This window comes from Paractinoplanes tereljensis (assembly GCF_016862435.1).
Classification (GTDB): domain Bacteria; phylum Actinomycetota; class Actinomycetes; order Mycobacteriales; family Micromonosporaceae; genus Actinoplanes; species Actinoplanes tereljensis.
In genome coordinates, this window is sequence record NZ_BOMY01000018.1 from 1 (window position 1) to 55591 (window position 55591).

Here is a 55591-nt window from a genome sequence, read left to right on the forward strand (position 1 = left end):
TCGGCGCGGGCGGGGCGCGCTGGCGCGTGGGGGTGGGTGGGTCAGCGTAGGGCTAGGCCGGCGGCCTGTAGTTCGTGTTCTACTCGTAAGCGCTCCAGGTCGCGGTCCATGCCCTCCAGCGGGCGCAGGTGCTCCGGCAGGCCCAGGCAGCGGCAGGCCAGGCACAACCGCTCGTCGTAGGCACTCTGGACCGCGGCCAGCCACTTCTCCGACTGCTGGGTTGGGCCGGTGCGTCGCTGGTGGTCCAGGCGGCGAAGGTCGTATGCGATCTGCTCGATCGACGGGCTGTCGTGGACGGCCAGTGGCGGCACCGGGGCATCGGCCCGCAGCACGCGGTCCAGCCGTCGCAGCGCTCGGATCTCCCGGCGGCCGGTGCGCGTCCGGAGGCGGGTTACCCTCTCGTCGGCGCAAACCACGGCCGCGACAACGCACGGTAAACAGAGCAGCGTCATCAGCGCTGCGGTCAGCACAACAATGTGCGCGATGGCCACGCAGAAGAACGTAAGCCGCCGAGCACAAGTGCCGGAATACCCGTTCGGCCGACTCGGTCTGCCAACCCGTGCCGAGGCAAGGGCCTGTCCCGCCTGCCACGGAGGAGCGAGGCAAGGTCCAGGTGGTGGCTGGCGTCGGCCGCAGAACGACCACATACAACCGGTATGCGGCCGCCGTCAGGCGCCACCTGGGCCACGCCGCAGCCCTGCGTGACCGGCGGGACAGGCCCTGGCGGTACCGTCGGTCGCCATGCGGCCCAACACGGTTCTCGGCGTCCTTGCGGAGCTGGCGCCTGCGGGCGGGGACCGCGTTCTTGACGTCACTCGGGGCGGCCAGCCGCTCGTCTGGCTGGCGGACGCCGAGCGGGCGCCCAAGCGGGCCGAGATCGACCGGCTGGCGGCCCTGGACGCGCTGCACCGCGACGAGCGGTTACTGCGCCGGGGCTGGGGTTTCCTGGCCGGCGCGACCACCGACGACGACGAGAAGAACCGCAAGGTCCGGGTGCCGCTGCTCAGTCAGCCGGTTCGGCTGGAGCGCACGCTGACCGGCTATCGGGTGGTTCCGGCCGGCGACCTGGAGATCACCCCGCTGGTCACCGACCGGGACCTCGCGGCCGCGCTGGAGGTGGCGCCGGGGCTGGCCGCGCCGGGCTGGCTGACCGCGATCGGCAGCCGGGCCTGGCTGTCCGCGGCCGCCGACGCGACCGGCATCCCGGTCTTCGCGGTCGCCGACGATCACCGCCGGCTGCCGAAGAACCGGGTCGTGCTGGTGCCCAGCGCCGGCCTCTTCGTCGTGCGGGACGTCTTCGGCGGCGGCCTCGCCGACAGTCTGCGCAGCTGGGCGGCCCGGGACCTGAGTGGAACGGCGCTGGCCGCGATCTACGGCGAGGAGCGCGTGGAGCAGCCCGACGACTCCCCGGTGCTGTCCCCGCTGCCACTGACCGAGGCGCAGGCCGAGGTGGTCACCCGGGCCCGCACCGCTCCGGTCACGGTGGTCTCCGGCCCGCCGGGCAACGGCAAGAGCCACACCGTGGTGGCCGCAGCGCTGGAGGTGGTGCATCGGGGCGGTTCGGTGCTGGTGGCCACGCAGTCTCCGCACGCGGCGGAGGTCCTTGCCGCGCTGCTGGCCCGCTATCCCGGCCCGACACCGGTGCTGTTCGGCGACGCCGGCCGCCGGGAGAGCCTGGCGGCCGAGCTCACCGCGGGTGCCGCCGAGGGGGTCGCGGAGAAGCAGCTGCGAGCGGACGCGGCGGTGATCCGGCAGCGGCTCGATGAGGTCCGGGCCGCGCGGGCCGTCGTCGCCGAGGCGCTGCAGCGGGAGATCGACGCCGCCACCCTGGATCGCTGGCAACCACAACTGGCCGCGCTGGCCGCCGACGTGCCGGGCGCGTTCGACGGCGACCTCGACCGTCGAGGCGTGGCGGGGTGGTGGGCTCGGCGACGGCTCCGCCGCGTACCCAAGCAGCGCGTGACCGATGCTCTCGCCGCGGCCACCGCGCAGCGTGCCGCCGCCCACCTCGCCGCGACCGGCGGCACCGACCTCAGCTCGCACTGGCCGGGCCTGCACGCCGCCGAGGCGGCCCTGGCCGGCGCGGTCGGCGAGGCCATGCGCCGGGCCGCCCGCAGCGCGCGCCGCTGGGACCGCGACGCCCGCCGGGGTGCCGCGTCCCTGGCCGCCGCCCTGCGCGCCGGCCGCAACCGCCGCCGTGAGCTTCTCGCCCAGCTCGACGCGGCGCCGCTGGTCCGCGCCCTGCCGCTGTGGATCGGCACGGTCGCCGACGTGGAAGATCTGCTGCCGTCGGCGCCGGGCATGTTCGACCTGGTGGTGATCGACGAAGCGTCGCACGTGGACCAGGTGCGTGCGGCGCCGGTGCTGGCCCGGGCCCGCCGGGCGCTGGTGGTGGGCGATCCGCGGCAGCTGCGGTTCGTGTCGTTCGTGAGTGACGTGGACGTGGCCGAGGTGCTGTCCCGGCACGGCGCCGACGAGCGGCTGGACGTGCGCCGGGTGAGCACCTACGACCTGGCCGCCGGGGCCGCCCCGGCGACCTGGCTGGCCGAGCATCACCGCAGCACCCCGCACCTGATCGGGTTCTCGGCGCGGCGCTTCTACGCCGGCCGGATCGCGGTGATGACCCGCACCCCGGCCGCCGAGGCCACCGACGCGATCGACGTGGTGCACTCGCCCGGGCCGGCCCTGGCCGACGAGGTGGCGACCGTGCTGAAGGTGGTCGAGGAACTGGCCACCGAGGGGCGGCGCGGGATCGGGGTGATCACGCCGTTCCGGCCACAGGCCGAGGCCCTGGAGGCGGCGCTGGTGGCCGCCTATCCGGTGGAGCGGATCGAGGAGCTGGGGCTGCGGGTCGGTACGGTGCACGCGTTCCAGGGCAGCGAGGCGGACGTGGTCGTGGTGTCGCTCGGGCTGCTGCCGGGCGATTCGGCCGGGCGGCGGCGATTCGTGGCCGATCCGCACCTGTTCAACGTGATGATCACCAGGGCGCGGCAGCGGCTCGTGGTGGTGAGTTCGCTGACCGAGGCCGACGGGCTGCTCGGCGACTATCTGGCCTATGCCGGGTCGCCGCTGCCGCCGAAGCCCGACCCCGAGGCCAGCGGCTGGGCGGCCGAGCTGGCCGCCGAGCTGAAGAACCTCGACATTTCGGTTAAGTCGGCTTATGGCGTTGGGCCGTGGACAGTCGATCTCTGCGTCGGAGAGATCGGCGTCTTCTGCGGGCCGCATCCCGACGGTACGGACGCGCACCTGGCCCGCCAGCAGGCCCTGCATCGGTCCGGCTGGCGGTTGCTGGACGCCTTCCCGAGCCGCTGGAACGGCGACCCGCGCCGCGCCGCCCTCGAACTGGCGGCGGCGCAGCAGACGGTCAGCGTGCCGAGCTGAGTTCGGCCTTTTCGAGACCGGTCGCGGGCTGGGCGGTTCCGGCCGGCTTGCCGGTTGTCCCCGACACCGGCACCGGCGCACCGGCGCCGACCGGCGGCTCTCCGATCACCGCGACGACCGGAACGTCGTCGCCCGGGATCTCTCCCGCCGGGGTCTCCTCGCGTTCGTTGCGCACCAGCCGGATCCGGCGCCCGCTCAGCACGAGCCGATCGCCACTCACCCGCAGCTGCCAGATCAGCGCCACCACCCCGGCCACGAAACAGATCAGCCCCGCACCCCAGATGCTGGCCGGCACCCCGAAGTGCTCGCCCCACCAACCGGTCACCGATGCCCCGATCGGTGTGGTGCCCAGGAAGACCAGCACGTAGAGCGACATCACCCGCCCCCGGTACTCCCCGTCGACGCCCATCTGGACCCGGTGGTTGGCCGCCTGGGCCAGATAGATCGAGAAGAACCCGGTCGGCAACAGGATCAGCATGGCGACCACGAAGCTCGGTGCGAAGCCGACCGCGAACTCCAGCGCCCCGAACGCGATAGTCGCGCCGACCACCAGGTAGACGCTGGGCCGGGCCCGGCGGGCGCTGCCGGCCAGGGCACCGCCGAGCGCGCCGACCGCGAGAGTCGTGGTGAGCAGTCCGAAAGACGACGGCCCGGCGTGGAAATTGATCTTCGCGAGGGCGGCCAGGGTGACCGGGAAGTTGAACCCGATCATGCCGACCACGGCCATCAGGCAGATCGGCAGCAGCAGGTCGGGCCGCTTGCGGACGTAGGTGAGACCGTCCAGCACCCGGGCGCCCTTCTTGGCCGCCGGTGCGTTGCGATAGAGCTCGGCCGGATGCATCCACAGGTAGCTGAAGACCGGCGCGATGGACAGCACGGTGGCGATCAGGAAGACCGGACCGGTGTTGAACAGCGCGAGCGCGACACCGGCCAGGGCCGGGCCGCCGATCCGGGCGCAGTTGAAGGTGGCGGCCGAGAGCGCGAGCGCGTTCGGCAGCAGCGGCAACTCGACCAGCTCGGAGACGAAGGCCTGGCGGACCGGGGTCTCCACGGCGTTCGCGATGCCGAGCAGCCCGGCGAAGAGGAACACGTGCCAGAGGACCACCGAACCGGAGGCGACCAGGATGGCGAAGACGATCGCGGTGACCGCGAACACCGCGTTCGCGCCGATCAGCAGCTTCCGCTTGTCGTACCGGTCGGCGAGACGGCCGCTGTACAGGGTGAGTAGCAGCACCGGCAGGAACTGCAGTGCCGTTACCGTGCCGAGCGCGCCCGGCGAGTTGCCGGAGAGGTCCAGCACCAACCAGTCCTGGGCGGTGAACATCATCCACACGCCGACGAGCTTCACCAGCTGGCCCGTCGCGAAGATGCGGTAGTTACGAACCCTCAGGGACCGGAACACTGCCTGCACTAGGCTGCGCCTCCTTCTCGGCCGTGCGCGTCATCGTCGAGGGTTATTCGCGACCTACCTCGAGTTGCAGGTAGCTGTCGGTGGGCAACTTGCTGTCCACCGTCGCGAATAACCCTCGCAACGTGATGAAGCGCGGCGACCGAGAAGGGCCGGTCAGGCTCGGGCGACCTGCTGCATGATCTGCGCAGCTCGGGCGAGCACGTTCCGTTCCTCGTCGTTCAGGCCGGCCAACTGCTCGGCCAGCCACTCGTTGCGCACCTTCTCGAACTGGGCGTACATCGCGCGCCCCTGCTCGGTGGGTGCCAAAATCACCTGCCGCCCGTCGGTCGGGTGCGGGGTGCGGACCACGAGCCCGCGCTCCTCCAGCTTTCCGACGATCTTGGTCATCGTCGGTGGCTGGACCCGTTCGACGTCGGCGAGCTCGCGCGGGGTCAGCGCGCCGGCCAGCTGAAGGCTGGTAAGGGCGGAGAGCTGGCTGAACGTGAGATCACCGACCGCGCGGGTCTGCCGGACCCGGCGGTTGAGCCGCAGGATGGCGTCACGCAGCGTTCTGGCCAGCTCGTCCGCTGTCCCATGCTCCGTAGCCACCGGCCACTCCATCACGATTCTTAGCTTAGCTAATAAGCTTGGCTAACGACCTATGACTGCCGTCACCGAGAGATTCGGTGACGGCAGTCTAGATATCACCTCAGCTGATCCAGGACTCCAGGGGACCCCGGACGAAGTACAGAACGAAGAGCACGGCCACGCCGTACAAAATCGGGTGAATTTCTCGCGCTTTGCCGGTCGAGGCCTTGAGGACGACGTACGCGATGATCCCGGCCCCGATGCCGTTGGAGATCGAGTACGTGAACGGCATCAGCGTGATCGCCAGGAACGCCGGCACCGCGATGGTGTAGTCGGTCCAGTCGATCTGCTTCACCGCGGTCATCATCAGGAAGCCGACCACGACCAGCGCGGTCGACGCCGCCTCGAACGGAACCACCTGCACCAGCGGCGCCAGGAACATGGCCAGCAGGAACAGCACGCCGGTGACCAGGTTGGCGACGCCGGTCCGGGCACCCTCGCCGACGCCGGCCGCACTCTCGATATAAGAGGTGTTGCTGGACACGCTGGCCGCCCCACCGGCCGCCGCGGCCACCGAGTCGACAAGCAGGATCTCCCGGGTGCGCGGCGGCATCCCGGACTCGTCGAGCAGGCCGCCCTCCTGTCCGACCGCCACCATCGTGCCCATGGTGTCGAAGAAGTCGGTGATCAACAGCGTGAAGACGAACATCACGCAGACCAGCCAGCCGGCCTTCGACCAGGAGTCGAGCACGTTGAAGTGGCCGATCAGGGAGAGATCCGGGCGGCTGACCACCTTGTCCGGCCAGGTCGGCACGTTGAGCGACCAGCCCTTCGGGTGCGCGATCGCCTCCACCACGATGGCCAGCACCGTGCTGGCCAGGATGCCGATCAGGATCGCGCCCTTGACCTTGCGCGCGAACAGCACCAGCGTGAACAGCAGGCCGACCACGAACACCACGGCCGGCCAGGTCGACAGCTTGCCGCCGAGACCCAGCTCGACCGGCACGGTGGTGTTGGCGGCGTCCGGCACCCGGTGCACGAAACCGGCGTCGACCAGGCCGATGATCATCAAGAACAGGCCGATACCGACGCCGATGGCGGTCTTCAGCTGGGTGGGAACGGCCTTGAAGACGAGCGTACGCAAACCGGTGAGCACCAGGATCGCGATCAGCACGCCCTCGATGACGACCAGGCCCATCGCGTCGGCCCAGGTCATCTCGGGCGCGATCTCGTACGCCACCAGGGCGTTCACGCCGAGGCCGGCGGCCAGTGCGAGCGGGAAGCGGGCGACCACCCCCATCAGGATGGTCATCACCCCGGCGACCAGCGCGGTGCCGGCGGCCAGCGCGGCGATCGGGAGCTTGCCGCCCGCGGCGTCGACGCCCGCGCCGAGGATCAGCGGGTTAAGCACGACGATGTAGGCCATCGTGAAGAAGGTGGCGAATCCGCCGCGAATCTCCTGACCCAGGGAAGATCCGCGCTCAGTTATCTGGAAATATCGGTCGAAAGAGTTACGTGCGCCCGCTTCGGTGGTAGCGGTGGTCATGCAGGCCCTCCTAAGAGAAGTGACCCGCGCATGCTTTCAAGCCGCAGTGACCTGCGCAAAGCCGTGTTATCCACCGCATACCCACGGATGATCGTTTCGCACGTACCCTGTGCGTGTGACGCAGCCGAAGCCGAGAGTCGAGCCCCTCGACCCGCCGATGGTCCCCTTCGCGGTGGCCGGCCTGGTCGGGTTCGCGGTCGCCGCGCTCGTCGTCTGGCTGGCCGACGGCCCGGACTCCTGGCTGCAGACGTGCGTCGCCGGCTTCCTGGTGGGGATCCCGGGCCTGATCACGATGCTGATCCATGACCGCAACCGCAAGCGGCGCCGGGCGATCACCCACGCGGAGTTCCGCGAGCTCTAGCTAGCTGTGGCCGTAGTCCTCGGCCGGCTCTTCGTTCTCCACCGAGCCGTGGCCGCGGGACACCGCGACCGCCTCGACCTCGCTGTCGTCGTAGATCGTCGGCAGTTCCTCGACCGGCGGCTCGGCCGTGCCCATCAGCGCCTCGGAGTGCGCCCCGCAGCCGTGGTCGGCGCTCACCGCGCGAGCGTCGTCGGGCGCGAAAAGGTTTCCGCAGACGCCGAACATGGTGCGCAGCGAACCCGCCAGCGGCAGGTAGAAGCCGCAGGTGCCACAGCGGGCGTTGCGCGGCGCGGCGGTCGAGATCGGGGCCTCGGGGCCGGCGTCACCGTCGTACCACCGCTGGGCGGTCTCGATGCGGCCCTCGCGGGACATCACCCGGGACCGGCCGAGGCCCAGCTCCCAGCTGACCTCCTCGACCGCGGCGTCATCACTCAGCACATAGCCCTGAGCGAGCCGGTCGTCGTCGGGCGCGGTCGACATGAGATCGCCGACACCGAGGTCGCCCGGCTGGAGTCGTTCGTTCCACGGCACCCAGCCCGGGGCGAGCAGCGCGTCGGGGCCGGGCAGCAGCACCGTCTCGCAGATCGTGACGTGCCGGCTGCGGGGCACCCGGGTCACCGTGACGGCCCAGCGCCAGCCGCGGTAACCGGCCAGGTGGCTCTCGAAGAAATGGGTCACGACCCGGTCGCCCTCGGCGATAGCTTCGAGGTGGTCGCCGATGTCGGCCGGGTCTACCTCGGTGATCGCACCACGAGCGATCCCCACAGCATCGGCACAAACCTGGTCGAGGCGGGCGGCGCGCGCGGCGGTCCTGGTCGTCACGTATTCATTGTCCCCTACCGAGACTGATGTGCCGCACCGACTCCCCCGAATTCGGCGGGCACGGGAGGCGACGCGGCTGGCTCGGATGGGTCAGGATGGTTTCCATGCCGCTGCTTCCCACACTCGGACGCACCGTCGGCAGTGGGATCAAGGCCGCCCGCATGCTGGCGCGCGGTTCCGTGCGCGGCGGAGCCTGGGCGACCCGCCGGGTCGGCACGGCGCGCGCCAAGGGCGCGGCCAACGAGATCGGCATGATCCGACTTTTCGACCTGCACGCGATCTCCTGCGCCGGCGACACGCTCATCGCGATCGGCCTGGCCGGCACGATCTTCTTCAACGTGCCGCTGGGCGAGGCGCGCAGCAAGGTCGCCCTCTACCTGCTCATCACGATGGTGCCGTTCGCGCTGCTGGCGCCGGTGGTCGGCCCGCTGCTCGACCACTTCCGGCACGGCCGGCGTTACGCACTCGCGGTCACCATGCTGGGCCGGGCCTTCCTGGCCTATGTGATCTCCGATCACCTTTTCGGCTGGGGCCTCTATCCGGCCGCTTTCGGGGTGCTGGCCCTTTCCCGGGCGTACGGCGTGGCCCGCTCCGCCGCCGTTCCCCGTCTGCTACCCCAGGGCGTCGGGTTGTCCCAGGTCGGCGCCCGGGCCAGCGTCTACGGCACGTTCGCGGGTGCGGTGGTCGCCCCGGTCGGCCTGCTCGCCTTCAAGTTCGGGCCGCAGTGGCCGCTGCGCGTCGCGACCATCATCTTCGTGGTCGGCATGGTGATCTCGCTGCGCCTGCCGCCGCGCGCCGACTCCGACCCGCCCGAGGAGGTCCCGCGCCCGTGGCGGGCCGCGCTCGGCCTCAGCCGCGGCGGCGACCGGCCGCTCTCCGGCAAGCTGGTGATCGCCGCCCTGCTCGGCAGCGCCAGCCTGCGCCTGCTCTACGGCTTCCTGCTGCTCTTCCTGGCCTTCGTCATCATGGCCAACCAACTGGACACCGAGGTGCTGGGCCGGGACATCGGCCGGCAGGGCGCGGTCGGCCTGATCGGTGGCGCCCTGGCCGTCGGCACGTTCCTGTCCACCGCGGCCGGCACCCGGCTGCGCATCCGCCGCCCGCTCGCGCTGCAGTCGGCCGGGCTCACTATCACCGCGGGCGTGGCCGTGCTGTCCGCGATCTTCTACAGCCTGCCGATGCTCGCGCTGCTGTCCCTGATCACCGCCATCTTCAGCGGCATCTCCAAGCTGTCGATCGACGCCAGCATCCAGGAGCGCATCCCCGAACGCCTGCGCGCGAGCGCGTTCGCCCACTCCGAGACGGTCCTGATGATCGCCTGGGTGGCGGGTGGTGCGATCGGCATCATCCCGCTGTCCGGCCGCCTCGGCATCGCCCTGGCCGCCCTGCTGGCGGTGGCGATGGCGGTCCGCGCCGGCTGGGCCGCGGCCCGCCTGCACAACGAGCGCCTGAGCGGCCGAGCCGACGGCGAGACCGCCACGGACGAGGCTCCGGCCGACACCGCGCCTGCCCCGGACGAGCCCACCGACCCCTGGCCGAACGCCCCGACCGTCCCGGTCCGCAACAAGCCCAATCCCCCGGCACCGCGCGCCCCGACCGCGACCCAGACGCCGGCCACGCTTCCCGACATCGCCCAGGCGCCGGACGACGGCAAGCGCAAGTGGGGCTTCGGAAAGCGCAAGCCGGTCGCCCCGCCGACGTCGACAAAGCCGCCACCGCCGACGCCGGCTCCCGAGATCAAGGAGCCGGACCCGGCGCTCGCGCCACCCGGGTTCCACGTCTACCGGCCCTCGTCGGCCGGGCAGTCCACAAATGGGCAGTCCACGAACGGGAGCGGCGAGCGCTCCGCGGAGGATGACGACCGCTGATGCCGTACCCCCTGCTTGTGGTCACCGCGGTGACGGCCGAGGCCGAGGCCGTCCGCGCCGGGGCCGACCCCGGCCATGTCCTGGTCGAGCCGGTCGGCGTGGGGCCGGCGGCGGCCGCCGCCGGGACCGCCCGGCTGCTCGCCACCGGCCGCTACCGCGCGGTGATCAGCGCCGGCATCGCCGGCGGCTTCCCCGGCCGCGCACCGGTCGGCGCGACCGTCCTCGGCACCCGCAGCGTCGCCGCCGACCTGGGCGCGGAGTCCCCCGACGGCTTCCTCCCGATCGAGGAGTTGGGCTTCGGCAGCAGCCTGCTCGTCGCCGATCCGCTGCTGCTCAAGGGCCTGACCGCGGCCCTGCCCGAAGCCATCACCGGCGACGTTCTGACCCTCGCCACGGTCACCGGCGCCGCCACCACCGCCAACACTCTCGCCACCCGCTTCCCGCAGGCGGTGGCCGAGGCGATGGAGGGCTTCGGGGTGGCGACCGCGGCGTCCGGCGCGAACATCCCGTTCCTCGAGCTGCGCACGATCTCCAACCCGATCGGGCCCCGGGACCGGGCGGCCTGGCGGCTCAAGGAGGCGTTCGCCGCGTTGTCCACAGCTTCCGGCGCCCTGTGGACAGCCTGTGGATAACCTCACCATGTGGGATGGAAGACAGGTGGCGTGCCGCGCCGGGCGGCCGTTGCGGGTCTAGCGTGGCATTCGTGGCGCTTTCCATCGCGGTTTCACCGTGCCCTAACGACACGTTCGTCTTCCACGCTCTGGTGCACGGGCTCATCCCCGGCACCCCCGAGATCAATCTGACCTTCGCCGACGTCGACGTGACCAACACGGCGGCCGAGCGCGGCGAGTTCGATCTGGTCAAGGTGAGCTACGCGGCGCTGCCCTGGCTGCTCGACGACTACGACCTGCTGCCCACCGGCGGCGCTCTCGGCCGCGGCTGCGGCCCGCTGGTGCTGGCCCGCACGGCCGATCAAGACCTGACCGGCGCCACGGTGGCCGTCCCCGGCGACCGCACCACGGCTTACCTGCTGTTCCGCCTCTGGGCCGCCGACCAGAAACCGGCCAAGATCGAGGTGGTTCCGTTCCACCAGATCATGCCGGGTGTCGCGGCCGGCACCTACGACGCCGGCCTGGTCATCCACGAGGCCCGCTTCACCTACCAGCGCTACGACCTTGTTGCCCTGGCCGACCTGGGCGAGTGGTGGGAGGCCGACACCGGCCTGCCGATCCCGCTTGGCGCGATCCTGGCCAGGAAGGGCGCGGTCGACCCGGCTCAGGCGACCGAGTGGATCCGCAACTCGGTGAGCATGGCCTGGGCCAACCCCGACGCGAGCCGCGAGTTCATCCTGGCGAACGCCCAGGAGATGGAGCCGGACGTGCTGAAGCAGCACATCGAGCTGTACGTGAACGAGTTCACCCTGGAACTGGGCCGAGACGGACTCGCCGCCGCCGACGCCCTGCTTCAGCGTTCGGCGGCGGCGGGTCTGACGCCGTCGGTAAAGCCGTTCCTCTAGGAGACCTCAAACTCCCGCGCCACCGCATGCACGACCTGCGCAATGGTCTGCGCGGTCTTCTTGTCGGGGTAGCGACCACGCGAGAGCCCCGGCTGCACCTGCACCTCGAGCACCTTGATCATGTCTTCGATCATGCTGTGCAGCTGGTCGGCCGGGCGCCTGCGCAGCTCCGCCAGGGTTGGCGGTGCGTCGATGAGCTTCACGCCCATCGCCTGCGCACCCTTGCGGCTGTCCACCACGCCGAACTCGACTCGCTGGCCCGCCTTCAACTCAGCGGTGCCGGCCGGGAGCGCTCCCTTGGGCAGGAACACGTCACCGCCCTCATCGCTGGTGACGAACCCGAATCCCTTCGCCGCGTCGTACCACTTCACTCGACCCGTGGGCACCGCTGACCTCAACTTCACTCAATGGAAACAACCGCTCACGGCAAGGCTACTGAAAGCGTGGGCTACGGCCCAACTGCAATCTCGCGTAGCAGCTCGGGAAACGGGTTGAGGTCGGGCAATACGTACGAAGCTCCCGCGTCGCGCAGTTCGTCCTCGGAACACGGGCCGGTGGTCACGCCGATGCCGGGCACTCCGGCGGTGCGGGCCGCGATCATGTCGGCGGTGTGATCTCCCACATACCAGCGCACGCCGTGCTCGGTCAGCGCGGCCGCCTTGCCCTCGGCGAACAGGTCGCCGGCCAGTTCGTCGGCGGCCATCCCGAGGTGGTCCAGGTGCAGCCGGGCCAGCGTGCCCAGCTTCGAGGTCACCACGACCACCCGCAGGCCGAGCGCGCGCACGGCGGCGAGGGCCTCGACCGCGCCCGGCGTGGGCACGCTCGGTGTGATCGCGTAGTCCGGGTAGAGCGCCCGGTAGGTGGTCACCGCTTCCTCGACGTCCTCGGTCGGGAACCATTCGCGCAGCTCGGTGCGCAGCGGCGGACCGAGCCGGGTGACCGCCAGATCGGCGTCGACGAAGACACCGGTCCTGGCGGTCAGGGCCTGGTAGGCGGCGTGAATCCCGGGCCGGGAGTCGATCAGGGTCATATCCAGATCGAAGCCGACCGCGGGTGCGGTCACGCGGGGGTCGACGGGATGTAGGTCAGGCGCTCCACCGGCAGCGGAAAGGTCTGGTCATCGCCGAACGGAGACGGGGCGGCGGCCCGGTCGGAGACCAGCTCGGCGACGTTCAGGTGGCCCTTCATCGAGACCGACTGGGTCTGCCGCGCGCCGGCGCCCCCACTGACCTCGGTGCCCGGCAACTTGTTCTGAGCGGCCACGGATCTCCCCTTCAGGTATTCGGTGAACCGGGCGCCTCGCCCGGACACCTCAATATCGTCCCACGGCGGCTAGCGTTGAGAACGATGGCCACCACATTTGCCGATCAACTACGGTCGCTCACCGACGAGGCGCTGGGCGCGCTCATCCAGCTGCGCCCCGACCTCGTCGTGCCCGTGCCCGCCGACATCTCGGCGCTGGCCGTGCGCGCCCAGTCGCGCGGCTCGGTCGCGCGCTGCCTCGACGGTCTGGACGAGTTCACCCTGCGCGTCCTCGACGCGGCCCGGCTCAGCCGCTCCGCCGACAATGCCCTGACCTCGGTCGACGCCATCCTCGAGCTGTCCGGCAGCACCGCACCGGACGAGGTACGGGTGGCGATCGACCGGCTCCGGGTCCGATTCCTGCTGCACGGCTCGGAGGACGCCCTGGCGGTGGCCGGCGCGGTCGACGAGGTCACCTCGCCCTATCCGGCCGGCCTGGGCCGTCCCGCCGACTTCCTCGACCCGCAGACCGCGGCTCTCTGCGCCGACGGGGCCAAGTTGCGCCGCACGGTGCTGGCCGCCCCGGCCGGGGCCCGCGCGGTGCTCGACCGGCTGGCCGCCGGGCCACCGATCGGCGCGCTGGGCCGGGAGAGCCGGGACACCATGGCCGAGCCGGTGCGCTGGCTGGTCGAGCAGCACATCCTGGTACCGATCACCGAAGCCGGCCGGGCCCCGCGCCCGGACGGCGAGCTGGTCGAACTGCCCCGCGAGGTGGGCATGCTGCTGCGCCGGGAGACCGGTCCGCTCGGCGAGCTGCGCCCGTTCGCGCCGCTGCCGGCGGGTTCGGCCCGCGACCGGAAATCGGTCGACTCGGCCGGTGCCGGGCAGGTGATGGAGGCGGTGCGCAGCGCGGAAGCCCTGCTCGAGGCGCTCGGTGGCGAGCCGGCCCCGGTGCTGCGGGCCGGTGGCCTCGGCGTCCGTGACCTGCGCCGGCTGGCCCGGTCGGCCGGCCTCGAGGAGGCCGGCGCGGCGCTGCTGCTGGAGATCGCCTACACGGCCGGCCTGCTCGGCGAGGCCGACGCGTCCGGCAACTCCCGCGCGGTGACGATGAGCCGGGCGAGCGGCGCGGTCGACGAGATCTTCCTGCCCACCGGGGCCTACGACCTGTGGCGGGCGCTGAGCATCGCCCAGCGCTGGCACACCCTGGCCCGGGCCTGGATGGTGATGACCCGCCAGCCGGGGCTGGTCGGTTCCCGTGACGACCGGGACCGGCCGATCAACGCGCTGGCGCCGGAGGCCGAGCGGGCCGGCGCCCCGCAGGCCCGCCGCGAGGCGCTGCTGGTGCTGGCCGACCTCGAGCCGGGCACCGCTCCGGCCGTCGACGAGGTGCTCGAGCTGCTGGCCTGGCAGGCGCCGCGCCGGGCCCGGGGGCGGGAGGCCGCGCACCGGGACGCGCTGGCCGGCGCCGCCCTGCTCGGGGTGACCGCGCTGGGCGCGCTCACCTCGTTCGCCCGGCTGCTGCTCGAAGATCCGGACGACGACGAGAACGACCCGCTGGGCGTACGCGCCGCGGCCAGCCAGCAGCCGCACGACGCGGTACGCACGTTGGACGCCCTGCTGCCGGCCCCGGTCGACCACGTGCTGGTGCAGGCCGACCTGTCGGTGGTGGTGCCCGGCCCGCCCGAGCCGGAGTTGGCCGCCGAGCTCGACGCGGTGGCCGAGCCGGAATCGGCCGGCGGCGCCAGCGTCTTCCGGGTCACCCCGGCCAGCGTGCGCCGGGCCCTTGACGTCGGCTACACCGCGAGCGACCTGCATTCGCTGTTCAAGCGCCGGTCGCGCACCCCGGTGCCGCAGACCCTGACTTACATGATCGACGACGCCGCCCGGCGGCACGGCGGCCTGCGGGCCGGGTCGGCCGGCTCCTACCTGCGCAGCGACGACGAGGCGCTGGTCGCCGAGGTGGTCGCGGACAAGCGGCTGGCCCCGCTGGGCCTGCGGCAGATCGCGCCGACCGTGCTGGTCAGCCCGCTGCAGGTGGCTCGGCTGCTGATCCAGCTTCGGGACGCCGGTTTCGCACCGGTGGCCGAGGACGGCGGCGGTGCGGCGGTGCTCACCCGCCCCAAGGTTCGGCGCGCTCCCACCCGTACCACCCTGGCCGCGCGTCTGGCCGACCAGGCCGCGCCCCCGCTCCTGGCCGGACCCCGTCTGGCCGGGGTGGTTGAGCAGTTGCGACGCGGCGACATCGCCACCCGCGCGGCTCGCCGGGCCCCGGTCACCGTGCGTGCCGCGAACGGGCAGAGCGTGACCGGTCTCACCTCAGTGCAGCGGCACGGCGAGGCGATGGGCGTGCTCCAGCAGGCCGTCCGGGACAAGGCGCGGGTCTGGGTGGGTTATGTCGACTCGCACGGCGCCACGCTGTCCCGGCTGGTCCGCCCGGTGTCACTGAGCGCCGGCTATCTGCGGGCCGAGGACGAACGCACCGAAACGTTGCACACCTTCGCGCTGCATCGGATCACTGCGGCGGTGCCCGAGGAAGAGTGAGCGGGCCGTGGCAAACTGGAGGGTCGGCTTTATGAGGGGGACTTCCGGTGGGCGACGGACCGTTGATCGTGCAATCGGACAAAACACTGCTACTCGAGGTTGATCATCCGGACGCGCAGGCGTGCCGGATGGCGATCGCGCCCTTCGCCGAGTTGGAGCGCTCGCCGGAGCACGTGCACACCTATCGACTGACCCCGCTCGGCCTGTGGAACGCGCGCGCCGCCGGGCACGACGCGGAGAGCGTGGTCGACTCGCTGATCAAGTTCTCGCGCTACCCGGTGCCCAACGCGCTGCTTGTCGACGTGGCCGAGACGATGGACCGCTACGGCCGGTTGCAGCTGGCCAACGACCCGGTGCACGGCCTGGTGCTGCGCGGCCTCGACCGGATCGTGCTGATCGAGGTGGCCAAGTCGAAGAAGCTGGCCGGCATGCTCGGCGCCAAGATCGACGACGAGACCATCGTGGTGCACCCGTCCGAGCGGGGCCGGTTGAAGCAGGCGCTGCTCAAGCTGGGCTGGCCGGCCGAAGACCTGGCCGGTTACGTCGACGGCGAGGCGCACGAGATCGACCTCGCCGAGGACGGCTGGACGCTTCGCTCCTACCAGCAGGAGGCGGTCGACGGCTTCTGGGCCGGTGGCTCCGGCGTCGTCGTGCTGCCCTGTGGCGCCGGCAAGACCCTGGTCGGCGCGGCCGCGATGGCCACCGCGAAAGCCACCACGCTGATCCTGGTGACAAACACCGTCGCCGGCCGGCAGTGGAAGCGCGAGCTGATCGCCCGCACCTCGCTCACCGAGGAGGAGATCGGTGAGTACTCCGGCGAGCGCAAGGAGATCCGGCCGGTCACCATCGCGACCTACCAGGTGCTGACCTCGCGCCGGGGCGGCGCGTTCACCCACCTCGACCTGTTCGGCGCCCGCGACTGGGGCCTGGTCATCTACGACGAGGTGCACCTGCTGCCCGCCCCGATCTTCCGGTTCACCGCCGACCTGCAGGCCCGCCGCCGGCTCGGGCTGACCGCCACGCTGGTGCGCGAGGACGGCCGGGAGGGCGACGTGTTCTCGCTGATCGGCCCGAAGCGCTACGACGCACCCTGGAAGGACATCGAGGCACAGGGCTGGATCGCGCCGGCCGAGTGCGTCGAGGTGCGGGTAACGCTCACCGACGCCGAGCGGATGGCGTACGCGGTGACCGAGGCCGAGGAGCGCTACCGCTCGGCGGCGACCGCCCGCACCAAGCTCCCGGTCGTCCGGGCCCTGGTCAACAAGCACCCGGACGAGCAGGTCCTGGTCATCGGCGGCTTCCTCGACCAGTTGCACGACCTGGGTGAATACCTCGACGCCCCGATCATCCAGGGTTCGACCACGAACAAGGAGCGGGAGCGCCTGTTCGACGAGTTCCGCTCGGGCTCGCTGAAGACGCTGATCCTCTCCAAGGTCGGCAACTTCTCGATCGACCTACCCGAGGCGGCGGTGGCCATCCAGGTGTCCGGCACGTTCGGCTCGCGGCAGGAGGAGGCTCAGCGCCTCGGCCGGGTGCTGCGGCCGAAGGGCGACGGCCGGCAGGCGCACTTCTACACGGTGGTCTCCCGCGACACGATCGACACCGAGTACGCCGCGCACCGGCAGCGCTTCCTGGCCGAGCAGGGGTACGCGTACACCATCGTGGACGCGGACGACGTGCTCGGCCCGCCCCTCCCGCAGATCGACTAGGAACGCACCGGCGACGGCACCACTTCGGTCGGCACCGGAGCGATTTCCTGCTGTGCCGGGCCATCGGAGGACGTGCGCGAGAAGGTCAGCCCGAAGCAGACGAAGAGCACCAGCAGCACTCCGGCGATCGCGGCCGCCGGCCAGTACCAGCGAATTGTCCGCTTCACCGGCGCCGCCGCGACCGGGCCGAACTCCTCGTGCGCGGCGGCCGCCACCACCTCCGGGCTGCCGAGCCGCTCGAGCACCTCGATCAGCTCGCCCTCGGTCTGAATGTTGCGCTCGGCCTTTTCGCTGGCGATGTGCGCGGTGAGGTCGGCGAGCAGTTCGCGGCGCTGCAGCACGGGCAGCCCGGCCAGCCGGACGTCGATCTCGTGCAGATATTCGGCGACGACATCGGTGTTCTTGGTGTTCATGCGGCCTCACCGGTTCCCACGAGACGGTCGACGGTCTGACGGAACGAAACCCATTCGGAGCGGAAGTGTTCGAGCGCGGAGCGCCCGTCACTGGTCAGTGCGTAGTAGCGCCGGGGTGGTCCGGACGGGGACTCGGCCCATTTGGTGTCCAGCCACCCGCTGCGGCGCAGCCGGGAGAGCAGTGGGTAGATGGTGCCTTCGCTGGCCGCGAGGTTGGGTTCTTCGCCGAAGCGGCGGACTATCTCGGTGCCATAGCGGTCCTCGTGCTCGACCATGGCCAGCACGCAGAACTCCAGAGTTCCGCGCCGAAGGCTGGTCGCCAGTTCTGCCATGCGCCACACAGTACCTTGCGACGCAAGGTAGGCCTACCCCGGAAGAACCGGCCCCGGCCGCAGCAGATCCGCCAGCAGATCGCCGTGCTCGTCGATCCGGTCCAGCGCCTCGGCCGGCGAGTAGTGATGCGGCTCGGCCGCGCCGGTGCCGACCGCCTCCACTTCATCCCAGGTCAGCGGCGTCGACACGGTCGGGAACTCCTGCGCCCGCAGCGAATACGGCGTCACCGTCGTCTTGGCCGCGGCGTTCTGACTCCAGTCGATGAAGATCTTTCCCGGACGGATGGCTTTCGCCATCTTCGCGGTGATCGAGCCGGGGACCATCGCCGCCAGCTCCTCGGCGACCCTTTTGGCGTACGCCGTGACGGTCTCCGCATCCTGCGTGCCGGAGATCGGGCAGCAGAGCTGCATGCCCTTCTTCCCGGAGGTCTTCGGGTAAGCCGCGATTCCGTCCTGCTCAAGTCGGTCGCGCATCAGCACCGCCACCGCGCAGCACTCCCGCAGCCCGGCCGGCGCACCCGGGTCCAGATCCACCACCAGCAGGTCGGGGTGGGCGCCGATTTTCCACTGTGGCGTGTGCAGCTCCAGCGCCGCCAGGTTGGCCAGCCACACCAGGGTAGGAAGCTCATCCACCACGATGAAGTCGATCGTTTCCCGGCTCTTGGTGGACCCCGGCACCGGCAGCGTCTCGAGGCGCACCCAATCAGGCGTACCCGCCGGCTTGTTCTTCTCGAAGAAGTGCACACCGTCGACCCCGTTGGGATAACGGATGCGTGTCACGGCCCGGCCGGCCAGATGCGGCAGGAGCACCGGCGCCACCCGGGTGTAGTAGTCGATGACCTCGCCCTTGGTGAACCCGGCCGCCGGGAACAGCACCTTGTCGAGATTGGAAAGCTCCAGGTCACGGCCCTCGATGGAGACGGGGAGCCGGTCAGGAGCCATCGTCTTCCTCCTCCGCGCACTCGGCCGGGGACTTGTCGTCACGCACGCGCAGGAAGCGGGGGAAGCGCAACCGGCCGTCCGGCGTGCGGTTGCCGTACCGCACCTCGACCACCAGCTGCGGATCCACCCAGTGGGCGCCTCTCGCATCCTCTCGCGGAACCGCGCCGGGCGCGAACGGAGAATCCCGCCGGGCCAGCGGCTCGAGCCGGGCCAGCAGTTCCTTCTCGGCGACCGCGCCGATGCCGCCGCCCACCCGGCCGCGGAACACCAGCCCGTCCGGGGTCGGCATCCCGACCAGCAGGCCGCCGAGCTTGCGCACCCCGGCCCGCCAACCCCCGATGACGTAGTCGCCGGTGCGGTCGAACTTGACCTTGATCCAGTCCGGCGAGCGGTTGCCCGGCAGGTAGACCGAGTCGGTGCGCTTCGCGACCACGCCCTCGAGGCTGTTCTCCCGGGCCGCCTCGGCGGTGGCCGGCCCGTCGCCGAACGCCGGCGGCACCATCCAGCGCGGCCCGGCCAGGCCCAGCTCCTCCAGCCGTTCCCGGCGGGCCAGATAGGGCAGACCGGTGTAATCATGGCCGTCGTAGAAGAGAAGATCGAAGATCATGTACGTGACCGGCAGGGTCACCGCCAGCCGGGCCGCCCGGAGGTGCTCCCGGACGTGCATGCGCTCGGCCAGCGCGGTGAACGACGGCCGGCCCGCCGCGTCGAGCACCACCATCTCGCCGTCCAGAAGCGTGCCCTCGGGCAGGTGCAGGTCGGCGATTTCCGGGTAAGCCGAGGTAACCACCGCGCCCGAGCGCGCGAACAGGTCGGGCGGACCACCGGCGAACAGGGCGAGAACGCGAACCCCGTCCCACTTGAATTCGTAGCTCCAGCCCGGCCCGACCGGCAGCGTGCCCGCGGTGGCGAGCATCGGCGAGAGCGGGGCAGCAGGCACTCGATCACCTTAGGCAGGACCGAACACCTTACGCAGGAGTCTCAGTAATGCCATCCTGATCAGGGCTAACGAGGGGATGCTCGCCATGCGCGCGATCTGGAAGGGCGCGGTGTCGTTCGGCCTGGTGTCGATCGCCGTGAAGCTGTACTCCGCTACCGAGGAGAAAGACATCCGGTTCCACCAGGTGCACCGCACCGACGGTGGCCGGATCAAATACCAGCGCACGTGCTCGATCGACGGCGAAGTGGTCAGCTACGACGACATCGCCAAGGGCTACGACATCGGTGGCGGCGAGATGGTGATCCTCACCGATGAGGACTTCGCCGACCTGCCGCTGACCACGTCGCGGGCGATCGACGTGCTGGAGTTCGTCCCGGCCGAGGACATCGATCCGATCCTGTTCGCCAAGGCCTACTACCTGGAGCCGGAGGGGCAGGCCGCGAAGCCGTACGTGTTGCTGCGCGACGCCCTGCGGGACGCCGACCGGGTGGCCATCGTCAAGATCGCGATCCGCCAGCGCGAGCAGCTCGCCACCCTGCGCGTGCACGAGGACGTGCTGGTGCTCAACACCATGCTCTGGCCCGACGAGGTGCGCACGCCCGAATTCGGCTTCCTCGACGAGGACATCGAGACACGGCCGGCCGAGCTGGCCATGGCGAGCTCGCTGATCGACTCGATGGCCGGCAGCTTCAAGGCCGACGAGTTCACCGACAACTACCGGGCCGCCCTGCAGGAGGTCATCGACGCCAAGGTCGAGGGCCGCGAGATCGTCCAGCCGGAGGAGGCCGAGGAGGCCCCGGCCGCGGCGATCGACCTGATGGCGGCGTTGAAGGCGTCGGTCGAACGGGCCAAGAAGGCCCGCGGCGAGGAGTCCGCGCCCGCTCCCGCCAAGAAGAAAGCCGCTCCGGCGAAGAAAGCCGCACCCGTAAAGAAAGCCACTCCCGCCAAGAAGGCGGCCAAGAAGTCCGCCTGACTAGAGTTGCCCCGTGGGATTGACGTGGGAAGAGTCTTATCTGGGCAAGGTCCGGGCCAGCATCGGCGACACCGACACGATCCTGTTCGTGGGTGCCCGCGGCGTGGTCTTCGACGAGCAGGGCCGCCTCCTGCTGATCCAGCGCTCCGACAACCTCCGCTGGGCGATCCCGGCGGGTGCCATGGAGCTGGGCGAGAGCATGGAGGATTGCGCGATCCGCGAGGTGTGGGAGGAGACCGGCCTGCGGGCCACGTCGCTGACCCCGTTCGCGTTCTACACCGCGTACACGTACACCAACGACTACGGGCACACCTACCAGCAGATCCTGATGAGCTTTCGGATCGACAGCTGGGAGGGCGAGCTGGTGCGGCAAACGGACGAGTCAGTCGACGCCGGCTTCTTCCCGCTCGACGCCCTGCCCGGCGGGCAGTCGTTCGTCGTCGCCGAGACCCTAAGTGATCTTGCGTTATTCCAGGAGACCGGGCGCCTGGTGCTGAAGTAGCGTCGCCCTTCGTGAGTAAACGCAACTACCTGGGGATGGATCTCAGTCCCCTGAAACACCGCGACTTCCGACTGGTCTTCGCGGGCGGTACCATCTCCGGTTTCGGGTCGTTCATCACCTACGTCACGATCCCCTACCAGGTCGCGAAGCTCACCGACGACCCGGTAATGGTCGCCCTCCTGGGCGTCTGCGAACTGGTCCCGCTGCTGGTCATGGCGTTCGTCGGCGGCGCGCTGGCCGACTATCTGGACCGCCGCCTGCTGGTCCGCGGCGGCGAGTTCGCCCTGGCCGCGCTCACCGGTGTGCTGCTGATCAACGCGCTCAGCGACAAGCCACACCTGTGGTTGCTCTACGTGATCGCGGCCCTGGCCGCCTCGGTGGACGGCCTGCAGCGCCCCGCGCTGGAGGCGATGATCCCCCGCCTGGTGGAGCCGGAAGAGCTACCCGCGGTAATGGCCATCAACTCGCTGGGCTTCCAGATCGCCCAGCTCGGCGGCCCCGCCCTCGCCGGCCTGCTGATCTCCGCCGTCGACCTGGCCTGGGTCTACGCCTTCGACCTGCTGACCTTCGCCGTCTCGCTGACCTGCCTGACGATGGTCCGAGCCGTCCCACCCCCGCCCGCCGCCGATCGCCCGTCGATCGGCGCGGTGATCACCGGCTTGCGCTACGCGAAATCCCGCCCCGAATTGCTCGGCACCTATCTGGTCGACATCAACGCCATGTTCTTCGGCATGCCCCAGGCCCTTTTCCCGTTCCTGGCCACCCAGCTGGGGGGCCCGAAGATACTGGGCCTGCTCTACGCCGCGCCCGCGGCCGGCTCGATGATCGCCACCCTGACCTCGGGCTGGACCGGAAAGGTACACCGGCACGGCCTGATGGTGCTGATCGCGGCCGCGTTCTGGGGCCTGGGAATCGTCGGCGTAGGCCTTTCCAACACCCTGTGGCTGACCCTTTTCTGCCTGGCTTTCGCCGGCGCCGCCGACATGATCTCCGGCATCTTCCGCTCGGTGATGTGGAGCCAAACCATCCCGGACCACCTGCGCGGACGCCTGGCCGGCATCGAAATGCTGTCGTACACCACCGGCCCACTGCTGGGCCAGATGCGCTCCGGCCTGATGGCCAAAACCCGCCTGGGCGTCGGCGGTTCCATCTGGGCCGGCGGCGTCCTCTGCATCGTGGGTTGCGCGGCCTTGGCCGCCGCCCTGCCAACCTTCCTGCGCTACAACGGCAAAGACGGCCTGGCCCAAAAGAAGGCCGCCGACGAGGCCTACCTAACAGCAAATACCTAAACCATTTAAATACGGGCATGAAAAGTCCCGTGGCGCACGCCCAGGTCCGTGCGCCAACCGCTTATCACCCGGCTACCGGCCGATTCCCGATGGGATCCTTCACGCGGGCTCCGCCCGCATGTTTCCCGAACTGCTCTGGTCGCCATTGGACGGTCCAGGGCAATGCGGGCGGAGCCCGCGAGGCGTGTTGCCATCGGGGCCGGGCCGGAAGCCGGGTGATAAGCGGTTGGCGCACGGCCCGGGCCGTGCGCCACGGGACTTTTCATGCCCGTATTTATAGGGTTTGTGGTTAAGCGCGAGGTGGCGCGGAGAGCGGTTTCACCGCATCGGCCAAAGCGATTGCCACCGCTAGTAAGGCAGCCACCGCGAGCAGTCCCTTCAGGACCGTCACGTGGTCGCCGAGGAAACCGACCAGCGGCGGGCCGCCCAGGAATGCGCAATAGCCGATCGTGGCCACCACGCTCACTCGCGGGGCGGCATGGGCCGGGTCGTCGGCGGCGGCGCTCATGCCGACCGGGAAGCCCAGCGATGCGCCCAGGCCCCAGAGCAGCACGCCGATGAAGGCCACCGCCGGCGCCTGGCCGAAAACGAACAGTGCCAGGCCGACCAGGCTTACCCCGGCCAGGGCTCGCACCACCGGCACCCGGCCGAAGCGGTCCAGCCAGCCGGGGCCGAACCATCGGCCGATGGTCATCGCAGCCAGGAACGTCGCGAAGGCCAGCGTGCCGACCGTGGCGGGGACGCCGTAGCCGTCGATCATCGCGATGCTGATCCAGTCCAGGCCGGCGCCCTCGGTGAAGGCGAAGGCCAGCACGAACAGGCCGATCAGTACGGTGCGGGGCTCACGCCAGGTGGCCAGGGCGCCGGCCACCCGGCTGGCCGGTGGGGCCGCGTGCGCGGGATCGGTCGGGACGGGCGGCTCCAGGTCTTCCGGCTCGTCGGGCAGGAACGCCTGGACGGCCAGCATGACGATGATCGCCACCAGGATCGCGGAGATCATCAGGTGCACGGTTACGGACAGGTGCAGGGCCACCGCGCCGGCCCCGATCAGCGCGCCGGCCACCGTGCCGACGCTGTAGCCGGCGTGGAAACGCGGCATGATCGCCTTGCCGAGGTGCCGCTCGACGACCGTGCCCTGCACGTTCATGGCGACGTCCCAGCCGCCGTTCGCGAAACCGGCGAAGAACAGCGCGATCACCACCGGCAGCACGCCGAACTGGTAGCCGATCGCGGTGCCGGAGAGGGCGATGCCGAGCAGGCCGGCCATCGCGGCGACCGTGCGACGCGAGCCGAAGTGGGCGACGATCTGGCCGGCCAGCACCAGCGACACGATCGAGCCGGCCGCGATGGCGAGCAGCACCAGGCCTAGCCGGGACGGTGACAGCCCGAGTTCGTCGCGGACCTGCGGGATGCGCGCGGCCCAGCTGGCGCTGGCGAAACCCATCAGGGTGAAGGCCGTGTACACCCCGCGGGTAGCGGCCCGGACCGGTGCGCCGACGACGGTGGCCGCGGCCACGACTAGATCCCGACCAGGCGGCCGACGATCTCGCGGGTGCCGGCCCGGTCGAAGGTGGCGGTGGAGAGGGTGAGGTGCATGACCATGCCTTCGATGAGGGCGTCGACGCCGCGGGCGGTCACCGGATCAACGAAACGCTCCAGCACCGCGCGTGATCGGCGCATCCAGGACTCGGTCACGCTGCGCAGCGCGGGATTGCGCAACGCGGCGAGATAGAGCTCGTACGCGACAGCCCAGTCACGCGGGTCGGCGCCCGCGTCGCCGTGGATCAGGTCGGTGACCGCGTCGGCGAAGCCGGCCAGGTCGCGCACCTCGTGGAAGTGCGCCTCGTACAGCGGCGACATCCGCTCGGCGTGCCGGCCGAAGGCCTGTTCCAGCAGGTCGTCGACGCCGGTGAAGTGGTAGGTGAGCGAGCCGAGCGGCACGTCGGCGGCGGCCGCGATGCGCCGGCTCGTGGTGCCGGCGACGCCGTGCTCGGCGACCACGTCGATGGCTGCGTCGACGATGCGGCTCTTGCGCTCGGGGTCGTAGCGGCGCGGCGACCGCGCCACCGGGACCGCGGTCACGGCTCGACCGCCCGGATCACCCGCGCCGGATTGCCCACCGCGACCACGTCGGGTGGCAGATCTTTGGTGACTACCGCGCCCGCCCCGACCACTGAGTTGTCACCGATGGTCACCCCGGGCAGGACGATCACGCCGCCGCCGAGCCAGACGTTGTGTCCGATCGTGATCGGCTTCGCGGCCTCCCACTTGTCCCGGCGCGGGCCGGCCGCGACCGGGTGCAGCGCCGTGAGCAGCTGCACGCTGGGCCCGATCTGCACGTCGTCGCCGATCGTCACGCGGGCGACGTCCAGGCTGATCAGCCCGAAGTTCGCGAACGTGCGGGCGCCGACGAACGTCTGGTAGCCGTAGTCGCACCGGAACGGCGGGCGGATCTCGCTGTTCTCGCCGAAGGCGCCGAGCAGGTCGGTGAGCAGCTCGTGGCGCAGCGCGTGGTCATTGGGGTCGGCCATATTGAGGCGGTGGGTGAGCGCCATGGCGCGCTCCGAGTCGCGGGCGAGTTGCGGGTCGTCGGCGATGTACAGCTCACCGGCGAGCATCCGGTCCCGCATGGTCCGGGTCTCCTCCATAGGGACAAGCGTACACACGATATGTACGCTCGTACGCAACTCGCGGGACTACACTCCGCTCGTGAACGTTGAGCCGCCCTGGGATGTCGCAATAATCGGGGGCGGTCCGGCCGGACTGGCCGCCGCCTACACCGCGGCCGAGGCCGGCGCACGCACCATCGTGCTCGAACGCGCCACTCACCCGCGTTACAAAACCTGTGGTGGCGGCCTGATCGGCACGTCACTGGCGATCGCCGAGTCGCACATCCAGGTGCCCGGGCGCGACACGATCAACGCGATCACCTTCACCCGCGACGGTCGGCAGACCTTCACCCGGCGAGCCCGGCAACGCCCACTGCTGACCATGGTGCGCCGCGACGACTTCGACAATGCCTGGTACGAATCGGCGGTCGCGGCCGGCGCCACGGTCCGGCAGAACGCCCAGGTCCGCTCGCTGACCCAGACCGACGACGCGGTGACCGTCACCCTCGCCGACGGCACCGAGGTCCTGGCCAGCACGGTGATCGGGGCCGACGGCTCGGCCGGCATCACGTCCCGCCACGTCGGAGTCACCTTCGACCAGCAGGACCTCGGCCTCGAGGTGGAGATCGCCGCCACCGACCAGGACCGCCGGCAGTGGCGCGGCCGGGTGCTGCTCGACTGGGGTCCCTACCCCGGCTCGTACGGCTGGGTCTTCCCGAAGGACGACGAACTCACCGTCGGCGTGATCATGACGAAGGGCCACGGCGCCGAGACCAAGCAGTACCTTCAGGACTTCGTGGCCCGCCTCGGCCTGGCCGACCGCAAGGTCGTCCGCGACTCCGGGCACCTGACCCGCTGCCGCCGTCCCGACTCACCTCTGCGGCACGGCCGGGTGATCGTCGCCGGTGACGCGGCCGGGCTGCTCGAGCCGTGGACCCGGGAGGGCATCAGCTTCGCCCTGCGCTCCGGCACCCGGGCCGGCACGGCCGCGGCCACCGGCGACCTGGCCGGTTACGAGCGCACGATTACCGAGGAACTCGTCCCCGAGATGACCGCCGGCCGCCGCATGCTGGCGGCGTACTCCCGGCGCCCGCTGCTGGTGCACGCGGCCATGGCGACACCGGTGGGCTGGCGGGCGTTCCAGATGTTCTGCCGCGGCGAGATCGCGATGGCCGATGTCATCCGCCGGCCGGTCATCCGAGCGGCAGTGAACCTGCTGGGTTAGATGCGCCTGGGCCACGGGGCCCACTGCACCGGCGCGGCGAAGCCGCTGCGGCGAGCCTCTCGGGCGTCGCGGGCGGTCAGTGGCCCTTCCCGGCGGGCGCTGAAACCCACCGCGATCAGCCTGGTCTCGAACCACGAGCCACCCACGCCGCGCCGGACCCGCTCCCAGAGCCCGCCCTCGACGAGCGCCCCGATCTGCGTGCGCAGCACCTCGGTAAGCTCGCCCGGATTTTCCCCGCAGTCGTCGCACCCGCACGCCGGCAACGCCTCGGCCCACCACCGGCCGAGGCGCACCATCAGCCCCGGGAAATCGGTGAACGCAACGGCGAGGGGCCCGGCCGCCGGTGTACGGGGAATGAGTCGCACCATACGCACGAGAGCCTCGGTCGGCCCGAGCAGCTCTTTACTCTCCCGCCGCTCAACCATGTATCGCTCGGCGAGGCTCTCGAGCATTGCCTCGGCCGTGTCGTGCAGCATCGCGAAGCGCGCGGTGCCGGTGGTGTGCGGATCGGCCCTCACCTGCGTCATTATGCCGCCGCTGGCCTGCGACGGCCGGGTGACGGCCGAGGTTGGCGAATGATGAACGGCTCAGATGCCGAACTCGCCGGCCTTCACAGCCGACAGGAACGCGGCCCAGCCAGCCGCGCCGACGTGGAGGACCGCGCCATCGGGGTCCTTCGCATCACGTACGAGGTAGGTGCCACCTACCGTGGCGATCTCCACACAGGTACCTGAGGTACAGCGCGTTGACCGCTTCCACTGCAAGTTCTCCGTCAGCTTGATCACTTTGCTACTCCTCCGTGACGGTTCCCGTCATTTACGGTAAGGGAACAGCAGAGGGGCAAACACGAGTGACATGAGTGAAACCCGACGTAATACGGCATTCATCCGCGAAACACCGGGATGTCGCATGCCTTTACGTCGGGTTAAGTCGTCTATGTAACATGTGCGGAGAGCGGACGCATGGCCCCGCACCCTGAGCTGACACCGATGTCAGGGGTTCGGGAGCACCTCGGGGTGCGAGGCCAGCGCCAGAATCAAAAGCTGAACTCGCCCAGGTTTACGCCCTCGACGAAGGCTGACCACTCCTCCGGCGTGAACCGCAGCGGCGCATGGTCAAGGTTCTTCGAGTCGCGGACCATGATGCCGCCCTCGACCTTCATGACCTCGACACACGAGTTACTGGCACACCGGCTGCTCTTGCGCCAGTTGTCCGAGCTGGACTCCATTGTCACTCCACACAAAAGGAACCCGCAGCCCGAACCGGTGCTGCGAGTCCGGTTGACTAGCTATGGGTTCTTTCTGGTGCGGATCTGCGCTTCCAGGTCTTTGATCCGGCTACCCATGAAGTCGATCGTGTCTTCCTCGGTAGCCGCAGCGTTCCATATTTTATCGAAGCGCTCGTGATGCCTTCGGACCGTGTGATCTTCCACGATCTCGTCCTGTAACCCGGTCTCTCGATAGAGCACTTCGCTGCGCTCTTCAGCCTTGCCGGACCTAAGGGTGAGCAGGTCGAACGTGGCATTGTTGGTCACCGCAGCCGAGTCAAAATCGAACGGAATCATCCGAAGTTTAATCTTGCCTGCGGCGACCAGGTCATTCAAATCGCGTAACTGCTCGAGAAATACTTCCGGGCCGCCGAGTGGCCGGCGGAACACCGATTCGTCGAGCAGAGCGAAGATCGCGAGCCCATTGCCCAACCGGTTCAGCACCGTTTCGCGGCGGTGCTGCCTTGCCTCCACCCGGATCCGCCGAGTCTCCGACGGGATGTCGTCATCCGAGTAGGTGTCGAGATTGGCGTGGCCGTAGGCCGGCACCTGCAACGGCCCTGGCATGTAGAAGACCTGGTAGTACCGGATCTCGACGGCCTCGGCCTCGTACTCGATGAGGCGGAGGTTCGGGCCGGTCAGGTGCTCCTTCATGCCTGGCTTCTGGTACCACGCCGTGCGCTGCCGAGTACGAGCGATCTTGGCAAACGCCAGCAGCTCGGCGACTTCTGTCCGATCCTTGACATTGAGGTACGTCAGCAGCGGCTTAAGATCGTTCGGGGCGATGCTGACGTCGCCATTCTCTATCCGAATGACTTTGCTGAGAGACCACTCCATGGCCTCGGCGACCTGGGGCTGAGTGAGCTTCGCCCTTTCCCGGGCATCACGCAGCGCCAATCGCACGTTTCGACGCGCGATGGTCGGCGAGACGTCCTCGGTCACGGTCTCTTGTCAATCCTTCGGCAGTTGTCAGGTTCAAGACGCCACCTCGCTGACTGCCAACCGGCTACCGGCGAAGTGGCAACATGCTATCCACTGTCCTACCAAAACGACGAAGCGCTCACCTGGTGTTTCTCAAAAAGAGATGAGTCACACTGCACTTCCTCGTCGTGATCGTCACGCGGCGGTCGCGTGCGATCGGTAACGGGCACCCCCCGCGCTTTCCAGAGCTCTCTTCAAACCGCGCTTGACCTGGTTGAACATGGTGAGGTCGCGGGTCGAGTAGACGGTCACCTCGCGTCCTCGGTGGATGGCTCGAATCTCCCAGCAGGGCACCGCGCGCCGCCGGAATGTGGCGATCGCCACCATGGCCACGGCGACACCGGCGAGTGACAGGCGAACCAAGGTGGCGTCGACGAACATCGCGCTCACCGCGATGCCGGCCGCCGCGAGCACAGCCGAGGCGACGACCTCGGGGCGCGGGCCGGTGACCTTCACATCGCGCCGGATGACGCGAACCCGGCGCAGGTGCGCGATGTCGTACGCGCGGAGCGTGCCGGTCAGCCACAGAAACTGGGTCTCGGTGATCACTGCGTCGTGGCCTCGGTAAAAAACGCGCATGTCCACTCCCTCGGCACTGCGGCGAGAAGAGAAGGTCGCGATGGCGCGGAGAGGGAAAAGCGGCGCTCGGTTGCCGCCGAGACGCCGCTCTTACTGCTCCCCCTCGAACTCCGCCCTCCGGACTGTCTATGTCGAGTAGACCACGGCTAACTGTCGGTTGGCTACCCCTCAACCTGCTAGTTGGCACATTAGCTATTTAAGCTGGTCAGCATGCCTTCCGACCCTGCTCTTCCGGGGGAATTCGCGCATGCTGCCCGCTCGCGTGTGCTCAACTAGGGACCGGCAATAGAGGCGCATGGCGCAACTCCGGTCCGGTTCTCCTTGCGGGAAACGGGAAAGGCGAGCAACCATCGACGCAGAGAGAATTCCCCGCCTCGCTCGGCCGGTTCTGCCTCGGTCCGTTGAGCTTGGAGGCGACAACGGCACCCGGTTGCCGCCGGGTGCCGCTGCACTGATCCCTCTTCCGAACTCCGCCCTACTGGTAGTAGAACATGCCAGCAGGCAGTCCGCCACTACTCAATCTGCCAGGTTGCAGATTGCGTAGAGGCCGTGCGAGCCCGGTGCTATCCGTCACCCTGACCGTCGTGTGGCGTTTCATTCACGTAAGCCCCGGGTAGGCCAACTGCGACGAGCTACGCCGAAATGTTCAATATCCGCAGGCAGAAGGGCGATGACCGCATGGAGAGCCGCCTGAGCATCGCGGGGCAAGCGGTGCAACCCATCCTCGTGATGTTCCCGCTCGGCCTCTTCTCGATGGCCGTGATCTTCGATCTGGCCAACCTCGCCGGCGCCCCCGGCATCGTCGGCACCCTGGCCTACTGGAACGTCGTGGCCGGCCTCGTCGGCGGATTCCTGGCCATGCTGGCCGGAGCGATCGACACCGCGTTCGTACGCCGCCCGACCGCGAAACGCATCGGTGTCCTGCGCGCCCTGCTCAACATGGGAGTGCTTTTCCTGTTCGCCGTGATCCTGATGGTCCGGGTCGGCGCACCCGACCGGGCCGCCGGCGTCGGCCTGTTCCTCATCGAGCTGCTCGCCCTGACGATCTCCGGTTTCGGCGCCTGGTTCACCGGCGAGCTCGCCAACGGGCGCACCCCGGCATTCGCCAAGGCCGCCGTGGGCAGCCGCGGTTACTGATCGGAAAACAGAAACCCCAGGCCGTCTGGCCTGGGGTTTCTCTCTGAGCCGCCTGACGGAATCGAACCGTCGACCTACGCATTACGAGTGCGTCGCTCTAGCCGACTGAGCTAAGGCGGCAACGAGGGATAAGTGTACGGTATGCACCCCGCTGGGTTCTGTCGGACCCCGGGACTACTGTGCCATGCGTGACAGTCGATCACTCCCCGTCCGCCGAGGCGGAGCGCGTCGCACCTCCCCGCCCCAGCAGCATGGACCCGAAAGAGCTCGGCTTCACGCCGCAGCGCCCGGTCGGCTGGCTGGCGCCGCTGCTCCTGCTCAGCACGGGCGTGCGCACCCTGCTGGCCATCCTCTTCGGGGCCTATCTCGACAAACGCGAGCTGCAGAACGCTCTGGACGGCGACTGGTTCGACCAGTCCGTCACCGAGACCGGCGAGATGTGGCTCGACTACGTGGCTGACCTCGGCGACGGCTTCCACGCGACCTACTCGGTGGCCTGGCTGCTCGCCCAGGACCGGCTCACCGTCGACGGCGCCGAGCTGCCCCGCGGCCAGGTGCTGCTGATGGGCGGTGACCAGGTCTACCCGCTGGCCAGCGGGGACGGCTACGAGAGCCGGATGAAGGGCCCCTACCGCGCCGCCCTGCCCGAGCCGCCGGCCGGACAGCTCCGGCCGACCCTGTTCGCGCTGCCCGGCAACCACGATTGGTACGACGGTCTCACCGCGTTCCTGCGCCTGTTCGCGCGGCGCAAGGACGGCCACATCGGTGGCTGGCGCACGCAGCAGCGCCGGTCCTACTTCGCGGTGAAGCTGCCCGGCGACTGGTGGCTGTTCGCGATGGACGAGCAGTTCGGGGCGTACATCGACGACCCCCAGTTGCAGTACTTCGAGGAGGCCGCGAAGAACGTCGGCCCGGAAGACCGGATCATCCTGATGACCCCGTCGCCGAAGTGGGTGAAGGCGGCCGAGGACCCGGACACCTACGACGCGATCGACTATCTGATCCGGATGATCCTGGCCCCCACCGGGGCCAACGTGCGGGTGCTGGTCTCCGGCGACCTGCACCACTACGCCCGCTACAGCGGCGAGGACCGGGAGCTGATCACCTGCGGGGGCGGTGGCGCCTACCTTCTCGCCACCCACCAGTTGCCCGAGCAGATCACGGTGCCGCCCGAGGAGACGCTGACCCGTAGCAAGAGCCGAAGCCGGAAGTACGACCTGCGCTCCCGGTTCCCGGACAAGGCCACCTCGAAGCGGATGAGCTGGGGAGTCTTCCATCGGGTGCCGACCCGCAACCCCGGTTTCGTCACCATGCTGGGCCTGATCCAGATGCTCACCATGCTGGCCATGGCCGGCGCGGCCAGTCAGGGCGGCAACGTCCAGCGGCTGTTCACGATCCCGCTCAGCCTGATGCTGGTGATCATCATGGCCGGGACGGTGATGTTCGCGAAGCCGCCCGGCGCGGCTCTCGCCCACCACACCCGGCACTGGCTGTTCGGGCTGACGCACGGCTTCGCCCAGGTCAGCCTGGCCGTCCTGGGCGCCTGGCTGTGGCTCAACCTGCCGGTGCACGACTGGGCCTGGCCCGGGCCACTGGTGGTGGCCATCGTCGTCTACTGGCCGGTCGCCGGGTTCGTGTCGACCCAGCTGTGCGCGCTCTACCTGCTGATCGCCGGCATGTTCGACGTGAACGTCAACGAGCTGTTCGCCGGCCAGGGCATCGAGGACGCGAAGAGCTTCCTGCGCCTGCACATCGCGGCCGACGGCACGCTCACCATCCACCCGATCGGCGTCGACAAGATCTGCCGCAAGTGGGTGGCCGACCCGGACGGCGCCGCCGACAGCTCGTGGCTGCGCCCCGAGGAGCCGCTCGTCGCCCACCTCATCGAGCCGCCGATCACGGTGCGCTAGGAATACCGCTCCTCGTGCGACTGTCGTGGGCCGCACACTGAGGCGCGGCTGCACGAGCAGCGGGAACCGTCGGCGTCCATGCGCACCACGACCTCGTCGCGGGGCACGCTGTGCGCCACCACCCGGCCGTCGCCGGTCGGCGTCTTGATCCGGGAGCCGACCGCCGGGGCCGAGGCCTGAAACGCCTGGTACAGCGGGTGTTCGTATTTGAGGCAGCACATCAGGCGGCCGCAGGCACCCGAGATGCGCAGCGGGTTGAGCGGCAGGTCCTGATCTTTCGCCATCCGGATCGTCACCGGCTCGAAGTCGGTGAGGAAGGTGGCGCAGCACAGGTCGCGGCCGCACGAGCCGATGCCGCCCTGCACCCGGGCCGAGTCACGGGCCGACAGCTGGCGCAGTTCGACCCGGCAGTGCAGGGTCGCACCGAGGTCGCGCACCAGCGAACGGAAGTCGACGCGGTGCGGCGCAGTGAAGTAGATCGTGGTGCGGGGACCGCCGGAGCCGGCCTGGTCGAGCACGTGGTCGACGGCGACCACCTTCATCGGCAGCTCGTGGGCCTTGATCAGTTTCTTGGCGGCGACCTTGGCCTCGGCCTTGCGCTTGCGCAGCAGCTCGTCGCGGCGCAGGTCGTCATCGACGGCGAGGCCCGCGACCTTGGGGAAAGCGGCCGTGTCCTCGTCCACCCACTGCGCCGCCCAGACGCACTCCGCCACCTCGGGCCCGTCGTCGGTGGGCACCAGCACCCTGTCGCCGACCTGCGGTGCGAACTCACCTGGATCGAGGTAGTAGAGGCGGCCGTACCGGTTGAAGCTGACCGCGCACAGCATGCCCATGTCGACCACCCTACGACGCTCGATCGGCCGCACCAAATGCCGGTTTTGGACTACCCGCGGGGGTTGTCATATAGATACGTCGCAACCGCCCAGATCGACCTTCGTTGGGCAGATCCGTAGACACCGCTCCATCGCGGAACACTTCGGGAGGAAATACCCCATGACGCCCGTAAGGTCGCTGGCCGCCAGTGTCGTCGTACTTGGATTTGCCGGCGCGATCGCCGCGCCGCTGCCCGCATCGGCCGCCTCGGCGGCGTGCGAGCGGACCGAGAACTACGCGGCGCAGTCCGGCGCCGAAGCGCTCCGGATCGACAAGCTCGAGATTCGCGCCGCTAACCGGGGCACCGAACGGCCGCTGACCCCGGATGCGGACGACGACACCCAGGAGTCGGGTGGGGAGGGTCCAGCCGACCGGATCCTCGGAGCCGGCGCGGCGGGCATCGACCCGACCACCGACACCGGCGAGGACGCGGACACCCTGAGCGAGGGCATCGGCATCCTCGGCAAGGCGGTTCTCGACTCGGTCGACCCGGACGGCTTGATCCCCCGCGCCGACTCCGAGCCGTTCACCGCGGAATCGGGCACGACCGAGTCGGACACCGGTGGCCAGGGTGGCGGCGACGAGGGGGACGAGCCGAAGGTGGTCACCGTTCGCGAGGTCGGTCTCGGCGAGGCCCGGACGGCCCTGATCGGACCGGCCAAGGTGAAGTCGGCGGCCGTCGCGCGCATCCTCGACGGCAAGTCCGGCGACCAGGCGTCGTGGACCAAGCCGGTCGTCCAGCAGGCACCGCCGACCAACGCTGAGGCCACCAAACGCAGCACGGGCGGCGGGCAGGCCGGTCCACTGAAGGTCGGCGCCGGCGAGATGTCGGCGCACGCCCGGTGGGACGACGGGATGGCGTGCGCCCGAGCCGCCGGGGAGACCGGGCGCTCGCAGTCCTCGGTGCGGGGCGCGACCATTCTCGGTGGGGCGGAGACCGTTCTGGTTCGCGTACCGGAAAAGCTTGCCGGGGTGAGCTCGACGGCGCTGGAGGGACGCGGCGGGTCCGCGCGGACGGTGGCCTCGGCCACCATGACCGCCGGCCGGATCGATCTGGCCGGTGGCCGGGTGCGGGTGCGGGTGCTGCGGGCGCCCGCCCTGACCGCGACGATGTCGGCGACCGAGGGTGGCGAGGTGAGCTACGAGCCGGCGCTGATCGAGGTGTCCGGCGATGGGATCGCCACCGAGCGGCTGTCGACGGCCGGTGCCGAGGCCGAGTTCACGGTGCGGCCGGACCGGAAGGCGATGGAGGCCGGGCTGCTCGGTTCGGGTCTCGACGGGCTGACGTCGGGTTCGGCGCTGCCGCTGCCGCACGTTCCCGGCCTGCCCAAGGTGACCATGCCGGCCGCGATCGGCGGGCCGGCGGCCGAGTCGGCACCGGCCGCCGCGGGGTCGACCCGGGTGCGTATCGCGCTCGGCGAGGTGCGGAAGGCGACGAAGGGACATGCCGTCGCCGCCCGGGCCACCGCGATCACGGTGTCGCTCGATCAGGTCGGCGCATCCGACGGTTATCACGGCAAACCAGGCTCGGCGTCGCTCAGCCTCGCCCTCGGACTGATGGAGGCGGCCGCCGTTGCGCCGGAGGAGCAGAGCACGGCGGGCGAGGCCGGCGGTCTTCCGATCACCGGGCCGCGGGTCACCGGTTTGGCCATGGGCGGCGCTGCGCTGCTGGTCACGGGCATGGCCGCGGTTCTGCTCAGCATGCGCCGCCGACGGACCCGCCAGTAGCATCCGGCGCGCGCCCGGAACGCGATTGGCTGGATGGACATATGTCGATCCCCTGACGGTGGAGGGCGGGGCGACCGGTCGTGCCGTCCTGCTCCGCCGAGTGTCCGGAACAGCGCGCAAGGCCAAGACAATCGTCGATTCATGGCGCAGAGTAAGCGGCACACCTGCGGGGGGTGCAGGAGGACGCGGCGTCGCATTCGGTGCGGTACACCCGAATGCGGCGCCGCGCCCATGCGTGCGGCCGGTTTCCCGTGCGGCCAGTTACCCGTGCGGCCGGTTACATCGGGATCGGTTCGGCCAGCTCGACGGAACCCAGCAGCAGATCGTCGGCGTCGGCGTAGTTGTCGGCGATCGTGCGCAGGGTGCGGGCGGCCACGGCGGCCGCCGCATCGGTCTCGGCCGTCGTCGGTGGTGATCCGGCGCCCGCGGCCAGCGCCAGCGCCTCGCCCGAGGCGAGCACCGCGGCCAGCGCCTCGGCCAGGTCGGCGCGGGTCTTCGTCATCCAGTCGGCAAGCGCCTGGGCCAGGTCGGCCGTCGCCTCCAGCCGCTCGTCGAGGCTCTCGTCGTCGCCGCTGAGCCGGTCGGCGACCCGGCGGCGCACCGTGTCGTAGGCCTCGGCGGCCTCGCCCGTCCAGTCGTCCGGTGGCGGCAGGTCGACGGCCGCCTCGGCGCAGGCCCGAGCCTCGGCCCGGAGCTCGGCGACCGTCTCGTCGAACTCGGCCGGCCGCAGCCCGGCCACCGCCCGCACGGCATCGCCCGGCAGAAGCCGCACCCGTCGCAACTCCCGCCACACCTCGTGCCCCTCCGGCGCGCCGGACGTCGCGAGCAGGTCGTCGACCTGGTCGAGCAGCGGGGCACAGACGGCGAGCACCTCGTCGAGACGGTCCATCACATCTCCCGTGCGAGCCGGCGGCGGGCGGCCTCGTCGGTCTCGGTGTATTGCCGCGCGGTCGTCCGGACCGCTTCCGCCGCGTCGGTCACTCGCGCCGCGAGACCGCCGGCCTCCCGGGCCCGAGCGGCCAGCACGGCGGCCCAGCGGGCATGCAGTTGCCGCCCCAGGCGCCCGGGCACCCCGGCGTCGTCGGCCGCGAACGCGTCGGCCGGGACGGCCAGCGCGGGCATGCGCCGGTCGACCGTGGCGAGCGCGTCGGCGGCTCGGTCGAGCCGGTCGGCGAGGTGGTCCATCTCAGTCCTCTCCCAGCGGGCGGTGCTTACCGAAAACCTCGCCGTGCAGCTTTTCCCGCGCCCAGCGGGCGGCGTCGGCCGCCGCCGTGACGACGGCGGCGATCTCCCGGGCGAACTCGGCCGGATTGCGGTTGTGCAGCGTGCCGTGAATGCGCACGTCGACCACGGCCCCCGCCGCGGTGACGACGACCTCGATCGAGTTGTCGGGCGAGTGCACCGACACGGAATGCGAGGCCACGGCCTTGTCGAACTCGTCGCGCAACCGCTCTAGGCGTTGATATCGCTCGATGGCTTCGTCGATCCACGCCTCGTCGATCTCGCGTGCCATACCCCAAGCTCCTCACCGCGAGTCAGCGCCCCATCGCTTTCCGGCACCAGACCGTACCCGGTTGAGTTATCCCTTCGCTACGGCCAGTCGTCCCCTGTGGATAACTCGGGTTTTGTCGGACCGGGGCAATACCATTCGGGGCGTGAGTGACGTCTTCGCTGACCTGGTGGGTCAGGACGAGCCGGTGGAAACACTGCGCCGGGCCGCCGCGGCCGCGGCCCGGGTGGTCGCCGGTGAGGAGGTCGCCGCCGGCGCGATGACCCACGCGTGGATCTTCACCGGTCCGCCGGGCTCCGGCCGGTCGGTGGCCGCCCGGGCGTTCGCGGCCGCGCTCGAGTGCGAGCGCGGCGGAGTCGGCTGCGGCGACTGCCACGGCTGCCACACCGCGCTCGGCGCCACTCACGCCGATGTCCGTTTCGTCGTGCCCGAGGGCCTGTCCATCGGCGTCAACGAGATGCGGGCGCTGGTGTTGCGGGCGGCCAGCGCACCGTCCGGCGGGCGGTGGCAGGTGGTCGTGATCGAAGATGCCGACCGGCTCACCGAGCAGGCCGGCAACGCGCTGCTCAAGGCCATCGAGGAGCCGCCGCCGCGCACGGTGTTCCTGCTCTGCACGCCGTCGACCCACCCCGACGACATCTCGGTCACCATCCGCTCCCGCTGCCGGGTGATCGGCCTGCGGCAGCCGCCGGCGGCCGCGGTCGCCGAGGTGCTCGCCCGCCGCGACGGCGTCTCCACAGAGGTGGCGGCCTGGGCCGCGGCCGCCGCTCAGGGCCACGTGGGCCGCGCGAAACGCCTGGCCCGCGACTCCGAGGCACGCAGTCGCCGCGAGGCGGTACTGGCCGTTCCCCGCCGCCTCACCGGCATCGGTGCCTGCTACGAGGCGGCGTCCGCCCTGATCAAGTCGGCCGAGGCCGAGGCCGGCGAGATCTTCGCCGAGGCCGACGCGGCCGAGCGCGCCGCCCTGGAGCAGGCGCTCGGGGCGGGCGGCACCGGCCGGGGGGCCACCGGCGCCATGCGCGGAGCCGCCGGCCAGATCAAAGACCTGGAGAAACGTCAGAAGTCCCGGGCCACCCGCTCTAAGCGGGACGCGCTCGACCGGGCGCTTGTCGACCTGGCCGGTTTCTACCGCGACGTCCTCATCACCACGCTGCGGGCGCCGGTCTCGGTGGTGCACACCGACGTGGCGGCCCAGTCCGAGGCCGCCGCCGGCAAGTGGACGGCCGAGAGCACCCTGCGCCGGCTGGAGGCCGTGCTGGCCTGCCGGGACGCCATCGACCAGAACGTGAAACCCGACATCGCCGTCGAGGCGATGATGCTGACCCTCTGGCGCGGCTGACCTATTGGTGCATGCGCGCGCCCTTGAAGACCTTGTCGACGGCGTTGCGAGGGCCGTAAACGGCCAGGCCGACGAGGTCGAGCTGCGCGGAGGTGACGGCCCGGACGGCGGCTCGGTTGGCCTCGTCGTGGCCGGTGGCGAAGAGGTCCGAGGTGAAGACCGACATGGGCAGATTGCGGCCGGTGGCCCGGCCGTGCGCCGCCGTCAGCAATTCCTTGTCCCCCTCGAAGACCAGCACCGGCTGGCGGAACATCGGCAGGTAGAGCACGTCGTCCGCGTCCTGGTAAGGCTCGCCGATCACCTCGGGCACGGTCGGGCCGATGCCGCTGACCAGGAAGGCTGTGACGTTCAGCCGCTGCCAGGTGAGCAGGTCGTCCCGCAGGAGCACGGCAATCTTCGTATCGAAACGCATGCCACGATGATGGGATCGCCGGTGACCTGCGGTCTTGTACGATTTTGACGTGTCGGCATTCGCGGCCTGGCGACCGCGCCTCGACGGCGTGGTGGAGGTGCTGCACGCCCATCTGACCGGCCACGCCTACCCGATGCACGCGCACGACACGTGGACGCTGCTGCTTCTCGACGACGGTGCCGTTCGGTACGACCTGGATCGGCACGAGCGTGGCGCGTTCGGCGCCCAGGTCACCCTGCTGCCACCGCACGTGCCGCACAACGGCACTCCGGCCACCCCGCTCGGCCTGCGCAAACGGGTGTTCTACCTGACCCCGGAGACACTGCCGGCCGGGTTGATCGGCGCCTCGGTGGACAACCCCACCTTCACCGACCCGACGCTGCGCCGGCGGATCGCCGACCTGCACCGGGTCATCCGGCAGCCGGGTGAGGACCTGGAGGCCGAGAGCCATCTGGCCGACATCGCCGAGCGGCTACGCGCCCGGCTCGGCCGGCCGGAGTTGCCGGACCGGCTCGACCGCACCCCGGCCTACCGGCTGCGCGACCTGCTGGAGGCGCACGTCGTGCCGGGGATCTCGCTGGCCGAGGCGGCGCAGGAACTGCACTTCCACCCGGCGTACCTGGTGCGGTCGTTCAGCCGCGAGTTCGGCATGTCGCCGCACCAATACCTGATCTCCCGGCGGGTCGACCTGGCCCGCCGGCTGATCCTGGCCGGCGATCCGCTGTGGTCGGTGGCGGTGGGCAGCGGCTTCTACGACCAGCCGCACCTGATCCGGCACTTCAAGCGCATCCTCGGGGTCAGTCCCGGCGCGTTCATCTGAGGCGGCGGGCCGGATCGTCCGGGGCGTCGTCCTCGAGGCCGAAGACCTCGGCCATCTCCTCGAGCGGAGGCGGCTCCTGCAGGTCCGGTGCGTCCAGGTCGGGGCCGGGCGGCACGGTGGTCGAGGCCGGCGCCGGGTGCGGCTGCGAGGTGGCCAGCAGGCCGGTCAGGCGGCTGGCGACCGCCGCGCTGATTTCCTCGGCCGGCCGGCCCGCGTCCAGCACCAGGTAGCGCTTGGGGTCGGCGGCGGCCAGGTCGAGGAAGGCGTAGCGAACCCGCTCGTGGAAGGCCCGGGACTCGCTCTCCAGGCGGTCCTGGCCCTGGCCACGCGAGTCGACCCGGCCCAGGCCGACCCCGGGGTCGACGTCGAGCAGGACGACCAGGTCGGGTTTGAGGCCGCCGGTCGCCCAGGAGGAGAGCCAGGAGATCTCGGCCACCGGCAGGGTACGGCCGGCGCCCTGGTAGGCGAGCGACGAGTCGACGTAGCGGTCGCTGACCACCACGGCCCCCCGGGCCAGGGCCGGACGGACGACGGTGGCCACGTGGTGGGCCCGGTCGGCGGCGTACAGCAGAGCCTCGGCGCGCGGAGCGGGCGCGTCGCCCTTGTCCAGGACCAGGCGGCGGATCCGGGCGCCCACGTCGGTGGCGCCGGGCTCGCGGGTGACCACGACGTCGTGGCCGTCCGCCTCGAGGGCCGCGGCGAGCTTGCCGACCTGGGTGGACTTGCCGGCCCCCTCGCCGCCCTCGAAGACCACGAAGACCCCGGTGCGGACGAACTCCTCGTCCGGGCTGAGCGGGCGGCCGCGGATCGAGCCCCACAGGTCGGCCAGGATCGGTACGCCCCGTTTGTCGTCCATCTGGCGGAACGAGCTGATGCCGACCCAGATGCCGAGCGCGCCGGCCACCAGCAGCAGCACCCGGGTGGCGGAGACGTCGATGTCGAAGGCGCCGAGGTCGACGCGCCGCGAACTGCCCAGGCCGACCAGGAAGCCGGAGAGGGTGATGGCCAGCAGCAGGACCATCCGGACGCCGATCTGCACGACCGCGAACACCCGGCCCCGGACCGCGTCGTCGACCTCGCCGTACAGCAGCGTCGTACCCGCCAGGAACGCCATGCCGGCGCCGGCCCCGACCAGCAGGGCCCCCGCCAGGGCCATCGATAGATGGAAGGCCAGGCCGAGGAACATCACCGAACCGCTGGCCAGAATGATGCTCATGCCGAACCAGCGGCGCCGGGAGAGTTCCCGGATGATCATCGGCCCAAGGCCGATGCCAAGGGCGAGGCCCATGAAGATGACGCCGAACAGCAGGTAGAAGGCGGCCTCGCCGGCACCCAGCGAGGTGGCGAACGTCTTCGCGGCGCCGATGACCACGCCGCCGGCCGCGAACGCGCCGAAGATGCCCAGCACCAGGCCGCGAACCAGCGGGGTGGTGCCGATGTACTTCCAGCCGTCCAGGAACTGCCCGAACATGCTTTGCTGGGCGGCTTCCTGCTGGCGCTCGGCGCTCTTGCCGCCGATCTCCTTGATGCCGAAGAAGACGGTGATCGCGGTGGCCAGCCGGGAGAGCGCGTTGAGGTAGAGCGCGAGCTGGACCGGTTGAGCCCAGTCCGGCAGCGTCAGGCCGGACTGCTGCACCCCGGCGGTGAGCGCGGAGAGCGCGAGCGCGGCCAGAATCGGCGTGATGCCGTACGTGGTGACCAGGGTGAGCTGGTTGCTGACCTCGATCCGGCTCTTCGGGATCAGGTTGGGAACCGCGGCCTCCTTGGCCGGGATCCAGATCAGCGTGATCGTCTCGCCGATGAAGGTGGCGATGGTGGCCCAGGCGACGATGACCCCGGGCGACGCGCCGACCAGCGCCACGATCGGGATCGAGCCGTAGAAGACGAACCGGATCAGGTCGGTGATGACCATCGTGTAGCGACGGTCGAACCGGTCGGCGAACACGCCGGCGATCGGGCCGAGAAGAAGAGCGGGCAGCAGGCGTACGGCGATGGTGCCGCCGAACGCCGCGCCCTGACCGGCACTGCTCTGGAACTGGGCGGCCGCGAAGATTCCGGTGGCGAGCAGGCCGATCCAGTCACCGAACGAGGCAAGGCCGAGCACGAGCCACAGCCGGCGGAACGGCCGGATGCGCAGGACGGAACGCAGCGCCGCGACCCCTGACAGGTCAACCGGCCCGGTTTCGCGCGTTTCGGTGTCGATGGTGGTACCTCCCGTGCTCCCAGCCAGGGAGCACTCTAACCGGCGACGCCGAGGAGCCCGGTTTCGCACGTTCGGGTGGCGAATAAATGAATGTCTTTCGCGTTGCCGCCGAAACGGTTAACGTGCTGGCGTGATCGTCGACCGGACCACTCTGCAACGACGCCTCGACACGGCCACCGGCCATCTCGAGACGCCGATAGCCGCGGTCGACCTGGCCGCCTTCGACAGCAACGCCACCCAGCTGGAAGCACGGGCCGGCGGCAAGCCGATCCGGGTCGCCAGCAAGTCGGTGCGCTGCCGGGAGCTGATCGAGCGGGTGCTGGCCCGGCCCGGCTGGCACGGCGTCATGGCGTACACGTTGCCGGAGGCCATCTGGCTGGTCCGCGAGGGTGTCACCGACGATGTGCTGGTCGCATATCCGACGGTGAACCGCGCCGCGATCGCCGAACTGACCTCGGACGAGAAACTGGCCGGGGCCATCTCGCTGATGGTCGACTCGGCCGCCCACCTCGACGTCGTCGACCGGGTCACCTCGCCCGGCAACCGGCCCGACGTGCGGCTCTGCATGGACCTCGACTCGTCCTGGAAGCCGGCCGGCCCGCTGCACGTGGGCGTGCGCCGCTCGCCGGTGCACTCGGCCGCCCAGGCGTCTGCGCTGGCCCGCCGCCTCGTCGCCCGCCCTGGCTTCAAGCTGGTCGGGATGATGTCGTACGAGGCGCAGATCGCCGGCGTCGGCGACGACCCGCCCCGCCAGGCTCTCCGCGGCCGGGCCATCCGGCTCATGCAGGCGTACTCATACCCCGAGATCGTCCGGCGCCGGGGTGAGGCCGTCGCCGCGGTGAGTCAGTACACCGAGCTGGAATACGTGAACGGCGGCGGCACCGGCAGCGTCGCCGCCACCAGCGCGGACCCGGCGGTCACCGAGGTCACCGCCGGTTCGGGGCTGTACGGCCCGACCCTGTTCGACGCGTACCGGAGCTGGCAGCCGACCCCCGCCGCGTTCTTCGCGCTGAGTGTCGTCCGACGCCCCGCGCCCCGCATCGCCACCGTGCTCGGCGGCGGCTGGATCGCCTCCGGCCCGGCCGAGCAGTCCCGGCAGCCGCAGCCCTACCTACCGGCGGGGCTGAAGTTCAAGCCGGACGAGGGCGCCGGCGAGGTGCAGACGCCCCTGCTCGGCCCGGTCGCCGACACCCTGCGGCCCGGCGACCGGGTGTGGTTCCGGCACGCCAAGGCCGGCGAGCTGTGCGAGCACGTCAACGAGCTTCAACTGATCGACGGCGAGACAGCGACGCCGGCCCCTACTTACCGCGGCGAGGGCCATGCGTTTCTCGGGTGACCTGCGGTCAGGCCGTCACATGGCGGTGCAGGTACTCCCGGATCAGCGCCTTGGCCTCGATGAGGACCGCCTCGTCGCCGTTGGTGTCCCGCCGGAACGCCAGCTTGATCAGCGCGTCCGCCGCCTCCACCGAGATCTGCAGCGCGAACCGCAGACGCGCCCGGTCGATCAGCTGGAACTGATCGATCAGCAGCTCGGCCAGGCGGTCGGCGATGACCGCGTTGTTGTCCCGCTCCATGTCCAGCAGGTGCACGTCGACCACATCGCCGAAGTGCAGCGTGCGGAAGCCCGGCACGCTGCGGTGCATCGAGATGTAGACGTCGATGGCCGCGTCGACACCGTCCCACCAGTGGGCGAACGTCTCGCTGCCGAAGCGTGCGGACAGGCCCTGCAGGTACGCGTCCATGTTGCGCATGGCCAGCGCCTGCACGATGGCCCTCTTGTCAGGGAAGAACTGGTAGACCGAGCCGATGGCAACCTCGGCTCGCTCGGCGAGCAGCGTCGTGGTGAGGCCCTCATAGCCCACCTCATCGACAAGCTCGGCGCAGGCGTCAAGCATGCGCTGGACCCGGGCAACGCTTCTGCCCTGCACCGGGACGCGCCGCAGCGGCCCGGTGGTGACGGTTGGTGTCGACACGCGTCGCCACTCCCTCTCAGCAGTGATAATCGGAACGTTACTCGGATCAACGAGCGAGGGGCATCGACGGGACGCGGAGGACACTCAGCATTCCCGGTTTTGTGCGACTGTCCGCTCGTACGGAGGACAAAGCCATAATGACTACCCCCGTCATCGGCCGCCGCTGGACCAACTGGGGCGGTAACCAGCAGTCCCTAGCGACCGACGTGCTCACCCCCGGCACTGTCGACGAGCTTGCCGCCCAGGTCAAGGAAGCGTCGACTTCCGGACGCCGGATCAAAGCGGTCGGCAGTGGCCACTCGTTCACCTCGATCGCTGTCGCCGACGACCAGCGGCTGCTCCTGCACCGGCTGGCCGGGCTCATCTCGGTGGACGGCCCGCTGGTGACCGTGCAGGCCGGCATGCAGCTGGCCACGCTCAACGCGGTGCTGGCCGAGCACGGGCTGGCCATGCCCAACCTCGGCGACATCGATCAGCAGACCGTGGCCGGGGCGATCTCCACCGGTACGCACGGCACCGGCATCGAGTTCTCCACGATCGCGTCCTGTGTGGAAGCGGTCAAACTGGTCACCGGCGCGGGGGAACTCCTGACCATCGGCAAGGACGACCCACTGCTGAACGCCGCGCGGGTGGGGCTGGGCGCGCTCGGTGTCCTGGTCGAGGTCACCCTGCGCTGCGTCGAGGCGTTCACGCTGCTGGCCGAGGAGACCCCGATGGCCCTGGCCGATGTGCTGGCCGGCCTCGACGACTGGATCCCGGCCCACGACCACGTCGAGTTCTACTGGTACCCGTACACCGATCGGGCCCAGCTGAAGATCAATAACCGGGTTCCGGCGAACGACCGGCCGCTGTCGAAGTTCCGCGGCTGGCTGGACGACGAGTTCCTGTCCAACACGGTCTTCGCCGGGGTGATGCGGCTCGGCAAGGCGCTGCCCGGCACGGTGCCGACGATCAGCGCGGTCGCGGCTCGCGCGCTGACCGCGCGCACCTACACCGAGCGCTCGGACCGGGTTTTCTGTACGCCACGACGGGTGCACTTCACCGAGATGGAATATGAGGTGCCCCGCGCCGCCCTGCCCGAGGTGATCGCGGCGCTCCCCCGGGTCATCGGCGAGCTGCCGTTCAAGGTGCAGTTCCCGGTCGAGGTCCGGTTCACCGGGCCGGACGACATCTGGCTGTCACACGGGTACGGCCGTCAGTCGGCCTACGTCGCCGTGCACCAGTTCACCGGGGTCGAGTACGAACCGTACTTCCGGGCCGTCGAGGCGGTCTGCCAGCCGCTCGGCGGGCGGCCGCACTGGGGCAAGCTGCACTATCGCAGCGCCGACGACCTGCGCCCGGTCTACGAGAAGTTCGACGACTTCGTGGCCGTGCGCGACCGCCTCGACCCGGCCCGGGTCTTCACCAACGAATACCTGGACCGGGTGCTCGGCTAGCTCATTCGGAAGCGGAGGCCGTCGCCTTACGGGGGGCGGCCTTCTTCGCGGCCGCCTTCTTGGCCGGTGCGGCCTTCTTGGCGGCGGCCTTCTTCGCCGGAGCGGCCTTCTTGGCCGGGGCGTCCGCCTTGGCCGCGGCCTTCTTCGGCGCGGCCTTCTTCTTCGGCGCCGGACCCTTGGCCCGCTTCTCGGCGAGCATCTCGGACGCCTGCTCGACGGTCAGCTCCTCGGGAGTCTGACCGCGCCGCAGGGACGCGTTGTACTCGCCGTCGGTCACGTACGGGCCGAAGCGGCCCTCCTTGATCACCATCGGCTTCTCGGAGACCGGGTCGTTGCCCATCTCTCGCAACGGCGGCTTGGCCTCCCGGCGCTGCCGGGTCTTCGGCTGCGACAGCAGAGCGAGCGCCTCGTCCAGCGTGACGTTGAAGAGACGGTCCTCGTTCTCCAGCGAGCGGTAGTCGTCGCCGCGCTTCACGTACGGCCCGTAGCGGCCGTTCGCGGCCGCGATCTCGTGGCCCTCCGGGTCCTTGCCCAGCACCCGCGGGAGGCTCAGCAGGCGCAGCGCCTGCTCCAGCGTGAGCGTCTCCGGCGACTGGGTCTTGAACAGCGACGACTTGCGCTCGCCGGCCTGAACATAGGGACCGAAACGGCCGGACTTGAGCGACACGGACTCGCCGGTCGCCGGATCGTCGCCCAGGGCCCGCTCGCCGCCACCGCCCAGGAAGAGCTCGTTGACCTTCTCCGGGGTCAGCTCGTCGGGCGCCACGCCCTCGGGGATCGACACCCGGTCTTCGGCCTCGGGCGACTCCTCGGCCGCTTCCGGCAGCTGACGCTGCAGGTAGGGGCCGTAGCGGCCGACCCGGACCACGACCTGGCGGCCGCCGTCGTCGATGAACAGCGGGATCGAGTTGACCAGCCGCGCGTCGATCGAGCTGAGGTTCTCGGTGACCATCTTCTTCAGGCCACCGGCGGCGGCGATGGTGTCCTCCGCGCCGGCCGTCTGGCTGCCGAAGTAGAAGGAGGTGAGGAAGTCGAGTGCCGCGTGGTCGCCGCCGGCGATGTCGTCGAGCTGGGTCTCCATCGCGGCGGTGAAGTTGTAGTCGACCAGCCGCGGGTAGTGCCCCTCGAGCAGGCCGATCACCGCGAACGCCAGGAAGGACGGGATCAGGGCCTGGCCGCGCTTCTCCACGTAGCCACGGTCCTGGATGGTCCGCATGATCGACTCGTAGGTCGACGGGCGGCCGATGCCCAGCTCTTCCAGCGCCTTGACCAGCGAGGCCTCGGTGTAGCGGGCCGGCGGCGAGGTGTGGTGGCCGGTCGCGGCCAGCTCGTCGGCGGTCAGCGGCTGGTCCTTGACCAGGGTGGGCAGGCGCCGCTCGGCGTCCTCGGCCTCGGCGTTCTCGTCGTCGGACGACTCGACGTAGGCCCGCAGGAAGCCCGGGTCGGTGATCGTCTTGCCGGAGGCCGAGAAGTCGACCTCCTCGCCGCTGGTCGAGATGGCCCGGATGCGCACGCTCACCGAGTTACCGACCGCGTCGGTCATCTGCGAGGCGATGGTGCGGCGCCAGATCAACTCGTACAGCTTGAACTCGTCGGTGGACAGCTCGTTGGCGACCTCGCCCGGGGTGCGGAAGTTGTCGCCGGCCGGGCGGATGGCCTCGTGCGCCTCCTGCGCGTTCTTCACCTTGCCGGTGTAGCGACGCGGCTGCGGCGGCACGTTGTTGGCGCCGTAGAGCTCACCGATCTGCCGGCGGGCGGCGGTGAGGGCCGTCTCGGAGAGGTTCACCGAGTCGGTACGCATATAGGTGATGTAACCGTTTTCGTAAAGCCGCTGGGCCGTCCGCATCGTCTGCGACGCCGAGAAGCGCAGCTTGCGAGCCGCCTCCTGCTGAAGCGTCGAGGTGATGAACGGCGCGTAGGGGCGACGACGGTACGGCTTCTCCTCGACCCGGGTGACCGTGAACGGGCGGTCCTCCAGGCGCGCGGCCAGCCCGCGGGCACCGGCCTCGTCCAGGTGCACCACGCCGGCGCCCGGCTTGACCTGGCCCGTCGTGGGCTCGAAGTCCTTGCCGGTGGCGATCCGGTCGCCGTCCAGCGCGATCAGGGTCGCGTTGAAGTTGCGCGGCCCCTCGATCTTTCCCTGCACCGCGAGGGTGGCCAGGATGTCCCAGTACTCAGCGGTGCGGAAGGCCATCCGCTGACGCTCACGCTCGACCACGATGCGCGTCGCCACCGACTGCACCCGCCCGGCGGAAAGGCGGGGCATCACCTTCTTCCACAGGACCGGGCTGACCTCGTAGCCGTACAGCCGGTCGAGGATGCGCCGGGCCTCCTGCGCGTCGACCAGGTCGCGGTCGATCTCGCGCGGGTTGGCCACCGCGGCCTGGATGGCCGGCTTGGTGATCTCGTGGAAGACCATCCGCTTGACCGGGACCTTGGGCTTGATCGTCTCGACCAGGTGCCACGCGATGGCCTCGCCCTCGCGGTCCTCATCCGTCGCGAGGAAGATCTCGTCGACCTCTTTCGCCAGCTTGGTCAGCTTGGCGATCTGCGCCTTGCGGTCCGGGGAGACGACGTAGAGCGCGTGGAAGCCGTTGTCGACGTCGACCCCGAGCCGCGCCCAGGCCTCACCCTTGTACTTGGCGGGCACGTCGGCGGCATTACGTGGCAGGTCGCGGACATGGCCGAAGGAGGCCTCGACAAAATAGTCGGGCCCCAGGTAACCGGCGATCGTCTTTGCCTTCGACGGAGATTCGACGATGACGAGACGGGTCGTCCTGGGTTCACTCGGCACGGCACTCCCATACTCAGCAATCAGCGCTCAACCATCCGGACCGGCCGGGCACAGACTTTCAACGTAACGCGCCGGAAGGGCAACCATTCCCCGGGATCCCCGGAGTCGGATGGTAACGGTCCGGCCACCGCACGCGTCCGACGGCGACACCGTACACCGGGAACATAGCGTCATGTCGCACACAATCCAGGAAGATCATGCACCCGCGCCGCCGGGCCACATCTCCTCAGGCGCGGAGCCGGGGCGCTCGCCGACCAGCTCGGCGAGGCGCCGGACACGTTTCTTACCCATGATCCGATAGTGCTTGCCGTCCTCCGACGGACGACCGGCCAGACCGGCCCGGACCAGGGCAGCGTCGATCGCCGAGAGGTCCTTGTCACGGTCCAGACCCAGGGCGTAGCCGCCGGCGACGGGCTCACCCGCCGCGGCGACCCAGAGACGAAGACGAGGCCCGCTGAGAAAAAGCTGGTCGGTCACCTCCGGCCAGGCGCGGGCAAGACCAATCAACCGACTGGAGTACGACGTGAGCACCTCGAATCGTGGTTTCTGCTCGGGTGCCGGGTCTTCTGCCCCTTCCTCCTGGGTTTCGTCACCATCTGACACTTTTTGAGATTGGGCCGGTGTTTGAGAGAACTCCCCGCCCTGCTCGTCATCCTCGGGGCTCGCCGGCGACGGCGGATCATCCGCGGCGGGCGACTCGGCCCACGGGTCGAGCTCCTCGGGCGGGGTGTCCTCCAGCGGGTGCGCCTCCAGCCGTACGCCCGCCTGCGGATCTTGATCTTGATCTTCATCGACCGGGCGCCAGTGCGCCACCAGGCCTCGGACCAGCAGCTCGGCCACCAGAACGTGCACCCGCCAGGCGTCGTCGACCTCGACCGACACCCGCGCGGTGCCGCCCATCCGGCCCAGCCGGCCCGGACCGGCCAGCAGGCCGGCCAGATCGGCGGGGGACGGCTCGGTGGTCTCGGCGCCGAAGAACGGGAGCTGACGGCCGCCGTCGGGGGTGACGATCCGGGGTGGCAGACGTCGTTTGGCAGCCGGAATCGGCGCGGGGAGCACCTCGCGCGGGATCAGCGGCCACCCCGTCTCGGTCATCGGCTCAGCGACACTCGGGCACTTCGTCGAAGGCCTGCTTGAGCTCCTGCGAGTTGAGCTTGCTGGTGTCGAGGCTGCTCGCCTCGTAGTCGTTGTTGAGCTGGTCGACCACCGTGCCGACCTGCGCGTAGAAGGCCTTGGCGGGGGCGGTGGCCAACCCGTCGATGCCGGAGGCGGCCCGGCCGTAGGCGTCGCGCATGGCGGCCAGCGAGCCGGTGAAGCCGTCGGCGATCTGCTTGCCGTCGTCCACGTCGGGCACTCCCGCTTTCGCGACGCCGGCCCGGGCGCGTTCGCTGGCGTCCTGGGCGCCGGCGAACAGCCGGGCGAGGTTTTCCTTGGCCTGACCGGGGGTGGTAGCGACATCCATCTGCTGCTGGGCCCGGCTGGTCAGCGAGCCGATCTCGGTGCGCCAGGGACTCAGTGTGGTGCAGACGCTCGCGGCCCAGGCACGCGCGCCGTGCGAGCTCCCACAGGCGGCCGCGGTGGGCAGAATCAGCGCGAGAAGAAGCAGTACCGCGAGGGGACGGGCCGGACGCATGGAAGCAGGGTACGGCCCGGGTGTGACAACCTTCATCCATGGGCCGGGGGCACCCGGGAAATCCCGGATGCCCCCTTTTTGGCGTGTTATCAGGCGCTGACCTTCTCCGACGGCGTCGCGGACGCCGGGGCGTCGTCGCCCATCGAGATCGGCTTGCGCTTGCTCCAGACCACCGCACCCACGATGATCGCCGCCGCCACCAGGGCGATGGTGACCCGCAGCGGGGTGTTCGCGTCGGTGCCGATGCTCCAGCTCACGACGGCCGGCGCGATCAGCAGCGAGACCAGGTTCATCACCTTGAGCAGCGGGTTGATGGCCGGGCCGGCGGTGTCCTTGAACGGGTCACCCACGGTGTCGCCGATGACCGTCGCGGCGTGGGCGTCGGAGCCCTTGCCACCGAACGCGCCGTCCTCGACCAGCTTCTTGGCGTTGTCCCAGGCGCCGCCCGAGTTCGACAGGAAGACCGCCATCAGCGTGCCGGTACCGATCGCACCGGCCAGGTAGGACGCCAGCGCACCGGCACCCAGGCCGAAGCCGACCGCGATCGGCGCGAGAATCGCCAGCAGACCGGGGGTGACCAGCTCGCGCTGCGCGTCCCGGGTGCAGATGTCGACGACCCGGCCGTACTCGGGCCGCTGGGTGCGGTCCATGATGCCGGGGAACTCGCGGAACTGGCGGCGGACCTCCATCACGACCGCGCCCGCCGAGCGGGACACGGCGTTGATCGCCAGGCCGGAGAAGAGGAACACCACGGCCGCGCCGACCAGCAGGCCGACCAGGTTGCGCGGGTTCGAGATGTTCAGCAGGCCGAGGATCTCGGTGCCCACCTTGGCCGGGTCGATGCCGGCCTCGGCCAGCGAGCTGGCCAGGGTGTTGGTGTACGAGCCGAACAGGGCGGTGGCGGCCAGCACGGCGGTCGCGATCGCGATGCCCTTGGTGATCGCCTTGGTGGTGTTACCGACCGCGTCCAGCTCGGTCAGGATCTGCGCGCCCTTCTCGTCGACGTCGCCGGACATCTCGGCGATGCCCTGCGCGTTGTCGGAGATCGGGCCGAAGGTGTCCATCGCGACGATGACGCCGACCGTGGTGAGCAGGCCGGTGCCGGCCAGCGCCACCGCGAACAGCGACAGGGTCAGCGACGAGCCGCCGAGCAGGAACGCGCCGAACACGCCGGCGCCGATCACCAGCGCCGAGTAGACCGCCGACTCGAGGCCGACGCTGATGCCGGCCAGCACCACGGTGGCCGCGCCGGTCTGCGACGACTTGCCGATGTCCTGCACCGGGCGCCGGTTGGTCTCGGTGAAGTAGCCGGTCAGCGCCTGGATGGCGGCGGCCAGCACGATGCCGATGATGACCGCACCGACCGCGACCCAGCGCGGGTCGCGACCGCTGGCGACCACGCCCGCGTCGATGGTGGTGTCGTTGAAGCCGGCGAAGGTCGACGGCAGGTAGATGAAGCTGACCACGGCCACCACCACCGCGGAGACCGCGGCCGAGATGTAGAAGGCCCGGTTGATCGCGGTGAGACCGTTCTTGTCGGACGGACGCAGCCGGGTGATGAAGACACCGAGGATGGCGATCACGACGCCGACCGTGGAGACGATCAGCGGGAAGATCAGACCGTCCTGACCGAACGCGGCCTGGCCCAGGATCAGCGCGGCCACCAGGGTCACCGCGTACGACTCGAACAGGTCGGCCGCCATGCCGGCACAGTCACCGACGTTGTCGCCCACGTTGTCGGCGATCGTCGCGGCGTTGCGCGGGTCGTCCTCGGGGATGCCCTGCTCGACCTTGCCGACCAGGTCGGCGCCGACGTCGGCGGCCTTGGTGAAGATGCCGCCGCCGACCCGCATGAACATGGCCAGCAGGGCGGCACCGAAGCCGAAGCCCTCCAGCACGGTCGGTGCGTCGGTCTTGAAGATCAGTACGACCAGCGCGCCACCGAAGAGGCCCAGGCCGACGGTGAGGAAGCCGACCACCCCACCGGTGCGGAACGCGATGCCCATGGCGGTCTCGCGTCCGCCCTGTTCACCGGCCGCCGCGGCCACCCGGAGGTTGGCCCGGGTCGCGAGCGCCATGCCCGCGCCGCCGATGAACGACGAGAAGACCGCACCCACGATGAAGAAGAGCGACCGGCCGATCTTGACCCAAACCTCGTTGTCGGTGTCGTGCACCGGCAGGAGGAAGAGCAGCACGACCGCGATCACTACGAAGATCGCCAAGGTCTTGAACTGGCGGAACAGGTACGCCGAGGCGCCTTCCTGCACGGCGCCGGCGATCTCCTGCATGTTTTTGGTGCCACGCCCGGCCTTCAGAACCGACTGGACGAACATCGCCGCGAAGCCCAGCGCGATAAGCGCGAAGACCAGCGCGACGATGATAAATGTGACGTTCGACCCGCTCAGGGACACTTCGCCCGCGGCAGTAGTTAACAAAGTCTCGGACATCAATGTCCTCCTGTACGTACACCCGACCGCACCCGAACCGGCGGACGAGACCGCCCGGGCGCACACGTGGCCCCGCGGGTGCGGGGCCAGGAGCAGTAGCTGATAACTCGCGTACTGTATCGGCCAACCGTGGTGATGGTCACACCCGGCTCCGGCCGTGTCGTGGTGATGTTCGCCGCTGTGTTAGCGCGGCGCCAGAGGTGCAAAGATGATTTTTGATCTTTCCGGGCTAGCGCCGCTGAACCGGCCACACCATTCGGACCTCAGTGCCCGGACCATCCTCGACCGGGCGAACCTGCAGGTCATCGACAAATCCGGCGAGAAGCGCGAAGCCGACGCCGGTGGTGAGGGCCTCGTCGGTCAGCGACTCGGCGGCCAATTCGTCCGGCGGCAACTTGGCCAGACCCACGCTCGCCTCGATCGGGGCGTGGTCGATCACTCGGACGGCGTAAGCCTCCGAATCAGACATTTCGACAGTGACCAGGTCGGGCAGACCGTACTGGTTGTGCAGCGCGACGGCCCGGGTGCACGCCTCGCCGATCGCCAACCGGACCTCGTCCAGCAGTTCCTCGGCGACCCCCGCCCGCCGGGCCACTGCCACGCCGACGAGCCGGGCCGTGCGGACGTGCACCGGCGCCGGCGAGAAGGACAGGCGGACCGTCGCCATCACGAAGTCAAACCGCTGCCGTCGCCGTCCCCGGTGGCCGCCTCGATCGATGGATAGATCGGGAACACCTGATCGAGCGCCGTGATCCGGAAGATCTTCAGCAGCGGCTCCTTGGAACAGACCAGCCCGAACGTGCCGTTCGCCACCCGTAGCCGTTTCATCGCGCCAACCAGCACGCCGAGCCCGGTGGAGTCGAGAAAATCGACTCCGGCCAGGTCGACGATGACGTTGCGCGCACCCGCATCGACGAGCTCAACGAGGCGCTCCCGCAACCTCGGAGCGGTGTAAACGTCGACCTCACCGCCAACCTCAAGCACGGTGTGCTCGGCGACGGTCCGTGTCGCAAGGGACAGCTCCATCGCTCCTCCTCCCTGCGATCTCAACCAGAATCTAACCATCGCCCGTCTTCGGCCGACGCGTGGCACCCACCCGTCCTACCCGTTTGAGGTTCGGGCCATACCGGTGTCACAGTGCTCTCCGTGTCCTCCACCGTGTCGTTGTCCCAGCTCTTCTGGAGCCGCGGAGACGACTCGCCGGTCACTCACGTCGAGCGGATCCCGCCCCGATCCGGATCACCGGTGGCCTGGCCGCAGTGGGCCGCACCCACCTTCGTCGACGCTTGCCGCGATCAAGGGATCAGCTCGCCCTGGGCGCATCAGGCGACCGCCGCGACCCTGGCCGTCGAGGGCACCAACGTCGTACTGGCCACCGGGACGGCGTCCGGAAAATCGCTCGGCTACCAGATGCCGGTGCTCTCCCGGCTGCTGACCGACCCGCGCGCCACGGCGCTCTACATCGCGCCGGCCAAGGCACTCGCCGCCGATCAGCTGCGCGCCGTCGCGCGTTTCGGCCTTCCCGGGGTACGCCCGGCCACCTACGACGGCGACACCTCGCGCGAGGAACGCGAGTGGATCCGAGAGCACTCCCGCTTTGTCCTGACAAACCCCGACATGCTGCATCATGGGATTTTGCCGGGACACGAACGCTGGGCGGTCTTCCTGCGGAGGCTTGCGTACGTCGTAATTGACGAGTGCCACACCTATCGCGGGGTGTTCGGCTCGCATGTCGCGCACGTGCTGCGGCGGCTGCGCCGGGCGGCGGCCCGGTACGGCGGCAAGCCCACGTTCGTCCTCGCCTCGGCGACCTCGGGTGATCCGGCCGAGGCGGCTTCCCGGTTGCTCGGGTTGCCGGTGACCGCGGTTACCGAGGACGCCTCGCCCCGGGGTGGGGTGACGTTCGCGCTGTGGGAACCCCCGCTCCTGCCCCCTGCCTTTACCCCGGCCGTTGACGACGTGGAGATCGAGCTCCCGCAGGTGCGGCGGTCCGCGCTTCGGGAGACAGCCGACCTGCTCACCAACGCGATCCTGGCCGGCACCCGGACGCTCGCCTTCGTGCGCTCGCGGCGGGGCGCGGAGGTCGTCGCGGCGGTCACCCGGCGGCAGCTGGACGAGGCCGTGCCCGGGTTGGGCGAGCGGGTCGCGGCCTACCGGGCCGGCTACCTCAAGGAGGACCGGCGGGCCATCGAGCGGGCCCTGCTCTCCGGCGAGCTGCTCGGGCTGGCCTCGACCAACGCGCTCGAGCTCGGCGTCGACCTGGTCGGCCTGGACGCCGTCCTGATCTGCGGTTACCCCGGCACCCGGGCGTCGCTGTGGCAACAGGCGGGCCGGGCCGGGCGAGCCGGCGGCGAGGCACTCGCGGTGCTGATCGCCCGGGACGACCCGCTCGACACCTATCTCGTGCACCACCCCGAGGCGCTGTTCGGCCGCCCGGTCGAGGTCACCGTGCTGGACCCGGCCAACCCCTACGTGCTCGGGCCCCAGCTGTGCTGCGCCGCCTCGGAGGCGCCGATCACCGAGGCCGACCTCGAACTGTTTCGGCGGCGACGTGGCCCGGGCCGCCGTGGACGGCCTGACCCAGTCGGGCGCGCTGCGCCGCCGCCCGTCCGGCTGGTACTGGACGCACACCGGCCGCCCCGACGTGGACCTGCGCGGCACCGGTGGCGCCCCCGTCCAGGTGGTGGAGCAGCCGACCGGCCGGCTGCTCGGCACGGTCGACCCCGAGTCGTCGCACGCCATGCTGCACACCGGGGCGGTCTATCTGCACCAGGGCGTCACCTACGTGGTCGACGACCTGGACCTGGAGGACGCGATCGCCCTGGTGCACCCCGAGGAACCGGACTGGTCCACGCACGCCCGCGACGTCACCGACCTGACCGTGGTCAGCGTCCGTTCGTACGTGGACGCCGGCCCGGTCGGCCTGTTCCTCGGCGAGGTCGACGTGACCAACCAGGTGGTGTCCTACCAGCGCCGGCGGATCGGTTCCGGCGAAGTTATCGACACCCGCCCGCTCGACCTCCCGCTCCGCGAGCTGCGCACCGTCGCGGTCTGGTTCACCGTGTCGCCGCCGGCCCTGGAAGCGGCCGGGGTGAAGCCGCCGGACTTCCCCGGCGCCCTGCACGCCGCCGAGCACGCCGCGATCGGCCTGCTCCCGCTCATGGCGACGTGCGACCGTTGGGACATCGGCGGCCTGTCCACGGCCAGCCACGGCGACACCGAGGCCCCCACGGTCTTCGTGTACGACGGCCACCCCGGCGGGGCGGGCTTCGCCGAGCGGGCCTACGCGACCGCCGCCGAGTGGCTCACCGCCACCCGGGAGGCGATCGCCGCGTGCGCCTGCGAATCCGGCTGCCCGTCCTGCGTCCAGTCCCCGAAGTGCGGCAACGGCAACAACCCGCTGCACAAGCCGGGCGCCGTCGCAGTCCTGGACGCCGTCCTGGACGCCGTCCTGGCCGCCCTGGCCACTCAGTCCACCACCGCGTAGACCGGGCCGGCTCGGGCCTTCGCCGTCGCGTGTCTGGTCAGGCCCGGCATCGGGTGCACCTCCACCTCGGCTCGCACGGTGACCTCCAGGCCGTCGACCACGCAGAGCGTCATGTCGCCGCCGTTGGCGGACACGAAGCGGCCCGCTCGATCACAGACCGCCAACTGCCCGTAGATCGCCTCCGACGCCCCGGCCAGCGCGCCCAGATCGGCGGCACTGCGGGCCTGATGCCGCCCGACCCGCGCGGTGCCGATCGAGGCACTGGCCAGCCCCGCCACCACCAGGGTCAGCCCGATCGCCAGCACGAAGACGGTGGCCGCACCCCGGTCCCGATCCGCCCGGTCCACCCGCATCACGGCATCTCCGGTTCCCGGGCGGCGACCGCGCGCCCGGTCACGGTGATCACCGGAAGGTGGGCGCCGAGCAGGCTCACCCGCGCCCGCACGACGGCGGTGACCGTCTCCGCCCCGACGTCGATGTCCACGTCGGCCCCGGCCGGAGCCTCCCGGCTCGCCGCCGCGGCCGCCCCCTCGCCCCGAGAACCGGCGAGTGCTCCCTCCCGCGCCGCGTCGACGCACTGACCCTTGGCGGTCACCGCCGCCACCGCGGTGAGCCCGGCCAGGAGCAGCAGGATGAGCGCCGGCAGCCCGGCCGCGAGCTCGGCGGTGAACGATCCCCGGTCCCGGCCGGGCCACCGGCGCCCGGTCACCTCAGCGCCCGGTTGATGATGTCGGTGAGCGCCGCCTGCACGTTGTCGCCCCCGACGACCTTGAGCAGGACCCCGGCGAACGCCACCGCCGCCAGGGTGCCGACGGCGTATTCCGCGGTACTCATCCCGGCGTCGGCGGCCTCGCTCCGCAGCCGGGCAAAGTT

Annotated in this window: 54 protein-coding genes, 1 tRNA gene and 1 pseudogene; 19 read left to right on the forward strand and 37 right to left on the reverse strand. The window is 70.3% G+C overall.

The window, feature by feature from the left end:
* Positions 1–41: 41 nt before the first annotated feature.
* Complete coding sequence (locus tag Ate02nite_RS12635; RefSeq protein WP_239147348.1) at positions 42–491, reverse strand: hypothetical protein; 450 nt, start codon at positions 489–491, stop codon at positions 42–44.
* 250 nt (positions 492–741) lie between these two features.
* Here Ate02nite_RS12635 and Ate02nite_RS12640 point away from each other — a divergent pair, with 250 nt between their 5' ends.
* Positions 742–3381, forward strand: a complete 2640-nt coding sequence (locus Ate02nite_RS12640; protein ID WP_203804473.1) for an AAA domain-containing protein — start codon at positions 742–744, stop codon at positions 3379–3381.
* On the opposite strand, the gene Ate02nite_RS12645 is transcribed toward Ate02nite_RS12640, so the two are convergent.
* From Ate02nite_RS12645 to Ate02nite_RS12655, 3 genes are all read right to left on the reverse strand, one after another.
* Positions 3365–4792 carry an MFS transporter gene (locus tag Ate02nite_RS12645; protein ID WP_203804476.1) on the reverse strand — a complete coding sequence of 476 codons (1428 nt, stop codon included), beginning with the start codon at positions 4790–4792 and terminating at the stop codon, positions 3365–3367. The genes Ate02nite_RS12640 and Ate02nite_RS12645 overlap by 17 nt on opposite strands.
* Positions 4793–4945: 153 nt before the next feature.
* Positions 4946–5392, reverse strand: coding sequence for a MarR family winged helix-turn-helix transcriptional regulator (locus Ate02nite_RS12650; protein ID WP_203805066.1), 447 nt, complete (start codon positions 5390–5392; stop codon positions 4946–4948).
* An 88-nt stretch (positions 5393–5480) separates the two neighbouring features.
* Positions 5481–6905: an NCS2 family permease gene (locus Ate02nite_RS12655; RefSeq protein WP_203804479.1), complete on the reverse strand. Its 1425-nt coding sequence runs from the start codon at positions 6903–6905 to the stop codon at positions 5481–5483.
* Positions 6906–7062: 157 nt separating this feature from the next.
* Between Ate02nite_RS12655 and Ate02nite_RS12660 the strand changes: the two genes are divergently transcribed.
* Positions 7063–7266 carry a DUF2530 domain-containing protein gene (locus tag Ate02nite_RS12660; RefSeq protein ID WP_203805069.1) on the forward strand — a complete coding sequence of 68 codons (204 nt, stop codon included), beginning with the start codon at positions 7063–7065 and terminating at the stop codon, positions 7264–7266.
* Here the strand turns inward: Ate02nite_RS12660 and Ate02nite_RS12665 are convergent, their stop codons facing one another.
* Entirely contained in the window at positions 7267–8139 is an 873-nt protein-coding gene (locus Ate02nite_RS12665) for a DUF3027 domain-containing protein (protein WP_307873276.1), read from the reverse strand.
* Positions 8140–8192: 53 nt separating this feature from the next.
* Between Ate02nite_RS12665 and Ate02nite_RS12670 the strand changes: the two genes are divergently transcribed.
* From Ate02nite_RS12670 to Ate02nite_RS12680, 3 genes are all read left to right on the forward strand, one after another.
* Positions 8193–9956: an MFS transporter gene (locus tag Ate02nite_RS12670; protein WP_203804485.1), complete on the forward strand. Its 1764-nt coding sequence runs from the start codon at positions 8193–8195 to the stop codon at positions 9954–9956.
* The gene (locus Ate02nite_RS12675) at positions 9956–10588 is read left to right on the forward strand and encodes a futalosine hydrolase (protein ID WP_203804488.1); all 633 of its coding nucleotides are present in this window, start codon (positions 9956–9958) and stop codon (positions 10586–10588) included. The genes Ate02nite_RS12670 and Ate02nite_RS12675 overlap by 1 nt, the downstream gene beginning before the upstream one ends.
* Before the next feature lie 71 nt (positions 10589–10659).
* Positions 10660–11472, forward strand: coding sequence for a 1,4-dihydroxy-6-naphtoate synthase (locus tag Ate02nite_RS12680; protein WP_203804502.1), 813 nt, complete (start codon positions 10660–10662; stop codon positions 11470–11472).
* On the opposite strand, the gene Ate02nite_RS12685 is transcribed toward Ate02nite_RS12680, so the two are convergent.
* From Ate02nite_RS12685 to Ate02nite_RS12695, 3 genes are all read right to left on the reverse strand, one after another.
* Complete coding sequence (locus Ate02nite_RS12685) at positions 11469–11858, reverse strand: cold-shock protein (RefSeq protein WP_203804505.1); 390 nt, start codon at positions 11856–11858, stop codon at positions 11469–11471. The two genes, Ate02nite_RS12680 and Ate02nite_RS12685, sit on opposite strands and share 4 nt — an antisense overlap.
* Before the next feature lie 62 nt (positions 11859–11920).
* Complete coding sequence (locus Ate02nite_RS12690; protein WP_203804508.1) at positions 11921–12535, reverse strand: HAD family hydrolase; 615 nt, start codon at positions 12533–12535, stop codon at positions 11921–11923.
* The gene (locus tag Ate02nite_RS12695; protein WP_203804521.1) at positions 12532–12735 is read right to left on the reverse strand and encodes a hypothetical protein; all 204 of its coding nucleotides are present in this window, start codon (positions 12733–12735) and stop codon (positions 12532–12534) included. Before Ate02nite_RS12695 ends, Ate02nite_RS12690 begins: the two co-directional genes overlap by 4 nt.
* Positions 12736–12819: 84 nt before the next feature.
* Here Ate02nite_RS12695 and Ate02nite_RS12700 point away from each other — a divergent pair, with 84 nt between their 5' ends.
* The gene (locus Ate02nite_RS12700; protein WP_203804534.1) at positions 12820–15255 is read left to right on the forward strand and encodes a helicase-associated domain-containing protein; all 2436 of its coding nucleotides are present in this window, start codon (positions 12820–12822) and stop codon (positions 15253–15255) included.
* A 47-nt stretch (positions 15256–15302) separates the two neighbouring features.
* On the forward strand, positions 15303–16964 hold the full coding sequence (locus Ate02nite_RS12705; protein ID WP_203804537.1) for a DNA repair helicase XPB: 1662 nt from the start codon (positions 15303–15305) through the stop codon (positions 16962–16964).
* Here the strand turns inward: Ate02nite_RS12705 and Ate02nite_RS12710 are convergent.
* Genes Ate02nite_RS12710 through ligD (Ate02nite_RS12725) form a run of 4 tightly spaced genes read right to left on the reverse strand, consistent with a single transcriptional unit; the run spans position 16961 to position 19591 of the window.
* Entirely contained in the window at positions 16961–17377 is a 417-nt protein-coding gene (locus Ate02nite_RS12710; RefSeq protein ID WP_203804540.1) for an HAAS signaling domain-containing protein, read from the reverse strand. The two genes, Ate02nite_RS12705 and Ate02nite_RS12710, sit on opposite strands and share 4 nt — an antisense overlap.
* Positions 17374–17709 carry a PadR family transcriptional regulator gene (locus tag Ate02nite_RS12715; RefSeq protein WP_239147349.1) on the reverse strand — a complete coding sequence of 112 codons (336 nt, stop codon included), beginning with the start codon at positions 17707–17709 and terminating at the stop codon, positions 17374–17376. Before Ate02nite_RS12715 ends, Ate02nite_RS12710 begins: the two co-directional genes overlap by 4 nt.
* A gap of 33 nt (positions 17710–17742) precedes the next feature.
* The gene (gene ligD / locus Ate02nite_RS12720) at positions 17743–18651 is read right to left on the reverse strand and encodes a non-homologous end-joining DNA ligase (RefSeq protein WP_203804546.1); all 909 of its coding nucleotides are present in this window, start codon (positions 18649–18651) and stop codon (positions 17743–17745) included.
* The gene (gene ligD / locus Ate02nite_RS12725) at positions 18641–19591 is read right to left on the reverse strand and encodes a non-homologous end-joining DNA ligase (RefSeq protein ID WP_438871190.1); all 951 of its coding nucleotides are present in this window, start codon (positions 19589–19591) and stop codon (positions 18641–18643) included. Before ligD (Ate02nite_RS12725) ends, ligD (Ate02nite_RS12720) begins: the two co-directional genes overlap by 11 nt.
* A gap of 85 nt (positions 19592–19676) precedes the next feature.
* Between ligD (Ate02nite_RS12725) and ku the strand changes: the two genes are divergently transcribed.
* From ku to Ate02nite_RS12740, 3 genes are read left to right on the forward strand one after another with little or no spacing between them, the layout of a single operon-like run.
* A complete protein-coding gene (gene ku / locus Ate02nite_RS12730; protein ID WP_203804564.1) occupies positions 19677–20564 on the forward strand; it encodes a non-homologous end joining protein Ku in 888 nt (295 codons plus the stop codon).
* A gap of 13 nt (positions 20565–20577) precedes the next feature.
* Positions 20578–21066, forward strand: coding sequence for an NUDIX domain-containing protein (locus Ate02nite_RS12735; RefSeq protein WP_203804567.1), 489 nt, complete (start codon positions 20578–20580; stop codon positions 21064–21066).
* A gap of 11 nt (positions 21067–21077) precedes the next feature.
* The gene (locus tag Ate02nite_RS12740) at positions 21078–22355 is read left to right on the forward strand and encodes an MFS transporter (protein WP_239147350.1); all 1278 of its coding nucleotides are present in this window, start codon (positions 21078–21080) and stop codon (positions 22353–22355) included.
* Between the two features lie 289 nt (positions 22356–22644).
* On the opposite strand, the gene Ate02nite_RS12745 is transcribed toward Ate02nite_RS12740, so the two are convergent.
* Genes Ate02nite_RS12745 through Ate02nite_RS12755 form a run of 3 tightly spaced genes read right to left on the reverse strand, consistent with a single transcriptional unit; the run spans position 22645 to position 25003 of the window.
* Entirely contained in the window at positions 22645–23871 is a 1227-nt protein-coding gene (locus Ate02nite_RS12745) for an MFS transporter (RefSeq protein WP_239147351.1), read from the reverse strand.
* Between the two features lie 2 nt (positions 23872–23873).
* Positions 23874–24437 (reverse strand): TetR/AcrR family transcriptional regulator, encoded by a 564-nt coding sequence (locus Ate02nite_RS12750; RefSeq protein WP_203804570.1) that lies wholly within the window; start codon positions 24435–24437, stop codon positions 23874–23876.
* Positions 24434–25003 carry a sugar O-acetyltransferase gene (locus Ate02nite_RS12755; RefSeq protein ID WP_239147352.1) on the reverse strand — a complete coding sequence of 190 codons (570 nt, stop codon included), beginning with the start codon at positions 25001–25003 and terminating at the stop codon, positions 24434–24436. Before Ate02nite_RS12755 ends, Ate02nite_RS12750 begins: the two co-directional genes overlap by 4 nt.
* 61 nt (positions 25004–25064) lie before the next feature.
* Here Ate02nite_RS12755 and Ate02nite_RS12760 point away from each other — a divergent pair, with 61 nt between their 5' ends.
* Positions 25065–26189, forward strand: a complete 1125-nt coding sequence (locus Ate02nite_RS12760) for a geranylgeranyl reductase family protein (RefSeq protein WP_239147353.1) — start codon at positions 25065–25067, stop codon at positions 26187–26189.
* On the opposite strand, the gene Ate02nite_RS12765 is transcribed toward Ate02nite_RS12760, so the two are convergent.
* From Ate02nite_RS12765 to Ate02nite_RS12785, 5 genes are all read right to left on the reverse strand, one after another.
* Positions 26186–26707: a DUF6226 family protein gene (locus tag Ate02nite_RS12765; protein ID WP_203804576.1), complete on the reverse strand. Its 522-nt coding sequence runs from the start codon at positions 26705–26707 to the stop codon at positions 26186–26188. The genes Ate02nite_RS12760 and Ate02nite_RS12765 overlap by 4 nt on opposite strands.
* Positions 26708–26776: 69 nt before the next feature.
* A complete protein-coding gene (locus Ate02nite_RS12770) occupies positions 26777–26974 on the reverse strand; it encodes a DUF397 domain-containing protein (protein ID WP_203804579.1) in 198 nt (65 codons plus the stop codon).
* A 251-nt stretch (positions 26975–27225) separates the two neighbouring features.
* Entirely contained in the window at positions 27226–27417 is a 192-nt protein-coding gene (locus Ate02nite_RS12775) for a DUF397 domain-containing protein (RefSeq protein WP_203804582.1), read from the reverse strand.
* 60 nt (positions 27418–27477) lie between these two features.
* Positions 27478–28398, reverse strand: coding sequence for a helix-turn-helix domain-containing protein (locus tag Ate02nite_RS12780; RefSeq protein WP_203804585.1), 921 nt, complete (start codon positions 28396–28398; stop codon positions 27478–27480).
* Between the two features lie 174 nt (positions 28399–28572).
* Positions 28573–29016 carry a DUF6232 family protein gene (locus Ate02nite_RS12785; RefSeq protein ID WP_203804588.1) on the reverse strand — a complete coding sequence of 148 codons (444 nt, stop codon included), beginning with the start codon at positions 29014–29016 and terminating at the stop codon, positions 28573–28575.
* A 678-nt stretch (positions 29017–29694) separates the two neighbouring features.
* Here Ate02nite_RS12785 and Ate02nite_RS12790 point away from each other — a divergent pair.
* On the forward strand, positions 29695–30153 hold the full coding sequence (locus Ate02nite_RS12790) for a DUF2231 domain-containing protein (protein WP_203804591.1): 459 nt from the start codon (positions 29695–29697) through the stop codon (positions 30151–30153).
* A gap of 46 nt (positions 30154–30199) precedes the next feature.
* Here Ate02nite_RS12790 and Ate02nite_RS12795 read toward each other — a convergent pair.
* Positions 30200–30273: transfer RNA gene (locus Ate02nite_RS12795), tRNA-Thr, on the reverse strand.
* A 131-nt stretch (positions 30274–30404) separates the two neighbouring features.
* Here Ate02nite_RS12795 and Ate02nite_RS12800 point away from each other — a divergent pair.
* On the forward strand, positions 30405–32063 hold the full coding sequence (locus tag Ate02nite_RS12800; RefSeq protein ID WP_203805082.1) for a metallophosphoesterase family protein: 1659 nt from the start codon (positions 30405–30407) through the stop codon (positions 32061–32063).
* Here Ate02nite_RS12800 and Ate02nite_RS12805 read toward each other — a convergent pair.
* Positions 32060–32896, reverse strand: a complete 837-nt coding sequence (locus Ate02nite_RS12805) for a PSP1 domain-containing protein (RefSeq protein WP_203804593.1) — start codon at positions 32894–32896, stop codon at positions 32060–32062. The genes Ate02nite_RS12800 and Ate02nite_RS12805 overlap by 4 nt on opposite strands.
* Positions 32897–33056: 160 nt before the next feature.
* Here Ate02nite_RS12805 and Ate02nite_RS12810 point away from each other — a divergent pair, with 160 nt between their 5' ends.
* Positions 33057–34664 (forward strand): hypothetical protein, encoded by a 1608-nt coding sequence (locus Ate02nite_RS12810; RefSeq protein ID WP_203804595.1) that lies wholly within the window; start codon positions 33057–33059, stop codon positions 34662–34664.
* A gap of 277 nt (positions 34665–34941) precedes the next feature.
* Here Ate02nite_RS12810 and Ate02nite_RS12815 read toward each other — a convergent pair whose 3' ends face one another.
* From Ate02nite_RS12815 to Ate02nite_RS12825, 3 genes are read right to left on the reverse strand one after another with little or no spacing between them, the layout of a single operon-like run.
* The gene (locus tag Ate02nite_RS12815) at positions 34942–35553 is read right to left on the reverse strand and encodes a hypothetical protein (protein WP_203804598.1); all 612 of its coding nucleotides are present in this window, start codon (positions 35551–35553) and stop codon (positions 34942–34944) included.
* Positions 35553–35849, reverse strand: a complete 297-nt coding sequence (locus Ate02nite_RS12820; RefSeq protein ID WP_203804601.1) for a hypothetical protein — start codon at positions 35847–35849, stop codon at positions 35553–35555. The genes Ate02nite_RS12815 and Ate02nite_RS12820 overlap by 1 nt, the downstream gene beginning before the upstream one ends.
* A 1-nt stretch (position 35850) precedes the next feature.
* Positions 35851–36177, reverse strand: coding sequence for a YbaB/EbfC family nucleoid-associated protein (locus tag Ate02nite_RS12825; RefSeq protein ID WP_203804616.1), 327 nt, complete (start codon positions 36175–36177; stop codon positions 35851–35853).
* 142 nt (positions 36178–36319) lie between these two features.
* Between Ate02nite_RS12825 and Ate02nite_RS12830 the strand changes: the two genes are divergently transcribed.
* The gene (locus Ate02nite_RS12830) at positions 36320–37513 is read left to right on the forward strand and encodes a DNA polymerase III subunit delta' (protein WP_203804619.1); all 1194 of its coding nucleotides are present in this window, start codon (positions 36320–36322) and stop codon (positions 37511–37513) included.
* Between the two features lies 1 nt (position 37514).
* Here Ate02nite_RS12830 and Ate02nite_RS12835 read toward each other — a convergent pair whose 3' ends face one another.
* The gene (locus Ate02nite_RS12835; protein ID WP_203804622.1) at positions 37515–37925 is read right to left on the reverse strand and encodes a DUF2000 domain-containing protein; all 411 of its coding nucleotides are present in this window, start codon (positions 37923–37925) and stop codon (positions 37515–37517) included.
* Between the two features lie 49 nt (positions 37926–37974).
* On the opposite strand from Ate02nite_RS12835, the gene Ate02nite_RS12840 reads away from it, so the two are divergent.
* Entirely contained in the window at positions 37975–38745 is a 771-nt protein-coding gene (locus tag Ate02nite_RS12840) for a helix-turn-helix transcriptional regulator (protein WP_239147354.1), read from the forward strand.
* Here the strand turns inward: Ate02nite_RS12840 and tmk are convergent.
* Positions 38738–40912: a dTMP kinase gene (gene tmk, locus Ate02nite_RS12845; RefSeq protein WP_307873277.1), complete on the reverse strand. Its 2175-nt coding sequence runs from the start codon at positions 40910–40912 to the stop codon at positions 38738–38740. The two genes, Ate02nite_RS12840 and tmk, sit on opposite strands and share 8 nt — an antisense overlap.
* Before the next feature lie 166 nt (positions 40913–41078).
* On the opposite strand from tmk, the gene Ate02nite_RS12850 reads away from it, so the two are divergent.
* Positions 41079–42284, forward strand: coding sequence for an amino acid deaminase/aldolase (locus tag Ate02nite_RS12850; RefSeq protein ID WP_203804628.1), 1206 nt, complete (start codon positions 41079–41081; stop codon positions 42282–42284).
* A 7-nt stretch (positions 42285–42291) separates the two neighbouring features.
* Here the strand turns inward: Ate02nite_RS12850 and Ate02nite_RS12855 are convergent, their stop codons facing one another.
* Positions 42292–42921: a TetR/AcrR family transcriptional regulator gene (locus Ate02nite_RS12855; protein WP_203804631.1), complete on the reverse strand. Its 630-nt coding sequence runs from the start codon at positions 42919–42921 to the stop codon at positions 42292–42294.
* A gap of 137 nt (positions 42922–43058) precedes the next feature.
* Between Ate02nite_RS12855 and Ate02nite_RS12860 the strand changes: the two genes are divergently transcribed.
* The gene (locus Ate02nite_RS12860; protein ID WP_203804647.1) at positions 43059–44357 is read left to right on the forward strand and encodes a D-arabinono-1,4-lactone oxidase; all 1299 of its coding nucleotides are present in this window, start codon (positions 43059–43061) and stop codon (positions 44355–44357) included.
* 1 nt (position 44358) lies between these two features.
* Here Ate02nite_RS12860 and topA read toward each other — a convergent pair whose 3' ends face one another.
* The 6 genes from topA to Ate02nite_RS12890 all read right to left on the reverse strand — a co-directional run bounded on the left by topA (position 44359) and on the right by Ate02nite_RS12890 (position 52257).
* Positions 44359–47151, reverse strand: coding sequence for a type I DNA topoisomerase (gene topA, locus Ate02nite_RS12865; RefSeq protein WP_203804663.1), 2793 nt, complete (start codon positions 47149–47151; stop codon positions 44359–44361).
* A 195-nt stretch (positions 47152–47346) separates the two neighbouring features.
* Positions 47347–48246, reverse strand: coding sequence for a hypothetical protein (locus Ate02nite_RS49965; RefSeq protein ID WP_203804667.1), 900 nt, complete (start codon positions 48244–48246; stop codon positions 47347–47349).
* A gap of 4 nt (positions 48247–48250) precedes the next feature.
* Positions 48251–48784: a hypothetical protein gene (locus tag Ate02nite_RS12875; protein WP_203804670.1), complete on the reverse strand. Its 534-nt coding sequence runs from the start codon at positions 48782–48784 to the stop codon at positions 48251–48253.
* 89 nt (positions 48785–48873) lie between these two features.
* Entirely contained in the window at positions 48874–51231 is a 2358-nt protein-coding gene (locus tag Ate02nite_RS12880; protein WP_203804673.1) for a sodium-translocating pyrophosphatase, read from the reverse strand.
* Between the two features lie 229 nt (positions 51232–51460).
* Positions 51461–51901, reverse strand: a complete 441-nt coding sequence (locus Ate02nite_RS12885) for an ATP-binding protein (RefSeq protein ID WP_203804676.1) — start codon at positions 51899–51901, stop codon at positions 51461–51463.
* Positions 51898–52257 carry an STAS domain-containing protein gene (locus tag Ate02nite_RS12890; RefSeq protein WP_203804679.1) on the reverse strand — a complete coding sequence of 120 codons (360 nt, stop codon included), beginning with the start codon at positions 52255–52257 and terminating at the stop codon, positions 51898–51900. Before Ate02nite_RS12890 ends, Ate02nite_RS12885 begins: the two co-directional genes overlap by 4 nt.
* 120 nt (positions 52258–52377) lie before the next feature.
* On the opposite strand from Ate02nite_RS12890, the pseudogene Ate02nite_RS12895 reads away from it, so the two are divergent.
* A pseudogene (locus Ate02nite_RS12895) lies at positions 52378–54718 on the forward strand (DEAD/DEAH box helicase).
* Here Ate02nite_RS12895 and Ate02nite_RS12900 read toward each other — a convergent pair.
* From Ate02nite_RS12900 to Ate02nite_RS48705, 3 genes are read right to left on the reverse strand one after another with little or no spacing between them, the layout of a single operon-like run.
* Positions 54700–55071: an Rv3654c family TadE-like protein gene (locus Ate02nite_RS12900; protein WP_203805087.1), complete on the reverse strand. Its 372-nt coding sequence runs from the start codon at positions 55069–55071 to the stop codon at positions 54700–54702. The pseudogene Ate02nite_RS12895 and the gene Ate02nite_RS12900 overlap by 19 nt on opposite strands.
* Positions 55071–55427 (reverse strand): TadE family type IV pilus minor pilin, encoded by a 357-nt coding sequence (locus Ate02nite_RS12905; protein WP_203804683.1) that lies wholly within the window; start codon positions 55425–55427, stop codon positions 55071–55073. The genes Ate02nite_RS12900 and Ate02nite_RS12905 overlap by 1 nt, the downstream gene beginning before the upstream one ends.
* Positions 55424–55552: a DUF4244 domain-containing protein gene (locus tag Ate02nite_RS48705; protein ID WP_239147363.1), complete on the reverse strand. Its 129-nt coding sequence runs from the start codon at positions 55550–55552 to the stop codon at positions 55424–55426. The genes Ate02nite_RS12905 and Ate02nite_RS48705 overlap by 4 nt, the downstream gene beginning before the upstream one ends.
* Positions 55553–55591 lie beyond the last annotated feature (39 nt).

Coding starts and splice junctions, on each gene's coding strand:
- Ate02nite_RS12715 (WP_239147349.1), bottom strand. CDS start 17,709: ATGGCAGAACTGGCGACCAGCCTTCGGCGCGGAACTCTGGAGTTCTGC.
- Ate02nite_RS49965 (WP_203804667.1), bottom strand. CDS start 48,246: ATGACCGAGACGGGGTGGCCGCTGATCCCGCGCGAGGTGCTCCCCGCG.
- ku (WP_203804564.1), top strand. CDS start 19,677: ATGCGCGCGATCTGGAAGGGCGCGGTGTCGTTCGGCCTGGTGTCGATC.
- Ate02nite_RS12810 (WP_203804595.1), top strand. CDS start 33,057: ATGACGCCCGTAAGGTCGCTGGCCGCCAGTGTCGTCGTACTTGGATTT.
- Ate02nite_RS12805 (WP_203804593.1), bottom strand. CDS start 32,896: ATGGGCATGCTGTGCGCGGTCAGCTTCAACCGGTACGGCCGCCTCTAC.
- Ate02nite_RS12835 (WP_203804622.1), bottom strand. CDS start 37,925: ATGCGTTTCGATACGAAGATTGCCGTGCTCCTGCGGGACGACCTGCTC.
- Ate02nite_RS12890 (WP_203804679.1), bottom strand. CDS start 52,257: ATGGAGCTGTCCCTTGCGACACGGACCGTCGCCGAGCACACCGTGCTT.
- Ate02nite_RS12640 (WP_203804473.1), top strand. CDS start 742: ATGCGGCCCAACACGGTTCTCGGCGTCCTTGCGGAGCTGGCGCCTGCG.
- Ate02nite_RS12825 (WP_203804616.1), bottom strand. CDS start 36,177: ATGGCACGCGAGATCGACGAGGCGTGGATCGACGAAGCCATCGAGCGA.
- Ate02nite_RS12775 (WP_203804582.1), bottom strand. CDS start 27,417: ATGGAGTCCAGCTCGGACAACTGGCGCAAGAGCAGCCGGTGTGCCAGT.
- ligD (WP_203804546.1), bottom strand. CDS start 18,651: ATGGCTCCTGACCGGCTCCCCGTCTCCATCGAGGGCCGTGACCTGGAG.
- Ate02nite_RS12675 (WP_203804488.1), top strand. CDS start 9,956: ATGCCGTACCCCCTGCTTGTGGTCACCGCGGTGACGGCCGAGGCCGAG.
- Ate02nite_RS12650 (WP_203805066.1), bottom strand. CDS start 5,392: ATGGAGTGGCCGGTGGCTACGGAGCATGGGACAGCGGACGAGCTGGCC.
- Ate02nite_RS12785 (WP_203804588.1), bottom strand. CDS start 29,016: ATGCGCGTTTTTTACCGAGGCCACGACGCAGTGATCACCGAGACCCAG.
- Ate02nite_RS12655 (WP_203804479.1), bottom strand. CDS start 6,905: ATGACCACCGCTACCACCGAAGCGGGCGCACGTAACTCTTTCGACCGA.
- Ate02nite_RS12790 (WP_203804591.1), top strand. CDS start 29,695: ATGGAGAGCCGCCTGAGCATCGCGGGGCAAGCGGTGCAACCCATCCTC.
- Ate02nite_RS12800 (WP_203805082.1), top strand. CDS start 30,405: ATGGACCCGAAAGAGCTCGGCTTCACGCCGCAGCGCCCGGTCGGCTGG.
- Ate02nite_RS12900 (WP_203805087.1), bottom strand. CDS start 55,071: ATGCGGGTGGACCGGGCGGATCGGGACCGGGGTGCGGCCACCGTCTTC.
- Ate02nite_RS12820 (WP_203804601.1), bottom strand. CDS start 35,849: ATGGACCACCTCGCCGACCGGCTCGACCGAGCCGCCGACGCGCTCGCC.
- Ate02nite_RS12670 (WP_203804485.1), top strand. CDS start 8,193: ATGCCGCTGCTTCCCACACTCGGACGCACCGTCGGCAGTGGGATCAAG.
- Ate02nite_RS12815 (WP_203804598.1), bottom strand. CDS start 35,553: ATGGACCGTCTCGACGAGGTGCTCGCCGTCTGTGCCCCGCTGCTCGAC.
- Ate02nite_RS12880 (WP_203804673.1), bottom strand. CDS start 51,231: ATGTCCGAGACTTTGTTAACTACTGCCGCGGGCGAAGTGTCCCTGAGC.
- Ate02nite_RS48705 (WP_239147363.1), bottom strand. CDS start 55,552: ATGAGTACCGCGGAATACGCCGTCGGCACCCTGGCGGCGGTGGCGTTC.
- Ate02nite_RS12700 (WP_203804534.1), top strand. CDS start 12,820: ATGGCCACCACATTTGCCGATCAACTACGGTCGCTCACCGACGAGGCG.
- Ate02nite_RS12710 (WP_203804540.1), bottom strand. CDS start 17,377: ATGAACACCAAGAACACCGATGTCGTCGCCGAATATCTGCACGAGATC.
- Ate02nite_RS12860 (WP_203804647.1), top strand. CDS start 43,059: ATGACTACCCCCGTCATCGGCCGCCGCTGGACCAACTGGGGCGGTAAC.
- Ate02nite_RS12660 (WP_203805069.1), top strand. CDS start 7,063: ATGGTCCCCTTCGCGGTGGCCGGCCTGGTCGGGTTCGCGGTCGCCGCG.
- Ate02nite_RS12755 (WP_239147352.1), bottom strand. CDS start 25,003: ATGGAGGAGACCCGGACCATGCGGGACCGGATGCTCGCCGGTGAGCTG.
- Ate02nite_RS12875 (WP_203804670.1), bottom strand. CDS start 48,784: ATGCGTCCGGCCCGTCCCCTCGCGGTACTGCTTCTTCTCGCGCTGATT.